The sequence below is a fragment of the Proteus mirabilis HI4320 genome (assembly GCF_000069965.1).
In the GTDB taxonomy this organism is placed as follows: Bacteria; Pseudomonadota; Gammaproteobacteria; order Enterobacterales; family Enterobacteriaceae; genus Proteus; species Proteus mirabilis.
The window spans coordinates 692059-749729 of record NC_010554.1; the positions used below are offsets into that span (position 1 = coordinate 692059).

At 39.7% G+C, this 57671-nt stretch carries 52 protein-coding genes, 2 pseudogenes and 1 other annotated feature (2 of these 55 only partly in view); of the genes and pseudogenes, 22 read left to right on the forward strand and 32 right to left on the reverse strand.

What is annotated here, in order from left to right; translation table 11 throughout:
• On the reverse strand, positions 1–411 hold the 5' portion of the coding sequence (gene moeB, locus PMI_RS03135; protein WP_004244501.1) for a molybdopterin-synthase adenylyltransferase MoeB. The gene continues 357 nt to the left of window position 1, outside the view; 411 of the gene's 768 nt are visible here — the first part of the coding sequence; the start codon lies at positions 409–411; the stop codon falls past the left edge of the window.
• 5 nt (positions 412–416) lie between these two features.
• Entirely contained in the window at positions 417–1658 is a 1242-nt protein-coding gene (moeA, locus tag PMI_RS03140; protein WP_012367686.1) for a molybdopterin molybdotransferase MoeA, read from the reverse strand.
• 215 nt (positions 1659–1873) lie between these two features.
• Between moeA and PMI_RS03145 the strand changes: the two genes are divergently transcribed.
• The 3 genes from PMI_RS03145 (at position 1874) to yeiB (ending at position 5012) form a co-directional block, all read left to right on the forward strand.
• Entirely contained in the window at positions 1874–3043 is a 1170-nt protein-coding gene (locus PMI_RS03145) for a YbfB/YjiJ family MFS transporter (protein WP_004244503.1), read from the forward strand.
• A gap of 145 nt (positions 3044–3188) precedes the next feature.
• Positions 3189–3851 (forward strand): GTP cyclohydrolase I FolE, encoded by a 663-nt coding sequence (gene folE, locus PMI_RS03150; protein WP_004244504.1) that lies wholly within the window; start codon positions 3189–3191, stop codon positions 3849–3851.
• A 9-nt stretch (positions 3852–3860) separates the two neighbouring features.
• Positions 3861–5012 (forward strand): DUF418 domain-containing protein YeiB, encoded by a 1152-nt coding sequence (gene yeiB, locus PMI_RS03155; RefSeq protein WP_012367687.1) that lies wholly within the window; start codon positions 3861–3863, stop codon positions 5010–5012.
• On the opposite strand, the gene sanA is transcribed toward yeiB, so the two are convergent.
• The 6 genes from sanA to metG form a co-directional block, all read right to left on the reverse strand.
• Positions 5009–5734: an outer membrane permeability protein SanA gene (sanA, locus tag PMI_RS03160; RefSeq protein WP_004244506.1), complete on the reverse strand. Its 726-nt coding sequence runs from the start codon at positions 5732–5734 to the stop codon at positions 5009–5011. The two genes, yeiB and sanA, sit on opposite strands and share 4 nt — an antisense overlap.
• 134 nt (positions 5735–5868) lie before the next feature.
• Positions 5869–7566, reverse strand: coding sequence for an NAD-dependent malic enzyme (locus PMI_RS03165; protein ID WP_004244507.1), 1698 nt, complete (start codon positions 7564–7566; stop codon positions 5869–5871).
• Positions 7567–7780: 214 nt separating this feature from the next.
• Positions 7781–8665, reverse strand: coding sequence for a cytidine deaminase (gene cdd / locus PMI_RS03170; RefSeq protein WP_004247586.1), 885 nt, complete (start codon positions 8663–8665; stop codon positions 7781–7783).
• A gap of 223 nt (positions 8666–8888) precedes the next feature.
• Positions 8889–9590 carry a CidB/LrgB family autolysis modulator gene (locus PMI_RS03175; protein ID WP_004247587.1) on the reverse strand — a complete coding sequence of 234 codons (702 nt, stop codon included), beginning with the start codon at positions 9588–9590 and terminating at the stop codon, positions 8889–8891.
• A complete protein-coding gene (locus PMI_RS03180; RefSeq protein WP_004247588.1) occupies positions 9584–10051 on the reverse strand; it encodes a CidA/LrgA family protein in 468 nt (155 codons plus the stop codon). Before PMI_RS03180 ends, PMI_RS03175 begins: the two co-directional genes overlap by 7 nt.
• A 135-nt stretch (positions 10052–10186) precedes the next feature.
• Complete coding sequence (gene metG, locus PMI_RS03185; protein ID WP_004252094.1) at positions 10187–12214, reverse strand: methionine--tRNA ligase; 2028 nt, start codon at positions 12212–12214, stop codon at positions 10187–10189.
• A 204-nt stretch (positions 12215–12418) separates the two neighbouring features.
• Here metG and apbC point away from each other — a divergent pair, with 204 nt between their 5' ends.
• From apbC to dcuC, 5 genes are all read left to right on the forward strand, one after another.
• Entirely contained in the window at positions 12419–13531 is a 1113-nt protein-coding gene (gene apbC / locus PMI_RS03190; protein ID WP_004247590.1) for an iron-sulfur cluster carrier protein ApbC, read from the forward strand.
• 212 nt (positions 13532–13743) lie between these two features.
• Positions 13744–14385, forward strand: coding sequence for a uridine kinase (gene udk, locus PMI_RS03195; RefSeq protein WP_004247591.1), 642 nt, complete (start codon positions 13744–13746; stop codon positions 14383–14385).
• Positions 14386–14461: 76 nt separating this feature from the next.
• Positions 14462–15043: a dCTP deaminase gene (gene dcd / locus PMI_RS03200; RefSeq protein WP_004244515.1), complete on the forward strand. Its 582-nt coding sequence runs from the start codon at positions 14462–14464 to the stop codon at positions 15041–15043.
• 44 nt (positions 15044–15087) lie between these two features.
• Positions 15088–17019: an outer membrane assembly protein AsmA gene (gene asmA, locus PMI_RS03205; protein WP_004247592.1), complete on the forward strand. Its 1932-nt coding sequence runs from the start codon at positions 15088–15090 to the stop codon at positions 17017–17019.
• A gap of 428 nt (positions 17020–17447) precedes the next feature.
• Positions 17448–18809 carry an anaerobic C4-dicarboxylate transporter DcuC gene (gene dcuC, locus PMI_RS03210; protein ID WP_004247593.1) on the forward strand — a complete coding sequence of 454 codons (1362 nt, stop codon included), beginning with the start codon at positions 17448–17450 and terminating at the stop codon, positions 18807–18809.
• 160 nt (positions 18810–18969) lie between these two features.
• On the opposite strand, the gene PMI_RS03215 is transcribed toward dcuC, so the two are convergent.
• Complete coding sequence (locus PMI_RS03215) at positions 18970–20550, reverse strand: TerC family protein (RefSeq protein ID WP_004247594.1); 1581 nt, start codon at positions 20548–20550, stop codon at positions 18970–18972.
• Between the two features lie 105 nt (positions 20551–20655).
• Positions 20656–20748 (reverse strand): annotated as a pseudogene (locus PMI_RS19235) (IS200/IS605 family transposase); the annotation flags it as partial.
• Here PMI_RS19235 and PMI_RS03220 point away from each other — a divergent pair.
• A pseudogene (locus PMI_RS03220) lies at positions 20746–21174 on the forward strand (RNA-guided endonuclease InsQ/TnpB family protein); the annotation flags it as partial. The pseudogenes PMI_RS19235 and PMI_RS03220 sit on opposite strands and share 3 nt — an antisense overlap.
• A 173-nt stretch (positions 21175–21347) precedes the next feature.
• Positions 21348–22754, forward strand: a complete 1407-nt coding sequence (gnd, locus tag PMI_RS03225) for an NADP-dependent phosphogluconate dehydrogenase (RefSeq protein ID WP_004244519.1) — start codon at positions 21348–21350, stop codon at positions 22752–22754.
• A 119-nt stretch (positions 22755–22873) separates the two neighbouring features.
• Here gnd and PMI_RS03230 read toward each other — a convergent pair whose 3' ends face one another.
• On the reverse strand, positions 22874–23371 hold the full coding sequence (locus tag PMI_RS03230; RefSeq protein WP_004244520.1) for a YbaK/prolyl-tRNA synthetase associated domain-containing protein: 498 nt from the start codon (positions 23369–23371) through the stop codon (positions 22874–22876).
• Between the two features lie 313 nt (positions 23372–23684).
• Between PMI_RS03230 and yiaY the strand changes: the two genes are divergently transcribed.
• Complete coding sequence (yiaY, locus tag PMI_RS03235; protein WP_004244521.1) at positions 23685–24836, forward strand: L-threonine dehydrogenase; 1152 nt, start codon at positions 23685–23687, stop codon at positions 24834–24836.
• A 142-nt stretch (positions 24837–24978) separates the two neighbouring features.
• Here the strand turns inward: yiaY and hisIE are convergent, their stop codons facing one another.
• From hisIE to hisG, 8 genes are read right to left on the reverse strand one after another with little or no spacing between them, the layout of a single operon-like run.
• Complete coding sequence (gene hisIE, locus PMI_RS03240; protein ID WP_012367689.1) at positions 24979–25596, reverse strand: bifunctional phosphoribosyl-AMP cyclohydrolase/phosphoribosyl-ATP diphosphatase HisIE; 618 nt, start codon at positions 25594–25596, stop codon at positions 24979–24981.
• Positions 25596–26369: an imidazole glycerol phosphate synthase subunit HisF gene (hisF, locus tag PMI_RS03245; protein WP_004244523.1), complete on the reverse strand. Its 774-nt coding sequence runs from the start codon at positions 26367–26369 to the stop codon at positions 25596–25598. The genes hisIE and hisF overlap by 1 nt, the downstream gene beginning before the upstream one ends.
• Positions 26351–27088, reverse strand: a complete 738-nt coding sequence (hisA, locus tag PMI_RS03250) for a 1-(5-phosphoribosyl)-5-[(5-phosphoribosylamino)methylideneamino]imidazole-4-carboxamide isomerase (RefSeq protein ID WP_004244524.1) — start codon at positions 27086–27088, stop codon at positions 26351–26353. Before hisA ends, hisF begins: the two co-directional genes overlap by 19 nt.
• A 6-nt stretch (positions 27089–27094) precedes the next feature.
• On the reverse strand, positions 27095–27685 hold the full coding sequence (hisH, locus tag PMI_RS03255) for an imidazole glycerol phosphate synthase subunit HisH (protein WP_004244525.1): 591 nt from the start codon (positions 27683–27685) through the stop codon (positions 27095–27097).
• Positions 27685–28752, reverse strand: coding sequence for a bifunctional histidinol-phosphatase/imidazoleglycerol-phosphate dehydratase HisB (gene hisB / locus PMI_RS03260; protein WP_012367690.1), 1068 nt, complete (start codon positions 28750–28752; stop codon positions 27685–27687). Before hisB ends, hisH begins: the two co-directional genes overlap by 1 nt.
• Positions 28753–28799: 47 nt before the next feature.
• Complete coding sequence (gene hisC / locus PMI_RS03265; protein ID WP_012367691.1) at positions 28800–29882, reverse strand: histidinol-phosphate transaminase; 1083 nt, start codon at positions 29880–29882, stop codon at positions 28800–28802.
• A gap of 2 nt (positions 29883–29884) precedes the next feature.
• A complete protein-coding gene (hisD, locus tag PMI_RS03270) occupies positions 29885–31201 on the reverse strand; it encodes a histidinol dehydrogenase (protein WP_012367692.1) in 1317 nt (438 codons plus the stop codon).
• A 6-nt stretch (positions 31202–31207) separates the two neighbouring features.
• Positions 31208–32107, reverse strand: coding sequence for an ATP phosphoribosyltransferase (gene hisG / locus PMI_RS03275; protein WP_004244529.1), 900 nt, complete (start codon positions 32105–32107; stop codon positions 31208–31210).
• A 44-nt stretch (positions 32108–32151) separates the two neighbouring features.
• Positions 32152–32283: a sequence feature (His leader region), on the reverse strand.
• 329 nt (positions 32284–32612) lie between these two features.
• Between hisG and PMI_RS03280 the strand changes: the two genes are divergently transcribed.
• Positions 32613–33434: an SDR family oxidoreductase gene (locus PMI_RS03280; protein WP_004244530.1), complete on the forward strand. Its 822-nt coding sequence runs from the start codon at positions 32613–32615 to the stop codon at positions 33432–33434.
• Here PMI_RS03280 and PMI_RS03285 read toward each other — a convergent pair.
• Positions 33431–34051, reverse strand: a complete 621-nt coding sequence (locus PMI_RS03285; RefSeq protein WP_004244532.1) for a glutathione S-transferase family protein — start codon at positions 34049–34051, stop codon at positions 33431–33433. The genes PMI_RS03280 and PMI_RS03285 overlap by 4 nt on opposite strands.
• A gap of 157 nt (positions 34052–34208) precedes the next feature.
• On the opposite strand from PMI_RS03285, the gene PMI_RS03290 reads away from it, so the two are divergent.
• Positions 34209–35411, forward strand: coding sequence for a serine hydrolase (locus tag PMI_RS03290; protein ID WP_004247605.1), 1203 nt, complete (start codon positions 34209–34211; stop codon positions 35409–35411).
• Between the two features lie 89 nt (positions 35412–35500).
• Here the strand turns inward: PMI_RS03290 and PMI_RS03295 are convergent, their stop codons facing one another.
• From PMI_RS03295 to ybjG, 4 genes are all read right to left on the reverse strand, one after another.
• Positions 35501–37171 (reverse strand): formate--tetrahydrofolate ligase, encoded by a 1671-nt coding sequence (locus tag PMI_RS03295; RefSeq protein ID WP_012367694.1) that lies wholly within the window; start codon positions 37169–37171, stop codon positions 35501–35503.
• Positions 37172–37518: 347 nt separating this feature from the next.
• Positions 37519–38883, reverse strand: coding sequence for an L-serine ammonia-lyase (locus tag PMI_RS03300; protein WP_004244536.1), 1365 nt, complete (start codon positions 38881–38883; stop codon positions 37519–37521).
• A gap of 114 nt (positions 38884–38997) precedes the next feature.
• Positions 38998–40326, reverse strand: a complete 1329-nt coding sequence (locus tag PMI_RS03305; RefSeq protein ID WP_004244537.1) for an HAAAP family serine/threonine permease — start codon at positions 40324–40326, stop codon at positions 38998–39000.
• Positions 40327–41244: 918 nt separating this feature from the next.
• Positions 41245–41856: an undecaprenyl-diphosphate phosphatase gene (ybjG, locus tag PMI_RS03310; RefSeq protein ID WP_004247606.1), complete on the reverse strand. Its 612-nt coding sequence runs from the start codon at positions 41854–41856 to the stop codon at positions 41245–41247.
• A gap of 237 nt (positions 41857–42093) precedes the next feature.
• On the opposite strand from ybjG, the gene PMI_RS03315 reads away from it, so the two are divergent.
• Complete coding sequence (locus PMI_RS03315) at positions 42094–42519, forward strand: secondary thiamine-phosphate synthase enzyme YjbQ (protein ID WP_004252055.1); 426 nt, start codon at positions 42094–42096, stop codon at positions 42517–42519.
• 266 nt (positions 42520–42785) lie between these two features.
• On the opposite strand, the gene PMI_RS03320 is transcribed toward PMI_RS03315, so the two are convergent.
• Positions 42786–43049 (reverse strand): GrxA family glutaredoxin, encoded by a 264-nt coding sequence (locus PMI_RS03320; RefSeq protein WP_004244541.1) that lies wholly within the window; start codon positions 43047–43049, stop codon positions 42786–42788.
• 170 nt (positions 43050–43219) lie between these two features.
• Here PMI_RS03320 and PMI_RS03325 point away from each other — a divergent pair, with 170 nt between their 5' ends.
• The 3 genes from PMI_RS03325 to rlmC all read left to right on the forward strand — a co-directional run bounded on the left by PMI_RS03325 (position 43220) and on the right by rlmC (position 45358).
• Positions 43220–43522 (forward strand): YbjC family protein, encoded by a 303-nt coding sequence (locus tag PMI_RS03325; RefSeq protein ID WP_004247610.1) that lies wholly within the window; start codon positions 43220–43222, stop codon positions 43520–43522.
• Between the two features lie 170 nt (positions 43523–43692).
• Positions 43693–44196, forward strand: coding sequence for a type III secretion system chaperone family protein (locus tag PMI_RS03330; protein ID WP_012367695.1), 504 nt, complete (start codon positions 43693–43695; stop codon positions 44194–44196).
• Positions 44197–44224: 28 nt separating this feature from the next.
• Positions 44225–45358: a 23S rRNA (uracil(747)-C(5))-methyltransferase RlmC gene (rlmC, locus tag PMI_RS03335; protein ID WP_012367696.1), complete on the forward strand. Its 1134-nt coding sequence runs from the start codon at positions 44225–44227 to the stop codon at positions 45356–45358.
• A gap of 142 nt (positions 45359–45500) precedes the next feature.
• Here the strand turns inward: rlmC and artM are convergent, their stop codons facing one another.
• The 6 genes from artM to PMI_RS03365 form a co-directional block, all read right to left on the reverse strand.
• Positions 45501–46169 (reverse strand): arginine ABC transporter permease ArtM, encoded by a 669-nt coding sequence (gene artM / locus PMI_RS03340; protein ID WP_012367697.1) that lies wholly within the window; start codon positions 46167–46169, stop codon positions 45501–45503.
• Positions 46169–46873 carry an arginine ABC transporter permease ArtQ gene (artQ, locus tag PMI_RS03345; RefSeq protein WP_004244549.1) on the reverse strand — a complete coding sequence of 235 codons (705 nt, stop codon included), beginning with the start codon at positions 46871–46873 and terminating at the stop codon, positions 46169–46171. The genes artM and artQ overlap by 1 nt, the downstream gene beginning before the upstream one ends.
• A 30-nt stretch (positions 46874–46903) precedes the next feature.
• Complete coding sequence (gene artJ, locus PMI_RS03350; RefSeq protein ID WP_004244550.1) at positions 46904–47638, reverse strand: arginine ABC transporter substrate-binding protein; 735 nt, start codon at positions 47636–47638, stop codon at positions 46904–46906.
• A gap of 14 nt (positions 47639–47652) precedes the next feature.
• On the reverse strand, positions 47653–48381 hold the full coding sequence (artP, locus tag PMI_RS03355) for an arginine ABC transporter ATP-binding protein ArtP (protein WP_012367698.1): 729 nt from the start codon (positions 48379–48381) through the stop codon (positions 47653–47655).
• Positions 48382–48487: 106 nt separating this feature from the next.
• Entirely contained in the window at positions 48488–49951 is a 1464-nt protein-coding gene (locus PMI_RS03360) for a DUF2867 domain-containing protein (protein ID WP_012367699.1), read from the reverse strand.
• A gap of 51 nt (positions 49952–50002) precedes the next feature.
• Complete coding sequence (locus tag PMI_RS03365; RefSeq protein WP_004244553.1) at positions 50003–50905, reverse strand: LysO family transporter; 903 nt, start codon at positions 50903–50905, stop codon at positions 50003–50005.
• 345 nt (positions 50906–51250) lie between these two features.
• On the opposite strand from PMI_RS03365, the gene PMI_RS03370 reads away from it, so the two are divergent.
• From PMI_RS03370 to macB, 3 genes are all read left to right on the forward strand, one after another.
• Positions 51251–52924, forward strand: a complete 1674-nt coding sequence (locus PMI_RS03370; RefSeq protein WP_004244554.1) for an ATP-dependent nuclease — start codon at positions 51251–51253, stop codon at positions 52922–52924.
• A gap of 141 nt (positions 52925–53065) precedes the next feature.
• Complete coding sequence (gene macA / locus PMI_RS03375; protein ID WP_012367700.1) at positions 53066–54175, forward strand: macrolide transporter subunit MacA; 1110 nt, start codon at positions 53066–53068, stop codon at positions 54173–54175.
• A complete protein-coding gene (gene macB, locus PMI_RS03380; RefSeq protein ID WP_012367701.1) occupies positions 54175–56118 on the forward strand; it encodes a macrolide ABC transporter ATP-binding protein/permease MacB in 1944 nt (647 codons plus the stop codon). The genes macA and macB overlap by 1 nt, the downstream gene beginning before the upstream one ends.
• Positions 56119–56280: 162 nt before the next feature.
• Here macB and cspD read toward each other — a convergent pair whose 3' ends face one another.
• Positions 56281–56490, reverse strand: coding sequence for a cold shock domain-containing protein CspD (gene cspD, locus PMI_RS03385; protein ID WP_004244557.1), 210 nt, complete (start codon positions 56488–56490; stop codon positions 56281–56283).
• Positions 56491–56779: 289 nt separating this feature from the next.
• On the opposite strand from cspD, the gene clpS reads away from it, so the two are divergent.
• Together clpS and clpA are read left to right on the forward strand one after the other, a co-directional pair.
• Complete coding sequence (gene clpS / locus PMI_RS03390) at positions 56780–57094, forward strand: ATP-dependent Clp protease adapter ClpS (RefSeq protein ID WP_004244558.1); 315 nt, start codon at positions 56780–56782, stop codon at positions 57092–57094.
• A 30-nt stretch (positions 57095–57124) separates the two neighbouring features.
• On the forward strand, positions 57125–57671 hold the beginning of the coding sequence (gene clpA / locus PMI_RS03395) for an ATP-dependent Clp protease ATP-binding subunit ClpA (RefSeq protein ID WP_004244559.1). It continues 1748 nt past the right edge of the window; the window shows 547 of its 2295 coding nt (coding positions 1–547); it begins with the start codon at positions 57125–57127; its stop codon lies off the right edge, out of view.

Sequence of the window (57671 nt, forward strand, 5' to 3'; positions counted from 1 at the left end):
TTCGCGGATAGTGACATTATCTGTGCAATCCATTACCAGATGATGTTGGCTGATTAATTCAGCCAGTGCTTTATCTTCAAGTAGTGCATCAACCGTATCTATCTGTACATGGGGATTAATCGCGTTTAATGTTGTTTTAGCTGATAAAACTTTCGGCTGACCAATGGTGCTATCGCGATGCAGGATCTGGCGTTGAAGATTGGACAGTGAAACGGTATCAAAATCTAATAGTGTCAGTTTGCCAACACCTGCGGCAGTGAGATATTGCGATACACTACAGCCTAATCCCCCAACACCGACAATCAATACAGAAGCACTTTTCAGTGCTTCTTGACCGTCAAAATCAAAGCCTCTTAACACAATTTGGCGATTATAACGCAGCGTTTCTTCATCGGTTAATTCTATACTCATAAACACTATTCGCTTTTTAGCAGAGGATTAAATAGCTCAATAGTGACGGTTTCACCCGCTACAACTTTACCACGCTCTCGCTCTAAGACGATAAAACAGTTTGCAACACTAAAGGAGCTATATACGTGAGAGCCTTGATGTCCCGACGTTGTTACTTGCCATTCACCATTTTCATTAATACTGGCGATACCGCGTTGGAAATCCAGACGACCGGCAGATTTTTTTAATGGTGAACAGGTTTTAGCATGGAAACGCTGTGGTGCTCGCCACTGACTAAAACCAGATAAACGGGCAATTAAAGGCTGTACTAATTGGTAGAATGTCACTGTTGCTGAGACAGGATTACCCGGTAATCCGCAGAACCAAGCATTATGTAAGCGACCAAAAGCAAAAGGTTTACCTGGCTTAATGGCTAATTTCCAAAAACCAATTTCGCCTATTTCATCTAAAATTTGTTTAGTATAGTCCGCTTCACCCACAGAAACTCCGCCACTGCTAATCACTAAATCCGCTTGTGCATCAGCGGTTTTAAAAGTTTCTCGCAGTTTTTCTGGCGAATCTGGAATAACGCCTAAATCAAGCACATCACAATCTAATTTTTCCAACATTAAGCGTACGGCAAAGCGGTTAGTATCATAGATTTGCCCCGCTTTTAATGGTTGGCCAATAGTTTGCAACTCATCACCCGTTGAAAATACGGCCACTTTTAATTTGCGGTAAACATTAATATTGGCAATACCGAGTGAAGCAATAAGAGGTAACTGTGCTGTAGAAAGTTTTGTTCCTGCGGCTAAGACGATATCGTTTTGTTTTATATCCTCACCAATACGACGAATATTTTGTCCAAGCTTGGCCGGATGTGGAAAAAGAATACCGTTGTCAGTCACTTGTGTTTCTTCTTGCATAATAACGGTATCGACACCTGCGGGTATCATGGCTCCGGTCATGATACGAACACATTGTCCTTGTGGTAATTCACCTTCAAAAGGGACTCCAGCAAACGCTTTGCCTGCAATAGGTAAAGGAGATTGAGTGTTTAGATCCGTATAACGTACACCGTAACCATCCATGGCAGAATTATCGAAAGGAGGTACATTGAGTGGTGAAGTGATGTGCTCACTTAAGATATAACCTGCTGCCTTATGCAAAGGGATACTAAGGGTATCTGTGATTGCCACCGGTTTTTCAAGTAATTTTTCTAGCGCCTCATCAAGGGATAACAAACCGCTAACCTGACATTGACTCATTGTATACTCCAAAATCTATCGAAATGTGCTGTTTTATTTCATGATACTAATCTATCACGATGAAGCACATCATGTTAGCGATCATCTCATCAGCAAAAAAAGAAAATATTACTCAACACAAAATGTTAACTATTTAAAACAAAACTGTTAGTTAATGTGTTAATAATATTGTTGTATTTTAAATGTAATAAATAACATCAATACAATGGAGCCTTATGAATACCTCAACCCACCCAAGCCATTCAGCACAAGCCTTTCATATCGCTTTTAGTGGTTTCCTTGCTTTAGTTGTTGCTATGGGGATAGGGCGTTTTACTTTTACGCCTCAAGTACCGCTAATGATTGCGGACACACAACTGACATTAACCAGTGCCAGTATTGTTGCTGCATTTAATTATCTAGGATATTTAGCTGGTTCATATGATGCGATGAAAGCAACTAAAGGTGTGGGCTATCGGCTTTGGGGGGGATTATGGGGAGCGGTGATCATTACACTGCTTAGTGCGGTACTTAATGATGCTTTAACTCATAGTATTGCCCGTTTTTTTATTGGTTGGGCAAGCGGTTGGACATTAGTGCTTGTTGCTTCGTGGGCAAATGAAGTATTAGCCCGTTTAAATCGCCCGGCATTAAGTGTGGCAGTCTATGCAGGAACAGGGGCGGGGATCTTTATTAGTGGCCTTCTTGCGGTATTCATTCTCAAGTGGCAGATGAGTGCGACAACAGGTTGGTTGATTTACGGTGTGTTGGCATTTATTTGTGCAATTTATGTGAGCTATCATTTACCCAAGCCTTGGTCAATTAATCGTGAGCAAGTCAAAGTAGAGCCACTTATCTTAACGCCGGCGATGAAAAAATTGATTTGGGGTTATACCTTTGCGGGCTTTGGTTATATTTTACCTGCGACCTTTTTATCTCAAATGGCGACAGAACGTTTTCCCGGTAGCTTAGTAGCTCAATTTGTCTGGCCTATTTTTGGTGCTTCCGCAGCTTTATGTATTGGGATCGCGATACTGACACGTAATGTCCTTAATACACAATTACGATTGGCGATAACACTATGGTTGCAAGCACTGGGGATCATCATTGCCGAATGGCTACCCACAATTACAGGTCTTGCTATTGGCGCATTTTTAGTGGGGGGAGGGTTAATGTGTGCGGTGCAATTGGCATTTTTACGTGGTAAAGAGTTGGCACCTGATCATGCTCGTTATATGGCAGGATTATTAACAACATTTTATGCTATTGGACAGCTAGTTGGGCCTCTGGTTTCCTTCCTTTCAACGGCGTTAACGGGAAGACTAGAGCCGGCATTATATGTCGCCTTTGTGATATTGATCATCGGCGGTATTTTGGTTTGTATGAAAGAAAACAATAAAGGGTAAAACAATAAAAAATGACAAAAAAGCAATAATTTCATAACCAAAAATGCAGTATTGCTGGATAATGTGATTCAGCTCATCTAAAGTGTAACGGTTATCGTTGAATTAGGTAACAGAGACTTAATTAATGTGTTTATCGGAGAGTCCAATGTCATCAACATTAAGTAAAGAGGCGCAATGGGTACATGCCGCGTTAGTGGAGCGTGGTTTGGAAACGCCTCTTCGTGAGCCAAAACTTTCACCCAGTGAGAGTAAACAACAAATTAAACATCACATGACGGAAGTGATGAAATTGTTAAACCTAGATTTGAGTGATGACAGTTTAGCGGAAACGCCACATCGCATTGCGAAAATGTATGTTGATGAAATTTTTTCAGGCTTGGATTATCACAACTTTCCTAAAATCACCCTGATTGAAAATAAAATGCAGGTTGATGAAATGGTCACTGTTCGTGACATCACATTAACCAGTACTTGTGAGCACCATTTTGTCACTATTGATGGTAAAGCAACGGTTGCTTATATTCCTAAAGATAAAGTGATTGGTTTATCAAAAATTAACCGTATTGTGCAGTTCTTCGCACAACGCCCTCAAGTGCAAGAGCGTTTAACGCAACAAATATTGATTGCCTTACAAACGCTATTGGGGACGAAAAACGTTGCTGTCTCTATTGATGCCGTTCACTATTGTGTAAAAGCAAGAGGCATTCGTGATGCAACCAGTGCAACCACCACAACTTCATTAGGTGGACTATTTAAATCTAGCCAAAATACTCGCCAAGAGTTTTTGCGTGCTGTACGCCATCTTTGAGATGAATAAATGGAACAAAGTTCACGTCAACGCATCGACGCTTTAGATGCGTTGAGAGGAATAGCGATCCTTGGCATCTTATTACTCAATATCTCAGGTTTTGCCTTATTAAGAGTTGCCTCATTTAATCCTATGCATTCAGGAGAGGCGACTTTTGTGGACAAACTTACTTGGATGGGGCTAAATTTATTTACCCAAGGAAAGTTTCTGTTTATTTTTGCGCTGTTATTTGGCGGAACACTTTATTTATTATCACAGCGCTCTGTTGCTTGGAACGTCTCTCGCCTAATTATTCTGGCATTAATCGGTATTATTCATACCCTATTACTATGGGAAGGGGATATCTTATTTCCTTATAGTATTTGCGGATTATTTGTTCTCTTTTTTATTAAAGCATTACCTATTAAGCGGCAATTTATCCTTGGGCTGCTGCTCTATTTATTTGGCGCGATTATTTTAGCTTTTTTATTTTATTACTATCGTGATTTTGTTGAAATAGTTTGGTATAGCTCTGACTATTCCGCCATGATAGAGACTAATTGGAAAACCGGAAACTATATAAATAGTATCTACTGGCGATTAGATGAACTGAGTGATTTTATTTTTAATTTAGTTCGTCAATATAGTTGGTTTTTAATTGGCGCCATGTTAATGGGGGCGGCGTTAATGGCATCCGGTTGGTTACAACGACGCTATTCACAGTCTCATTATGGTTTGATAGCGGTTTGTTTTTTAGTCATAAGTTTACTTTTCCAAGGGACGCTTGTAATTACCGATTATTATTTAGATTGGCATTATATGTGGTCTGCGGTAGTGGCTCAGCCTATCACCATGGTGATCCAAATTATTCAAAGCTTAGGTTATATTGCTTTACTCTATTGGGCATGGCCTTATATTCAACACAGTTTTATCGCCTATGCTTTACGTTGTGTGGGAAAAATGGCGCTTACCACCTATTTACTACAGAGTATTATTGGCACGACGCTTTTCCAGCGGATGGGGTTATTTAACCAATTTACCTTATTGCAGCTTATGCTATTTGTGATGGCTATTTGGGTGATAAATATTATCTTTGCCGTAACGTGGTTACGCTATTTTTCTCAAGGGCCAATCGAGTGGCTGTGGCGCCACTCGTCAACAGGGTTATCAAAACGCTTTTAACTGTTTTTGCCATTGTTTAATGGCAAAGCTTCTACCTCTTGTGGTGAAACCGCCGGATAGCCCTTAATATCATCAGGAATATTTTGTACAGCAGGTATGGCTTCTGGTGGACCTAGAAAACGCGGTTCACGTTTTAATATATAGAGATCGACAACCGCACCTGCTCTGGCTAAAACTTCACGTACACGCACCTTAAACATACTCTTCGGCGAAGCAACAGCAAAACACTGAGCATCAATGCCTTTTTCAAGGGCAATAAATACGGCTCGTTCGCAATGGAAACGCTGAGTGATAATAGTAAAGCCATCTGTCCCAAACACTTCTTTTGTGCGTACTACCGAATCTAAAGTTCTAAATCCAGCAAAATCCATAACGATACGCGATGCCGGTATGCCTGCTTTAATTAAATCTTTACGCATCGTATTGGGTTCATTATAGCTATGCTGTGCATTATCTCCACTGAGTAACAGATATTGCACTTTGCCGCTGTTATAGGCGTTAACAGCACCTTGAATACGATATTGATAAAATTGGTTAAGATAGCCTGTGGTGTAATATTTAGCAGTACCTAATACCATGCCTACTTTTTTGGCGGGTAGTTTATCTATATCTTCAAATATATAGGGGCTAGTTTTTACACCTATCCAGCGATCACAAGCAATTAATGCCACCGCAACTAAGATAAAAAGGGTCAAAAAGAGATAAATGAGGCGCTTTAGCATATCCTTGCCTTAATGACTCAGGGTTTTCTAATAGGTTAAAGGCTACTTGAGCACTAATTGGGAAGCAAGAAAAAAGCGCGCTATTAGTGATAATAGTGCGCTTTTCAGAATGAAACCTAATGATTTTAACTCAATTAGAATGACGTTCTCTTGTAAATACGGTATTCAGGCTCCCAATAGTTACGTTCAATCGCTTCTTCTAAAGCAGAATCAGACGTGACCGTTGCAACACCTTGCACCTGTGCTTCTTTGGCAACTTGTTTAGCAATATAACGTGAAACTTGTTGAATATCGGCTAATAAAGGTAATAGTGGGCCATCGCCTTCTTTTGCCATAGGCGAGCAATCGGCTAACGCACGGCTTGCAACCATTAACATGGCATCAGTAACACGCTTTGCACCACTTGCAATAACGCCAAGGCCAATACCTGGGAAGATGTATGAGTTATTGCATTGTGCAATAGGATACACTTTTTCTTTATAGGTGACTGGGGCAAATGGACTTCCTGTAGCAACAAGAGCTTGTCCATCAGTCCAATTAATAATATCTTCAGGACGCGCTTCAACACGAGACGTTGGGTTCGAAAGAGGCATCACGGTAGGACGTTCACAATGCTTATGCATTTCACGAATAATCTCTTCAGTGAAAAGTCCTGCTTGACCAGAAACGCCAATCAGAATGGTTGGCTTAGCATTTTTAACCACTTCTAACAGTGAAATTGCATCCGTTTCTGTTTGCCAATCGGCCAGCGTTTCGCTTTTTTGAATAAGCTTGCTTTGGAAATCGAGTAAGTTTGGCAGTTTATCCGTTAACAAACCAAAACGGTCAACCATAAAGATACGTGCACGAGCTTGTTCGTCGCTTAGTCCTTCAGACTTCATTTGTGCAATAATTTGCTCTGCAATACCACAACCGGCTGAGCCTGCACCTAAGAAAGCGACAGTTTGATCTTTTAATTGACGCCCCGCAGCACGACTTGCCGCAATTAGACTACCTAATGTCACAGCGGCAGTACCTTGAATATCATCATTAAAGCAACATAATTCATCACGATAACGATTTAATAACGGCATGGCATTTTTTTGTGCAAAATCTTCAAATTGCAGCAGTACATTTGGCCAACGACGTTTAACGGCTTGAATAAATTCATCGACAAATTCGTTATATTCATCTCCGGTAATACGTGGGTGGCGCCAGCCCATATAAAGTGGGTCATTTAAACGTTGTGGATTATTGGTGCCAACATCCAGTACAACGGGTAAGGTATAAGCGGGGCTTATTCCACCACAAGCGGTATATAAAGAGAGTTTACCAATAGGAATACCCATACCACCGATACCTTGGTCACCTAAACCAAGGATACGCTCACCATCTGTGACCACAATCACTTTTACGTTTTGTTTGGTGGCGTTTTGTAGCATATCATCAATATTGGCGCGGTTAGGGTAAGAGATAAAAAGTCCACGCGCACGGCGGTAAATATCAGAGAAGTGCTCACAAGCTTCACCTACTGTGGGGGTATAAATGATGGGCATCATTTCAGTAAGGTGAGATTCCAACAGACGATAAAATAGCGTTTCATTGGTATCTTGGATATTTCTTAAATAGATGTGTTTATCGTTATCATTTTTAAAATCAAGATATTGACGGTAAGCGCGTTCCACCTGCTCTTCAATGGTTTCTACTGCCTCAGGCAGTAAACCATGAAGGTTAAAGGTGCTGCGCTCTTCTTCGCTAAAAGCACTACCTTTATTTAACAGGGGAAATTCAAGCAGGATTGGGCCTGCATACGGGATATAGAGAGGACGTTTACTTTCGTGTTCCAGTTCCATGAAAAATACTCTTGTAAGGCAGTTAGTCACATGACAAGTGTAGATCCTACAAAATAATAAAAATATGTACAGCTTATGTTATTTTTTTATGATTTTTCTGCTTAGAAATGAGAGATAGATACAATTGTTATGACTTTTTCTGATAAGCATCAGCAAAAATTTACATGCTGATGCTTTTTTATGAGGACAATTTAACGGTATAAGTTAAAAAATGTTACAAAGTGACACGCTGTATTTGGCGGCAACCTAAAGCTGTTAATGTTGCTTGTGTGGCATCCCACTGAGTTAATAGGCTGTCTGCTTTTTCAATTAATATTGCAGACTCAATATCCATAACATTTTCACCCGCCATATTTAATGCAATAAGTGCCGCTTGTAATGGTGGCATACTAGGATTGAATGCGGCATTTTCAGCATAACTGCCTTGAAAGATCTTACCGCTTTTCATCTGTACAGCAATACCACTGTGAGAATGGCTGTAAGGGGCATGACTACGATTTATTGCTTGTAGTGCCTGTTGTGCCAGTTGGCTAGTGTTATCTATTTGATAACCGTGATTAACTTTATCCATCAGTAGGGTAGTGATATTGAGATCTTTAGGGCCAAAGCTATCAGGTAAGTAGTCACCTAAGGTTGCCACTTTTCGGCCTGGGAGATGGATTGCAATATGAGTGCCGCTATTTAGTTCGTTCATAAACTGACGACAATGACCACAAGGGGTATAGTTAACTGTGATGGCAACTAAACGAGACTCACCGCGTAACCAAGCATGTGTAACCGCACTTTGCTCTGCGTGTACCGTTTGTTGTAATGGGGCGCCAGCAAACTCCATATTTGCCCCAAAATAGAAGTGACCGCTTTCACCACGAGCAATGGCACCCACATTAAAATGAGAGATAGGTGTCACAGCACAAGCGGCTGCAACAGGCAGTAATGCGAGGGCTAACTCATCATCATTACATTGTAACTGTGTTTTTAACGCATTAACTTGTTCTGCAGTGAACATTGCCGGAAATTCATCCTGCTCAAGATAAGGCGTAAGTGCTTGTTGTAATTGAGGGGATAAATCTGACCAAATTGCCTGAAAACGAGTATGCATATAGGTGTCTCCCATTAATCTTCTGCTATTGTAAGATTTTAGGCATCTTTACCTATTCTTATATGTGATTAAAATCATATTTTCAATGAAACTATTGCAACTGAATGATTAATTGGGAGATACATCTCAAATTTATAGTAAATTGATTTTAGCATTAGCATAAAAAACCTTCGCTCTGAACGAAGGTTTTTTATGTGTTCTATTGATTTAGCTAATTAGCTAATTAGCTAAAAAGGTGCAAAATAAAAGGAAAAATAAAAGGTGCGGTAAGTGAAGTAATAATACCGCAAGTCATTAATGCTAATGAACTATATGCCCCTTCAATATAATCGATTTCAGCCGCTCTTGCGGTACCCACTGCGTGAGAGACGGTTCCCATCGCTAAACCACGAGAAGCGTGAGTTGGAATACGTAATATTTTAAATAGCGTATGACCAAAAATGGCACCTAAAATACCTACTGCAATAACACATGCAGCACTGATTGCAGGAATACCACCTATGGAATCCGCAACAGCCATTGCGATAGGGGTTGTTACCGATTTAGGCAAAATGGAGGCGGCAATTTCAGGAGTAGCGCCAGCCCATAATGCAATCGCTGTACCACTAGCCATGGCGGCGATACTACCAATAAAGCAGATACTAATTAACGATTTCCATTGTGCGCGTATTTGGTGTAATTGTTGATATAAAGGAATAGCTAAAGCAACAACAGCTGGTTGCAACAAGTCGTTAAGGATACGACTTCCGGCAAAATAATCCTCATAAGCGGTGTGTGTCACTAATAAAATAGGAATAATAACAACAATAGCAATCAATAACGGATTTAAAATAGGCCATTTAAATCGAGCCGCCAGTTTACGTGCTAAGTAGAAAATAATAAGTGTTAGCGGTAATGACCACCAAATATTCATTAATATTAACATTTTTTCTTCTCACTTAACGCTCTGTCGTCGTCTTGTTGTTCTGCTAATTCTACATCCTCTACTTTATCGGGTTTAGCACCGATAATAGGACGTTCACGATGCACGTAATGTGAGCAGTAAGCAACTAGCGCCATCACCGCAAAGGTACTGACAACACAGGCCAGAACAATAGGAAAGAGTTGTTGGCTTAATAAATTATAATAGTTCATTACACCCACCCCGATAGGAATAAAGAGCAATGACATATTTTTCAGTAAAATATTACCACCGGGTTTTACCCAACGTAATGGAATAAGCTGGAAGGCAAGTAAACCAAATAGAATAAGTAGTCCAACAATACTGCCTGGCACCGCGAAAGGTAATAAGGCTGAAATAAGATTACCGGCAAAAAGACAAAGATAAAGTATAAAAAATGATCGTATATAGTGCCAGATTGTGATCTGCACCCGCTTAGATTTCATAGATATGTGTCCTAAATCAACTGACGTATTTATCATACACCAATTTTCAAAGTGTGCTATGGATCACAATAAAAAAAGAGCGGGGCTCTTTATAGAACCCCGCTTTGTATTTGCATTTTGAATAAAGGTCAGTTTTTATTTCACTTGGTGACCCGGTTTAGCCCCACTATCTGGGCTAAGTAAGAAAATATCTTCACCACCAGGGCCTGCGGCCATCACCATACCTTCTGAAATTCCAAAACGCATTTTGCGAGGTGCTAGGTTTGCAACCATAACAGTTAAGCGACCTTCTAATACTTTCGGATCAGGGTATGCAGAACGAATGCCGGAGAATACTTGGCGTGTTTCTCCCCCTAAGTCCAGTATTAATTTTAGCAACTTATCTGAGCCGTCAACGAAATCAGCCTGTTTAATTTCAGCAATGCGCATATCAATTTTGGCAAAATCATCAAATTTAATAGTTTCTTGAATAGGCGCGTCTGCTAATGGACCCGTGATTTCTTTGACTGGCGCAATGGTACTTTTTGAAGCTTCTACCATTGCATTGGCTTTATCCATTTCAATACGATTAAACAATGCTTTAAATTTAGTAATTTCATGGTTTAACAGCGGTTGCGACAGAGCATTCCAAGTTAATTCAGTTTGTAAGAAGGCTTCTGAACGTTCTGTTAAAGAAGGTAGAATTGGTTTTAAATAAGTCATCAGTACACGGAATAAGTTAATTCCCATAGTACAAATAGCTTGCAACTCAGCCTCTTTACCTTCTTGTTTAGCAACCACCCAAGGCGCTTTTTCATCAATATAGCGGTTAGCTTCGTCTGCTAATGCCATAATTTCACGAATGGCTTTACCAAATTCACGGTTTTCAAAACATTGTGCGATGCTTTCTTGCATATCGACGAAATGTTGATATAACTTCGCATCATCAAGGTTTGCCGCTAATTTGCCATCAAAGCGTTTACTGATAAAACCCGCAGTACGGGACGCGAGGTTAACCACCTTGTTGACGATATCGCTGTTTACACGCTGTACAAAGTCTTCTAAGTTTAGGTCAATATCATCAATACGTGATGAAAGTTTTGCTGCATAGTAATAGCGTAGGCAATCAGCATCAAAGTGATCAAGATAGGCTCGTGCCGTAATAAAGGTGCCGCGAGATTTTGACATCTTCGCACCATTGACGGTGACATAGCCATGCACAAATAGGTTGGTTGGTTTACGGTATTCACTACCTTCTAACACTGCCGGCCAGAATAAGCTGTGGAAATAAACGATATCTTTACCGATAAAATGGTATAAGTCAGTTTTGCTCTCTTTGTTCCAGAACTCATCAAAGCTTAAATCACCACGCTTTTCACATAGGTTTAAGAATGAGCCCATATAACCAATAGGGGCGTCTAACCAAACATAGAAATATTTACCCGGCGCATCAGGGATTTCAAAACCGAAATAAGGGGCGTCACGGGTGATATCCCACTGTTGCAGACCGCTGTCAAACCACTCTTGCATCTTATTGGCTACTTGCTCTTGCAATGCACCGGAGCGGATCCACTCTTGCAACATATTGCTAAAGGCTGGGAGATCAAAGAAATAGTGTTCGGTTTCACGCATTACCGGCGTTGAACCCGATACCACAGAGCGAGGATTAATTAATTCTGTCGGGCTATAAGTTGACCCACATACTTCACAGTTATCACCATATTGATCGGGCGCTTTACACTTAGGGCAAGTCCCTTTAACAAAACGATCAGGCAAGAACATGCCTTTTTCTTCATCATAAAGTTGAGAAATCGTTTTACTTTTAATATGACCATTTTTTTTCAGGGCTAGATAAATTTTCGTCGATAATTGACGATTTTCTTCACTGTGTGTGGAGTGATAATTATCGTAGCTGATATTAAAACCGGCAAAATCCTGTTGATGCTCTTTGCTCATCTCTTCAATCATGGCTTCTGGGGTAATACCCAATTGTTGAGCTTTCAGCATAATAGGCGTGCCGTGAGCATCATCAGCGCAGATGAAATGAACTTCTTTGCCGCGCATTCGTTGGTAACGGACCCAGATATCAGCCTGAATGTGTTCAAGGATATGACCGAGATGAATTGAACCGTTAGCATAAGGTAACGCGCAGGTTACCAATAATTTATTCGCGACGTGAGACATAGTAAGGATCTTACTTCCATTAAATTAAAAAAAGGGTCTTTGATGTTAACCTATCCGTCATGATGTCGCTAGGGCAATCATAGAGTTTTTGCAAGAGAAATTTCGCTTGGCAAATTGAGGTAAGGCATTATCGTAGTCATTGACTATCTGATATGATAGGTGCACTCAGATATTTAATGAATAACGAAAATGAGAGGAGCCGGGATGAGTGATAAATCCCCCGAGCAGACTACCCCTGAGATTCTGAAAGAAAAAGTTTCAGGTGTCTTGTCTACTTTTGAACACCCGACATTGAAACGTAATCTGCTTTCCCTAAAAGCATTACATCAGTGTGCGATGATTGATGATGTCCTTCATATCGAATTAGTGATGCCGTTTGTGTGGAAAAAACCTTTCCAACAACTGATTGAAGAAAAAACGGCAGAGCTGCGTAATATGACGGGAGCCAAAGCTGTTGAGTGGAAGCTAAAACACAATATTGCCACACTACGTCGTGCAAACGATCTACCAGGTATTAATGGCGTACGTAATATTCTGGCGGTGAGTTCAGGTAAAGGCGGGGTGGGTAAATCCAGTACCGCGGTAAACCTTGCTTTAGCGCTAGCACAAGAAGGGGCTAAAGTTGGTATTCTGGATGCGGATATTTATGGTCCATCCATTCCTAATATGTTAGGTACAACCATGGAACGCCCAACTTCACCAGATGGGCAACATATGGCACCTATTATGGCGTATGGTCTAGCATCTAACTCTATCGGTTATTTAGTCACAGACGATAATGCCATGGTATGGCGTGGTCCAATGGCAAGCAAAGCGTTGATGCAAATGCTGCAAGATACGTTATGGCCTGATTTAGACTACCTTGTGATCGATATGCCACCAGGAACGGGTGATATTCAATTGACCTTATCACAAAATATTCCGGTGACTGGCGCCGTTGTTGTTACAACACCACAAGATATTGCGCTGGTGGATGCGATGAAAGGCATTGTCATGTTCAAAAAAGTCAATGTACCCGTATTAGGTATTATTGAGAATATGAGTGCGCATATTTGTAGCAATTGTGGTCATCTTGAGCCTATTTTTGGTACTGGTGGTGCTGAGAAATTAGCCGAAAAATATCATTGCCAATTATTGGGTCAAATTCCACTGCATATCTCTTTACGTGAAGATTTAGATCGCGGACAACCGACGGTGATGCGTGATCCTGAAGGTGAATTCGCTGATATCTATCGTGAAATTGCTTCAACAGTTTCTGCGCAAATGTATTGGGATGGGGATGCTATTCCAACGGAAATTTCTTTCCGCGCGGTATAAGCGGTGAAACAATAATCTATTGATTATTATGGGAAGTCTTTTAGGCTTCCTTTTTTTTATCCGCTGAAATCTGACTATTTTTGATAAAAAACAAAGAGATTTTTGGTTTTACGCTGGAACCAGAAGGATTTCAAAACTATAATCTGCGCGAGCGTAATATTTACATATTATTACGTTATTCCTCTTTTTTATTTCAAACCAGGTTTTTTATTATGGCTGACACAGCACATCAGTGCACAATTGTAGGTATCGCTGGAGCCTCTGCTTCAGGTAAAAGTCTTATTGCCAGTACACTTTACCGTGAATTAAGAGCGCAAGTAGGTGATCATAATATCGGTGTGATACCAGAAGATTGCTATTATCGTGACCAAAGTGATTTAACAATGGAAGAGCGATATAAAGTTAACTACGACCACCCCAATTCGATGGATCACGCACTTTTATACCAACACTTGTGTGAACTAAAAGCCGGAAACGCCATCGAACTCCCTCAATATGATTATGTCGCTCACACCCGTAAATCAGAAACCATTCATTTTAAACCAAAAAAAGTTATTATTATTGAAGGTATTCTGTTATTAACAGATAAACGCTTACGTGAAGAGATGGATTTTTCTATCTTTGTCGATACGCCATTAGATATCTGTCTAATGCGTAGAATTAAACGTGATGTGAATGAACGTGGGCGTAGTCTAGATTCTGTTATTGAACAATATAATAAAACTGTTCGTCCGATGTTCTTCCAGTTTATTGAGCCTTCTAAACAATATGCCGATATTATTGTGCCTAGAGGGGGAAAAAACCGTGTTGCGATCGATATTTTGAAAGCAAAAATCGGACAGTTTTGTGAATAATTGAGTTCATTTGTAGGCAGCTTTCATGCATGATTAACCATGAAACTGCCTGTTTAACTTGAAGAAGGGAAATAAAATGCGATTATGCGACCGTGATATTATTCAGTGGCTTGATGAAGGTAAATTAGTCATTGAACCCCGCCCGCCTGTCGAGCGAATTAACGGCGCAACAGCGGATGTTCGCTTGGGTAACCAGTTTCGTGTTTTCCAAGGACATACTGCGGCTTACATTGACCTCAGTGGCCCCAAAAATGAAGTTAATGAGGCCCTTGAGCGGGTGATGAGTGATGAAATTGTATTACCAGAAGGCGAAGCGTTTTATCTTCATCCCGGAGAGCTTGCCTTGGCGGTTACATTAGAGTCTGTCACATTACCGGATAATGTAGTAGGGTGGTTAGATGGACGCTCATCTTTAGCGCGATTAGGATTAATGGTACACGTCACGGCTCACCGAATTGATCCGGGTTGGCATGGACACATCGTATTAGAATTTTTTAATTCAGGTAAACTGCCATTAGCATTAAGACCGGGTATGGTGATTGGCGCATTAAGTTTTGAACCTATGTCAGGCTCTGCGGATAGGCCTTACAATCGTCGCCAAGATGCGAAATATAAAAATCAACAAGGTGCGGTAGGAAGTCGGATTAGCGAAGATTAATTTTCATTAACGACTATTATCAACTTTATTAAGCGGGTAACAATATGAAAAGGTTTTTGACAACACTCGCCATTTTGCTTGTAGTGATTTTGGCAGGCTTAACGACATTAGTTTTGCTCATTAACCCTAATGATTTTCGTGGTTATCTTGTTGAACGCGTTGAAAAACAAAGTGGCTATAAATTAACCTTACAAGATGATATGCGTTGGCATGTCTGGCCAAAACTCAGCATTATTAGTGGTAAAATGTCATTAACAGCCCCCGGTGCTGAGCAACCATTGATCACTGCTGATAATATGCGTCTTGATGTGGAATTATGGCCATTACTTTCCCACCAGTTGGAAGTAAAAGAAGTGATGCTAAAAGGCGCAGTGGTTAGACAAACGCCTGAGAGTAAAGCAATACCTAAAATAACCCCGCCTTCTGTTGCCAATGAAGACAGTACTCGTCCGATCATTGAGCCAAAAACAAATCGTTGGCAATTAAATATTGCTAAGGTGAGGATCTCCGATAGTTTGATTATTTGGCAAACCAAAGGGGGAGAGCAACTTAATTTACGCGATATCAATTTATTATTAAAAACGGACGACAAAAAACAAATTAACCTTGAGATGAGCACCAAAATTAATCGTGATCGTCGCGAGTTAATGTTAAATGTTGTTGCTAATGCTGATATGAGTGGCTACCCATATCAAATCAGTGGCAATATCGCTCAATTAGATTATGCATTATCGGGAATAGGGCTTCCGGCTCAAGGGATCTCCGGAAATTTAACCTCAGATTTCAATATTAAAAATGATAGTGTAAATGTTATTGCCTTAAATAATTTAAATATGACGGCAAATGAGAGTCAGTTACAAGGTAGCATCACGGCTGAATTGGCTAAAAAGAACCGCTATCAAGTGGAATTAACTGGGGACACTTTAAATTTAAATACCCTATTACCTGAGTTAGCACAGCCTAATTCATCTGAAACGGCATCGTTAACCTTGGCAAATACCCCGTCGAGATCATTCTCATTCTTTAGCCATGCTCAGGCTGCACCATCACCCAATGCAACTATTATGGCTCGTCCGGTTATTACCTCCGCGACAATTGAAAACAAAGCGTATGATTTAACCCACTGGGGTGATATTGAATTTAGCTTAAACTTAGCGCTCAATAAGTTATTGTATAAAGAATTAGAAATAAACAATGTTAAATTAACCGCATTAAATAACCCCAAATCATTAAATATTGATAGGTTAGAAGGGCAGATCCTAAACGGAAATTTCTCACTGCCTACGGTGATTTCTACTAGCATTGTGCCAGCGCATATTAGTATGAATGTCACAATGAATAATATCCCTTTGCAACCTTTATTACGCGTCTTTGATCAGCCAGAAAATTTCAGCGGTTTAATTTCTGCTAAAGGGCATCTAGAAGGTGCCGGATATAATCGCAACGCGTTTCTTAATAGTTGGCAGGGTACACTGGATACGTCATTAAGCGAATTTAAAATGCTAGGATTAAATATTCCACAAGTGATCCAGCAATCTATTGCACAAACAACCGATCAAGTGGTTTATCCTGAAGATATTGAGAACTATACCAAAGCCGATAGTGTGATTGCCCAGTTTAAACTAGCGCCTAAAGGCCGAGTGACGTTAAATCAGTTAGATGCTCAAGCAAGTGCTTATCAGATCAGCGGGCAAGGTCAATTAGATCTACAACGTCATAATCTAGATGTGATGCTGATGGTTAATATCAAAAAAGGTTGGGGTAAAGAGAATGAATTTATTCGCCAACTAGCCAAAATAGATATTCCATTAAGATTGTATGGTAATTGGAATGCTATCCAATATGAGTTTAACGTTGAAAAATTACTACGTGATCAATTACAGCAAAAAGCAAAACAGGCCATAGATAATTGGTTAAATAAGCAAGATGATAGCCCCGAAGTTAAAGCGCTTAATCAATTATTGAAAAAAATATAATTTTTAAAGTTGTTAACAAGGTGGAATAACTTTTTATTCCACCTTGTTTTGTTTTTGGCTAATAAATTGATTTTATTAATTTATGATTAATAATCTCTTCTCTTATATTAAACAATATCTGTGGAACACAGATGCTGCATTACGTTTCTTATCCCCGTTCCCGGTTCCCTACCACCGTTAACAGAAAATGGATAAAATGATTAAATTATGCTCATAGTGCATTATGTTTATCATTTAATTCAGTTTTTGCCTAAAAAATACTCATTCGTACTGTTTACATGTAAAAAAATAGTCGTTTTTTTTGATATATGTCATACACTGCAACGTTGCCTTTGGGCAGAGTGTGTCCATTGCACTAAATGCAAAAAAATGATGATAAAAACAAAAAGCTTCATTTTATAAATAACTATCGTAGACAGGAACTATACATGATTGAAATTCTTATCGGCGCCCTCGTCGCTGTGGGTGTTGGGCGTTACATTGTTAAGGGATATTCGCCAACAGGTGTGCTACTTACTGGTGGGCTATTATTGCTTATCATCAGTGTGATTATGGGCAAATCAGTATTACCAGCCAGTGTCACAAGTACCGGTTATCGCTTAATCGATATTGTTGAGTATGTAAAAAATCTACTTATGAGCCGTGGTGGTGATCTGGGGATGATGATCATGGTGCTATGTGGGTTTGCTTCTTATATGACTCATATTGGTGCCAATGACGTGGTCGTGAAACTTGCCTCACGCCCATTAAAAATGATCAACTCACCTTATCTTTTAATGGTAGCGGCTTATATTGTTGCATGTTTAATGTCATTAGCTGTTTCATCCGCAACAGGTCTTGGTGTGTTATTGATGGCGACCTTATTCCCAGTGATGGTCAATATGGGAATTAGTCGTGGTGCGGCGGCAGCTATCTGTGCTTCACCTGCATCAATTATTTTAGCGCCAACCTCTGGTGACGTGATTTTAGCGGCACAAGCTTCTGAAATGCCACTTATTGATTTTGCGTTTAAAACAACACTGCCTATCTCTATTGCCGCAATTCTTGGGATGTGTATTGCTCACTTTTTCTGGCAACGTTATCTTGATCGTAAAGAGCATATCGAAACAGAGATGTTAGATGTGAACGAAATCAAAACTCACGCCCCTAATTTCTATGCGATTTTACCTTTCACACCTATTATTGGTGTATTAGTTTTTGATGGTAAATGGTTACCAGAGCTTCATATTGTTGCCATTATTATTCTTTGCATGATGTTATCTGCGGTTATTGAATTTATCCGTAGCTTTAGTGCTAAAGAGGTTTTTGCCGGTTTAGAAGTTGCTTACCGTGGTATGGCTGATGCATTTGCCCAAGTGGTAATGTTATTAGTTGCCGCAGGGGTTTTTGCGCAAGGTTTAACAACGGTTGGCTTTATTCACGCGTTAATTGATGGTGCACAATCATTAGGCTCAGGGGCGATTGTTATGATGATTGCATTAGTCTTAATTACCATGCTCGCGGCAATGACAACAGGCTCAGGGAATGCGCCTTTCTATGCTTTCGTTGAATTAATTCCGCGCTTAGCAAGTAATATGGGTGTGAATCCTGCTTACTTAACTATTCCGATGTTACAAGCATCAAACTTAGGACGGACTTTATCACCTGTATCGGGTGTGGTAGTTGCTGTATCAGGAATGGCAAAAATTTCACCTTTTGAAGTGATGAAACGCGTTTCTGTACCAGTATTGGTCGGGCTTGTGATTGTGATTGTTGCAACGGAAATACTGGTACCCAGCACATTAGGTTGATCATCAATAAATTATTGAAATAAAGTTAGCTTTATCTACTTTATTTTTCATTCTATTGACGGGCTTTGTTATGTATAGACAAAGCCCGTTTTTTATTAAGCACCATTTTCAGATAAAAAATATCCGCCTTAGAGACGGATATTTGGTTATTTAATAGAAATTAAGCTTCGTCGACGTTTTCTTCGTCTTCAGGTGTTGGTTCAACAATACGTACTTTATTAATACGGTGATTGTGTACATCTAATGGTTCAAATTCAATACCATCAATAACCACTTTTTCACCGACGGCAGGAACGCGTTGTAAGTGTTCCATCAATAAGCCAGCCAAGGTTTCATACTCACGTTTTTCATCCAACTTAATAGGAATATAAAGCACTAAGTCTTCCAGCGGTGTAAAACCATTGACAGTCCATGAGCCATCTTCATTCTGTACTAAGTCGTGACGAGAGTCATTTTCCTCTGTACTTACTGGTAAATTACCGGCGATGGTTTCCATTACATCGGTTAAGGTAACAATGCCTTCGACAGAGCCAAACTCATCAACCACAAAGGCAAAGTGAGTATGAGCATTACGGAATTGTTCTAATGCCTGTAATAGTGATAACCCCTCAGGGAAGATTAAGGGTTGTGTAATTAATAAACGCAAATCTAATGGTTCATTACGTAACTGTTGATTTAATAATTGAATAACATTTACCACGCCGATAGGTTCGTCGCTATTTTCTTCGTCGGTAATAACGAGACGAGAATGGGGATCTTCTTCTAGTAATTGGCGAATATCATCTTGGGTGGCTTTTAGATCAACATATTCAACATCATGGCGTGAAGTCATAATACTATTGACGTTTCGCTGGCTTAAACCCAGAACGCGCACAATCATTTGGCGCTCTTGAGGATCAAACACCTCTTCTGTATTAGCAACTAAATCAGAAGTGTGAGGGTCAAGTTCAGAGGCTTCTGGTTTACCATTAATAATGCGCAATACCGCTTCCGCTGTACGTTCACGCAAAGAGCGAGAAGCTGATAAGAAGCGTCGACGGTTAAACTGTGCGAGTTGGTTAAATATCTCTATCATAATAGAGAAACCAATGGCAGCGTATAAATAGCCTTTAGGTATTGGATAGCCAAACCCTTCTGCAACTAAGGCAAAACCAATCATCAATAAGAAGCTTAAACATAAAATAACAATAGTTGGGTGATTATTGACAAATGTGGTTAATGGCTTACTTGCGAGGATCATCAAGAACATCGCAATAGTTACAGCAGCAATCATAACGCCGAGATGGTCAACCATCCCTACCGCAGTGATAACAGAGTCTAGAGAGAATACAGCATCTAGTACAATAATTTGCGCAACAACAGACCAAAAACTCGTGGTTTTACGTTGTTTTCCCTCGTTATGATCTTTACCTTCTAGCCGTTCATTAAGCTCCATTGTGGCTTTGAAAAGTAAGAATATCCCTCCGAGGAGCATGATTAAGTCTCTGGCACTGAAAGGATGATCAAACAGTGTGATAAGAGGTTTGGTTAGGGTGATAAGCCAAGAGAGACTAAATAGCAGTACAATCCGCATAATAAGAGCACACAATAATCCTGTGATACGTGCTTTATCTCTTAATTTTGCTGGGAGTTTATCTGCTAGAATAGCAATAAAAACAAGGTTATCAATACCAAGTACGATTTCGAGAACAATAAGGGTGGAAAGACCTACCCATATCGTCGGATCTACGATCCATTCCATACAGTTTGTTTTACCTTCTATAAAGACGGCATATGCCGACTTGGGAATAATGAGCAATTTAGCGGAATTTTTCAATAAATTATTATTGATAGTGGCAGAATAATTTCATTTTATCCAAAGCACCGTAAAACCCCGTCCTTCAGGTCGAGGATATAAGGCGCGGTTTTTTAACTAACTAGGTGTTTCCTGTTGCTCAATGCAATGATTGTCATTGAGGACTTAAAGGTCAGTAACATGTCTAAATCGGCAAAAGGTACGACAGAACGGCATGGACGGAACGTAAAAGCTAAATCTGGTTTAAACCGCTCAATACTGGAGCAGGGCTGGTATGATATGCGCCGTCAGCTTGAGTACAAGCAGCTCTGGCGAGGTGGTCAGGTAGTGGCAATACCACCAGCCTACACCAGTCAGAAGTGCGCTTGCTGTGGTCATACAGCAAAGGAAAACCGCCAGTCACAAAGTCAATTCGAGTGCCTTGAATGTGGATATACAGCGAATGCTGATATCAACGGGGCACGTAACATTTTAGCGGCAGGACATGCCGTGCTTGCCTGTGGAGGGAGGGGGCAGTCAGACCGCCCGTCGAAGCAGGAACCCGCCGAGGTGATTCAGACATCAGTCTGAACGCAGTAGGGATCCACGTCCTTTAGGGCGTGGAGGATGTCAACCATAAGGAATGCGATATCGATTGCATCAATAACTACCACCAAATGAGAGAGTGAGTTACTATGTGATCAGGTTAACAAATTGTCAGTACATTGAGACTGGCAGGTTTATATTCAGACGGGAGTTATTTCATGTCAAAACAGCAAATCGGCGTGGTTGGTATGGCAGTGATGGGACGTAACCTTGCGCTAAACATTGAAAGCCGTGGTTACACTGTATCTATCTACAACCGCTCGAGCGATAAAACCAATGAAGTGATCGCTGAAAATCCAGGTAAAAAACTGGTTCCGAATTACTCTATTGAGGAATTTGTTGATTCATTAGAAAAACCGCGTCGTATTTTGTTAATGGTTAAAGCGGGTGAAGCAACAGATAAAACCATCGCAGCCCTGACACCACATTTAGATAAGGGCGATATCCTTATTGATGGCGGAAATACTTTCTTTAAAGATACTATTCGTCGTAATCGTGAGCTATCGGCTCAAGGTTTTAACTTTATTGGTACGGGTGTTTCTGGTGGTGAAGAAGGGGCATTAAAAGGACCTTCTATTATGCCTGGTGGTCAAAAAGAAGCCTATGAGTTAGTTGCTCCTATTCTTGAGAAAATTGCCGCGGTGGCAGATGGCGAGCCTTGTGTCACTTATATTGGTGCAGATGGTGCAGGTCACTATGTGAAAATGGTACACAATGGTATTGAATATGGTGATATGCAACTGATAGCAGAAGCTTATTCAGTATTAAAACACTCACTAGGTTTAACTAACGAAGAGTTAGCTGACACTTTTACCGAGTGGAATAAAGGCGAATTAAGTAGCTACCTTATTGAAATTACTGCTGATATTTTCCGTAAGAAAGATGAAGAAGGTAACTACCTTGTTGATGTTATTCTTGATGAAGCGGCAAATAAAGGCACCGGTAAATGGACTAGCCAAAGCTCTTTAGACTTAGGTGTTCCTGTTACGTTGATTACAGAATCTGTTTTTGCACGTTATATTTCTTCACTGAAAGATCAACGTGTGGCGGCATCTAAAGTATTATCAGGCCCAGCACCAAAAGCATTTACTGGTGATAAAAAAGCCTTTATCGAGAATGTTCGTCGTGCACTATATTTAGGTAAAATTGTCTCTTATGCGCAAGGCTTCCAACAATTGAAAGCTGCATCAGATGAATATAACTGGGATCTAAATTACGGTGAAATTGCGAAAATTTTCCGTGCAGGTTGTATCATTCGTGCTCAATTCTTACAAAAAATCACTGATGCCTATAATGACGATGCGAATATCGCTAATTTATTATTAGCACCTTACTTTAAAAATATCGCTGATGAGTATCAACAAGCATTGCGTGATGTTGTTTGTTATGGTGTTCAAGCAGGTATTCCTACGCCAACATTCTCCGCGGCTATCTCTTATTATGATAGCTACCGTGCGCAAGTGTTACCAGCAAACTTAATTCAAGCACAACGTGACTATTTTGGTGCGCATACTTATAAACGTACTGATAAAGAAGGCGTATTCCATACTGAGTGGATGGAGTAAGTTTTAAAAACAGTGAGTTATAAGTGTTAGGGGTGCTGAATTTCAGCACCTTTTTACTATTTGTAATTAAAAAGTTATAGTTAAAAAATACTTTTTAACTGCATTTTATAGTACTTTTATTAATCATTATCATCTTGGCGAATAAAATGAATTAACTCGGGCTGAGCAATCCGCTGATAATCTTGTGTATTTAAAATAATCGAGCGTTCTAATGTTCCAGCATTAAAGGCTAATTCATCAAAACGTTCAAATAATAGCGGATCAGCAACCAGTTTTAGTGCTGGATGAAAACTAAAAGGTGGGATCGCGCCAAATACACATTGCGTTAGTTCATCAACTTCTTTCGGGCTTGCAAGAGAGGCTCTTGTCCCACCAATAGCGATAGCGAGTTTTGATAGATCAGCTTGTTTATCAGCAGGTAAAATGGCCAGTACGTGTTGTTTAATACCATTACCTTTTACATGACAAACTAGACCTTTTGCCCCTTGCCCTAATTGTGTACCTCTTATTTTAGCAACTTCCTCAGAACGACCCGCGGTCGGGTGTTCCATGACGCGATAACGGGCGTGGTGGTTATTGAGTAATGTGGTTAATTGCTCGAAAATAGTCAAAGACATCAATGACTCCTAAGATTAAGCATGTATTCTTATTCGGTCATTATACGACTTTAAAAAAATTTTTCTGCGGTGATATGTTTCTTTGGTATTTATTATTTTGATAAGCCTATCAAATTATTTTGTTACAAATGATAATATGTTAATAGTATTATCCTATTGAATTAATAGGATAATTAGATTATCTATATTATTTTAGAGCTCTAATATTATAAAAAAATTAATATTTATTCATTATATTGATAATGATCAATTTAAGAATAAAAAGAATAGAACATATTAAAACGTAGATTAAATTACTAAAAGGAAGTCAATAATGGCCAGTTCAACATTTTATATCCCTTCAGTAAACAAATTAGGCGCAGGTTGTCTTGCAGACGCGATAAACTCAATGAAAGACTTTGGCTTTCATAAAGCACTGATTGTTACTGATAGTGTTTTAAATCAATTAGGTGTTGTAAATAAAGTGAGTGAATTACTGGCGAAATCAGGTATTGCTAGCGTTACTTATGATGGTACAGCGCCAAACCCTACCGTTGAAAATGTTGAAGCGGGGTTAGCCTTATTAAAAGAGCATCAATGTGACTGTGTTATCTCTTTAGGTGGTGGCTCTCCTCATGACTGTGCTAAAGGTATCGCACTAGTCGCTGCCAATGGTGGTAAGATTGCCGATTATGAAGGGGTTGATCGCTCTGAGCATCCGCAATTACCACTGATTGCAATTAATACAACCGCTGGTACTGCTTCTGAAATGACACGTTTTTGTATCATCACGGATACTGCGCGTCATATTAAAATGGCTATTGTTGATAAAAATGTAACACCAATCTTATCTGTAAATGATTCAGAGTTAATGATTGGTATGCCAAAAGGTTTAACCGCAGCTACGGGTATGGATGCGTTAACCCATGCTGTTGAAGCTTATGTCTCTACTGCCGCTAATCCTATTACTGATGCATGTGCGTTAAAAGCAGTGACGATGATCAGTGAGTCTTTACGTAAAGTCGTTGAAAACGGTGGTGATACAGCAGCACGTGAAAATATGGCTTATGCACAATTTTTAGCGGGTATGGCATTTAATAATGCTTCTTTAGGTTATGTGCATGCTATGGCTCACCAATTAGGTGGTTTTTATAACTTACCTCATGGTGTATGTAATGCAGTATTACTGCCTCATGTTCAAGCTTATAACATCCAAGCAGCAGCAGGTCGTTTAAAAGATATAGCGCAAGCTATGGGTGTTGATGTTTCGGCAATGAATGATGAGCAGGGTGCGCAAGCTTGTATTGAAGAGATCCGCAAAATCGCCAAAGATGTCGGTATTCCAGCAGGCCTGAAAGAATTAGGCGTGAAAGAAGAAGATTTCAAAACATTAGCTGAAAATGCATTAAAAGATGCATGTGCCATCACTAACCCTGTTCAAGGTAGTGAAAGTGATGTTATCGAGATATTCCGCCAAGCAATGTAATCGCTAAAAATAAGAGGGTTAATATAAATTAACATCTTGTTTAAGCAAAGAATTAACACCTCAAATATCAATGTCGTATTTGAGGTGTTTTTTATATTATCAAGTATAAAGTGGTCATGTAGTTTAATGACTGATACTTATTTTATTGCGCTTTTTTATGACGCTTTTGTAAGCAATCAATCACATCAGATAGAGATAGCGATTGGTCTTGTAATAGCACCATTAAATGATAGAGCAAATCAGAAGCTTCATTTTTTAACTCTTCACGATCATTAACAGTTGCAGCTAAAGCAGTCTCAACACCTTCCTCTCCGACTTTTTGTGCGATACGTTTGGTTCCGCTGGCATAAAGTTGTGCCGTATAAGAGCTATCTGGCGAGGCGCTTTTACGCTCGCGCAGTAAGTTCTCAAGCTCATAAAGAAATCCCCATTGGCTTTGAGCCGGAGCAAAACAACTTTCAGTCCCATTATGACAAGTAGGCCCGATTGGGTGAGCTAAAATAAGTAAAGTATCGTTATCACAATCAGGATAAATATCCACTAATTTAAGGAAATTGCCTGATGTTTCACCTTTTGTCCATAAACGTTGTTTAGTTCGTGAATAGAAAGTGACCTTGCCACTGTTTAGCGTCATTTCTAATGCGGCTTTATCCATATAACCAAGCATTAAGACATCACCAGAAATAGCATTTTGGATAATGACAGGCATTAGGTTATCGACTTTTTGCCAATCTAATTGGGCGAGTTTTGTATTATTCATTATATTCTTACCTTAACGCCATTTTCTGCGAGATACTGTTTCAATTCGTTGATATTAATGATCTGCTTATGGAATACGGAAGCGGCAAGGGCACCGTCAACATTGGCTAATTTAAATGCATCCAGAAAGTGTGACATTTCACCTGCACCGCCAGAAGCTATCATGGGAACCTGAGTGACTTGGCGTACCAGTGCGAGTTGTTTTAAATCATAACCTTGTCTTACACCATCTTGGTTCATCATGTTTAACACTATTTCCCCCGCACCTCGTTGCTGTACTTCTTGTACCCAATCGAGCGTTTTCCATGGCGTTTGTTGTGTGCGTTTTTCATCACCCGTAAATTGATAAACGAGATATTCCCCAGTTTTTTCATCAAACCATGTATCAATTCCCACAACTACACACTGCACACCGTAGCGATCGGCAAGGCGAGAAATCAGTGTTGGATCAGAAAGTGCAGGGGAATTAATTGAGATTTTATCTGCCCCAAAAGAGAGAATTTTCCCGGCATCTTCTACTGAGCGAATGCCACCCGCAACACAAAATGGAATATCAATCACTTCGGCTACCCGCGATACCCAACTTTTATCGACTACTCGGCCATCAGAAGAGGCGGTTATATCATAAAAGACCAGCTCGTCGGCACCTTCTTTCGCGTAGCGTTCTGCTAAGGGAACAATATCACCAATAATTTCATGGTTACGAAATTGCACACCTTTAACAACCTGTCCATCACGAACATCAAGACAAGGAATTATGCGTTTTGCCAACATGATATCGCCTCTTGTAATGTGAATTTACCTTCTAATAGTGCTCTGCCAACAATAATGCCCGCAACACCCGATCCAGGAAGTGCTGCAATATCCTGTAAATCACCAATACCGCCTGAAGCTTGGAATAAAATATCAGGGAAACGCTGGCTAATTTCTTTATACAGTTCGACGTTAGAACCGGCTAAGGTGCCATCACGAGAAATATCGGTGCACAATACATGCTTTAATCCTACAGGTTGATAAAGTGCGATGATCTCTTCTAGTGTATAGGGGGAGTTTTCTTGCCAGCCACTTACCGCCACCCATTTTTTACCTTGTTCGTCGATACGAACATCAAGGGCGAGTACAATCGCATCAGCACCATAACGCTCAAACCATGTTTTGACTAATTCGGGCTGGCTCACCGCTGTAGAGCCAATCACAACCCGACTTGCTCCTGCGGCTAATAGTGACTTCACATCTTCTTCGCTACGAATACCACCACCAACTTGCACAGGAACGTTAACACAGGCAACTAGCTGTTTTAATAGTGGGATCTGCCGTGCAAGTGGATCTTTCGCGCCAGTTAAGTCGACGAGATGCAATAATTTTGCTCCGTCTTGTTGATATTGTTGGTAGCGGCGGATCGGATCATCATCATAATCACGTTGTTTATTATAATCACCTTGATGAAGACGAACGACTTTGCCATCAATTAAATCTAATGCCGGAATAATCATAACGCGTTACATCTCCAAAAAATTCTTAATCAGTTGAGCACCCGCTTTTCCTGAGCGTTCAGGGTGAAATTGCACCCCATAGAAATTATCTTTCTGAATGGCACTGCTAAAGCGTGAACCATATTCTGTTTCGGCTATGGTTGAGTCATTGAGCCCTAAACCATAGCTGTGAACAAAATAGAACCAAGCGTCGCTGTCAATATTGCGAAATAGAGGGTGAGCGGGTTTTGCTAATACCTGATCCCAACCCATATGCGGTAAGGGTAATCCTTTGGTATCAAGTTTATTGATATTACCGTCAACTAATCCTAATAGAGGGATATTGTGACCTTCTTCACTCAGAGAGGCCAAAATTTGCATCCCTAAGCAAATGCCTAATACGGGCTGGGTTAACGCTTTAATTAAAGGGATAAGTTCACGGGCTTTTAGTTGTTCCATAGCGGCACTGGCTGTTCCCACCCCGGGGAGAAACAGTTTATCAGCAGATAACACGATATTTTTTTCATAAGAAATAATTGGATCGTAACCTAGCCTTTGTACGGCGTACGCAACCGAGGCTAAATTAGCACAACCTGTATCAAGAATGACGACTTTCATCACAGCACACCTTTTGAACTGGGTAAGGTATTTCCTTCAACACGAATAGCTTGGCGTAAGGTACGACCAAATACTTTAAACAGACTTTCTGCTTTGTGGTGATCGTTTTTGCCTTTTGATTTTAAGTGTAGAGTGCAGCCCATAGTGTAAGAGAGAGAGCGGAAAAAGTGCTCAATCATCTCTGTGCTTAAATCACCAACGCGCTGATATTTAAATTCTGCTTTATATTCAAGGTGAGGGCGTCCAGAAATATCTAGCGCACAACTTGCTAGGCACTCATCCATAGGCAAAGTAAAACCAAAACGTGCAATGCCGCGTTTATTACCTAATGCTTCTCGCAGTGCTTCGCCGAGTGCAAGGCCTGTATCTTCAACGGTGTGGTGATCGTCAATGACTAAATCCCCTTGTACATTGATATTCATACGAAAGCCACCGTGGGTGGCAATTTGATCTAGCATATGATCAAAAAAACCAACTCCAGTGCTAATTTGGCTCTCGCCTTCACGATCAAGCCAGATATCAATGGCAATTTGTGTCTCTTTGGTTTTACGTTCAACGTGGGAGTAGCGATCTTTTTTCGTCAGCAATTCACTGATAGCTGACCAGCTTAATTCATTGGCGTTATAACGTAATCCGTTGATCCCCATATTTTCAGCTAATTGTAGATCGGTTTGTCTATCACCAATCACATAGCTATTGGTTTTATCAAGAGCACTTTCAACCAGATATTGGGTGACTAACCCTGTTTCAGGTTTACGACAAGGACAGTTGTCTTCAGGTTTATGAGGGCAGATTAATACTTCATTAAAAACAATACCTTGTGAAGAAAAAACCTGCATCATGAGATTATGAGGGGGTTCAAAGTCCGCTTGTGGAAAACTGTCTGTACCAAGCCCATCTTGATTGGTGATCATAATAAGCTTATAGCCCGCCTGTTGTAAGTTGAGTAATGCGGGAATAACGCCATTTTCAAAGGCAAGCTTATTGAGACTATCAACTTGGTGATCGGTTGGTGGCTCTGTGATCAAAGTACCATCACGATCGATAAAAAGAATTTTCTGGCTCATGGTTGAGATCCCTCAGTGGTGATTTTTATTGTTATCATTGGTGATGTTTATACGTTTGCCGTTTGCCTATTTTTTATAGCGGTTATCACGCTATCACACTCTTGACGCGTACCGATAGAGATGCGTAAACAACCTGCCAGCCCATATTGACGCTGTTGATCGCGTAAAATAATCCCTTGCTCCCATAAACTGCGGAAAACACAATCAGCATCAGTGAATTTCACTAAAATATAGTTGGTTTCACTACAATAAACCTGTTCAACATTGGGTAAATTTTTTAGTGCATCCGCTAAATATGTTCTATTGCGTACAATTTCCGTTACCCGTTGTTTCATCGCTTCTATACCTTGGTCAGTTAATGCTTGTGCCGCAATATCAGCAACCGGGGTAGAAAGTGGGTAAGGGGCGATCACCTTAAGTAATAATTCAATAACAGGTGAATTGGCAAGTGCAAAGCCACAACGCAGTCCCGCTAATGCAAAAGCTTTAGAGAGAGTTCGCAAAATGACTAAATTCGGATACTCTTTTAACCAAGTGACTAGTGATGCTTGAGGACAAAACTCAATATAAGCTTCGTCAATAGCCACAATGGCTTTATCTTTTGCTAATGCTAATACTTCGCGGATCAGTGAAGGATCAACGATATTGCCTGTTGGGTTATTGGGACTACATAGGTAGATAAGTTTTACATTATCAAGTTGTGATGCAATGGCTTTGACATCAGGCTCCCAATCAGCAAGAGCAGGGACAACACGCTGTTCTACACCAAAGGTTTCCGCACTGACGCTGTACATACCATAAGTGGGTGGACAATAGAGAACAGCATCTTTACCAGGCTCACAAAAAGCACGGATCAGTAGTTCTATCGCTTCATCGGCACCTCGGCTAACTAACACTTGCTCAGGTTGGACGCCTGCATATGCTGCATAGCGATTAATTACGTTAACCGGCTGACACTCAGGGTAGCGGTTTAAATTTTTTTCATTAAACGTAAAGTCAGGAGCGGTAGGGTATTCATTGGCATTTAACCAAACCGAGCCATTTCCACCTAAACGTCTCGCTGATTGATAAGGGGTTAACTGGCGAACATTTTTTCTGGCTAATAGGGTAATATCAAAGGGCGTGTTCATAGCTAGTTATCTCCTTGAGCCAAGGCGTTAACGCGAAGTGTGACGGCATTTTTATGTGCAGTTAATTGCTCTGCTTGCGCTAATATTTCAATGGTATTGGCTAAATCAGCCAAACCTTGAGCAGTCAGTTTTTGTATGGTCATACGCTTCATAAAATCGGCTAAGCCTAAACTCGAATAGGTGGCGGTATAACCGTATGTAGGTAGTACGTGATTGGTGCCAGAAGCGTAATCTCCCGCCGATTCAGGAGACCAAGCCCCTAAGAACACTGAGCCGGCGCTAGTAATGCTATCAACAAGTGAGTCTGCATCATTAGTCTGAATAATTAAGTGTTCAGGCCCATAGCGATTACTGATTTCAATACATTGGTTGAGATCACGGGTGATAATGACACGACTTTCGGCTAAGGCTTGTTGTGCTATTTCTGCGCGAGTTAATTGTGTTAATTGGGCTTGCGTCTCGCTAATGACCGCTTTGGCAAGGGCTTCATCTGGGGTTAATAGCACCACTTGTGAGTCAGGACCGTGCTCTGCTTGTGATAGTAAATCAGCGGCAATAAAGGCAGGATGAGCATCGGCATCAGCAATCACTAATACTTCCGAAGGGCCGGCTGGCATATCAATAGCCGCACCTTGTAGCGATTGGCTGACTTGGCGTTTTGCTTCTGTCACATAGGCATTTCCCGGGCCGAAAATTTTATCTACCTTTGGGATAGACTCTGTACCAAAAGCCATCGCAGCAATGGCTTGAGCACCACCGACTTGGAATATTTCATCAATACCAATTTGTTGCGCAATATACAAAATTTCATCAGCAATCGGTGGCGGAGAGCATAAAATTATTTTGCGACAACCGGCAATACGGGCCGGTAGCCCCAACATCATCACAGTTGAGAGTAAAGGCGCTGATCCTCCGGGAATATAAAGTCCTACTGCATCAATAGGGCGACTGACTTGTTGGCAAAATACACCAGGTTGCGTTTCTACCTCAATGGTTTTAGGAATTTGCGCTTCATGAAAACGGCGTATATTGCTCATGGCTTGCGCTATTGCTTGTTTGATTTCGTTATTGAGCCTTGCACAAGCCACGTCAATCTGTGTTTTTGTCACCAATACGCTATCGGGAGCCGCTTTATCATATTTTTGACTCAGTGCCTTAAGGGCTTTATCCCCATCGTTGCGTACCTGAGAAATAATCGTAGCAACTTGCTCTGTAATAGACGCTGATGCGGATATCGCTGGGCGAGTGAGTAGCTGTTGTTGTTGCTGTTGGGTGCATTTATCCCAGAAGTTTAATGTATTAAACGCCGTTTTCATCATCTCACCTTATTCCATCATTTTTTCAATTGGTAAAACAAGAATTGAACTTGCCCCTAATGCTTTTAGTTTTTCCATCGTTTCCCAAAAGAGGGTTTCACTGCTGACCATGTGCATTGCTACTCGATTTTGATCACCCGCTAAAGGAAGGATGGTCGGGCGCTCAGCACCCGGTAATAGGGCGATAACATCTTCAAGGCAATCACTTGGCGCGTGTAACATAATGTATTTTGATTCGCGCGCTTGAATAACTCCTTGAATACGCGTCATTAAGCGATCGATAAGGGCTTGTTTTGTTGCGTCCATTTCACCGTCACGTTGAATTAAACAAGCTTTAGAACGATAAATAACTTCTACTTCTTTTAATCCATTGGCTTCTAATGTGGCGCCAGTAGAAACTAAATCACAAATAGAATCAGCCAGACCGGCTCGAGGTGCGACTTCAACGGAGCCATTTAATAAGCAAGATTTAAAGGTGATCCCTTTTTGGTCTAAATAACGTTTTAATAGATTAGGGTAAGAGGTGGCAATACGGGTATTATTGAGGCATTCAACCCCTTGATAATCAAAATCAACCGGTGCAGCAAGAGATAAACGGCAAGCACCAAAGTCAAGACGACGCAGTGTGATATAACTTGGATTTTCTCCTTGTGCTCGGCGTTTTAGTAATTCTTCTTCTAATACGTTTTCACCAATAATGCCTAAATCAACCACTCCGTCCATCACTAAACCGGGGATATCATCATCTCTGACACGTAAAATATCGATAGGCATATTTTCCGCATAAGCGATAAGGCGTTGTTGGTTTAAGTTTATTTTAATGCCACAACGCGCTAAAAGTGCTCGTGAATCATCACTTAAACGACCTGATTTTTGCATGGCAATTCGTAATCTTGCTTTATCTAACATAATGTTACCCTATCTTTGTCCGTATTCTTGTTATGAAATTTAGCTATAAAAAAACCCCGGAAGTTGCCTTCCGGGGTTTTTATTTTATTGTCTGCACTCAGACCACCGGAAGCGTTACCTAAACGTCTTCCAGCACTCATCGCCTGAAAGACTAGTCAGGATGATGGTGATGATGGTGGTTTAATTGAATGCTATACATAATGTTTTCCTAGCGAATAAAAATACCCGTTATAAATAATTAACCAGTATTTAGAATTTGTCTGCCTTTCAACCTACCTGATTTATAAAGTAAAAAGCAACCTATTTTTTAATAATAATTTAAATAAATTGTAACCTTATGTTTTTTAGAGAATTTTAATATTTCTTTTCTTTACTTAACCGAGTAAGTGCGCCAGTATATTAAAGCAGGCTAAATATATATAACGCTTAAGCAGTTTTTATCAGTAATGGATAAAATTAAGTTTTGTTACATAATTTAAATAAGCCATGAAAGTAGGGGTAGAAAATGAAACGGATCACGATAGTCGGATTAGGTTGGTTAGGATTACCACTTGCCAATGCCTTGCGTGAAGCGGGGTATCAAGTAAAAGGAACAAAAACCACAGAAGATGGTGTAGAAGCAGCACGAATGAGTGGTGTTGATTGTTGTCTAATGAATTTAACACCGGCTATTGAGTGTGATAGAGATGATTTTGATTACTTAATGGAAACTGACGTACTGATTATTACATTACCTCCCAGTGCGGCGGGGGGAGGATATGATTATGTTGAAGGGATACAAACATTAGTGGATAGCGCCATGTCTCGGCATGTGACAAGAGTGATTTATATTAGCTCTACTTCAGTATATGGCAATCAAAGTGGTGTTATTACAGAAGAAGTTGATATTAGGCCGGAAACGCAATCCGCTAAGATGATAGCGGAAGTTGAAAATTGGTTACATCGCTTACCACTTACGACCGTCGATATTTTACGTTTGGCGGGGTTAGTTGGGCCTGGTCGTCATGCAGGACGCTTTTTATCCGGTAAAAAACAGGTCAAAGGTGCACATCAGAGTGTCAATTTAGTGCATTTAGACGATGTTATTTTTGCGATAGAGCAACTGCTTGCTCAAAATGAAGGAGGCCGTTTATATAATTTATGTGCCCCTATTCATCCTAAAAAGAAAGATTTTTACAGCCGTGTTGCTGCACAGTTAGATCTTACTCCCCCTGAATTTGCTCTAGAAGATAAACCGCCAGCACGAGAGATCGACGGTCAGGAGATTTGCCGAGATCTCGGATTCCATTATCACTATCCTGATCCCGACAAAATGCCAATGAGTTAATTTACCGGCAGTAAAACGACATCACGGAAGATCTGATTTTCACTTAATTGTGCAAACCAGCGTTGTAGATGTGGATAATTTGCACCTTCTTGGCAAACCTCTAGCCATGGGTATACCAAAGGAGCAATAGCGATATCAGCTAATGAAAAATAGTCACCGGCAAAATAAGCTGTTTTAGCCAGTTGATCATCGGCAATTTTGATCAGTTGGTTTAATTTCGCTTTTAGGCTCTGTACAAGCTGTGGATCTTGCTGCTCTTTTGGTGTGCGAACAAGATTTATCATCATTTGTTGGATTGGAGAAAAAAGGCTACCATTCGACCAATCCATCCATTTTTCAACGTTTGCGCGTTGCTTTACATCGGTTGGGTAGAGATGATAATTTTCATATTTGGTACATAAATAACGAATTATGGTATTTGACTCCCATAAGGCAAAATCATCATCTTGTAAGGTAGGAATAGATGCATTGGGATTGAGTGCTAAATAGTTGGCCTCATGAAGTCCACCAAAAGGGCCTCCGACATCAATTTGTTCGTAAGGAGCTTGAAGCTCTTTTAAACACCACAGGACTTTTTTAACGTTCGATGAGTTTTTTCTACCCCAGACTTTTAACATAAAGGTCTCCTAAACCACGATAAGTAACAAAAATTCCCTCTGTAGGGCGTTAAATATGAATATAAGATAAATCTTTATCTATCAATGTTGGCGTCTTATTCCATAAAGCCCTATAGTAGGAAAGCTTTAACAAATTGATATAAAAGGGTGATCGGTAATGAAAACAAATCTTCCATCCGTATTGGCTAAGGTTACCGCGGGAATGGGTTTACTGCTAATTATTTCTAGTCCTACTTTTGCGGTGAATAATCCTGTGCCGCCTCAAATTGAGGCTAAATCTTACGTATTAATGGATTATAACAGTGGAAAAATACTTGCTTCAGAGAAGCCTGAAGAGCGCCTAGATCCTGCCAGTCTAACCAAAATAATGAGTAGTTATGTGGTAGGACAAGCGATAAAAGAGGGACGTATGTCGCCCGATGATATTGTTATTGTTGGGCGCAATGCTTGGGCGACGGGTAATCCTGTTTTAAAGGGCTCATCCTTGATGTTTTTAAAACCAGGCGATCGAGTTAAAGTGATCGACTTAAATCGAGGTATGGTGATCCAATCTGGTAATGATGCCAGTATTGCGTTGGCAGAACATGTTGCCGGTAGCCAAGAAACCTTTGTTGATCTTATGAATACCTATGCCGCGAATTTAGGTTTAAAAAACACTCACTTTAAAACAGTACACGGTCTAGATTCTGAAGGGCAGTACACCACAGCACAAGATATGGCGTTATTAACAGCTGCCATGATCCGCGATGTACCTTCAGAATATGATATTCATAAAGAAAAAGAATTTACCTTCAACAATATTCGCCAGCCAAATCGTAACCGTCTATTGTGGAATAAAAATATGAATGTCGACGGTGTAAAAACCGGGCATACCAATGGGGCTGGCTATAACCTTGTCTCTTCGGCAACCGAAGGAAATATGCGTCTGATTGCAGTGGTTTTAGGGGCGCCATCAGATAAAGTGCGTTTTGCTGAAAGTGAAAGATTACTCGGCTGGGGTTTCCGCTTTTTTGAAACCGTGACACCTGTAAAAGAGAACGTGCCCCTGACTACGCAAAAAGTATGGTATGGCGATAAAGGTGAAGTGGCTTTAGGTGTTGCTAAAGATGCATCAATCACCATTCCTAAAGGAGAGCTAAAGAACTTAAAAGCCTCTTTTACATTGACTAACCCCGAATTAGAAGCACCATTAACACAAAATCAAGTAGTAGGAACAGTGAATTTCTTACTAAACGATGAAGTGATTGAGCAGCGCCCATTAGTGGTAAAAGAAGCGGTTGAAGAAGGTGGTTTCTTTAGTCGTATCTGGGACTTTGTGGTTAAAACAGTCTCTGGTTGGTTTAATGCGCTTTTTGGTTAATTAAGTTCATAATTACTGAAAAACTCACCCATTTAAAATAAGAATGCCAGTATTAACTGGCATTCTTTATTGAGTAGGTTTTAAGTGCCTTAGAACAGTCCTTTTATTGCCCCATGATCATCAACGTCCATCGCCATTGCTGCCGGTTTTTTAGGTAATCCTGGCATCGTATTTATTGTGCCCGTTAATGAAACAACAAAGCCTGCACCAGCACTGACATACACTTCCCGGATATTAATGGTAAAATCAGTCGGGCGACCAAGTAATGCGGGATCATCTGATAGAGAATATTGCGTTTTTGCCATACAAATAGGGAAATGGCCAAAGCCCATATCCTCGATTTTTGTTAGCATCTCTTGGGCGTTAGCATTGTAAGTCACCCCTTTTGCACCATAAATTTCTTGAGCAATGGTCTCTATCTTTTGCTTTAAAGGCATATTATCAGGGTAGAGTAATTGAAACTGTGGTGCATCATTTTCTAGTGTATCAATAACCTGATTGGCTAATTCAATACCACCCGCGCCACCTTTTTCCCATACTTGACTAATGGCAAAACGACATCCTCTTTGCTGGCAATATTGGGCGATAAATTCATGCTCTTTAGCAGAGTCTGTCACATAAGCATTTACTGTAACAATAACCGGAACACCATATTTTTTCAGATTTTCAATATGCTTACCTAGATTTTCGATCCCCGTTGCTAAAGCGGTGAGATTTTCGTGATCCCACTGTGTTTTGCCTAAGCCACCATTATATTTTAATGCCTTAGTGGTAACGACTAAAACTGCACAGTCTGGTTGTAAGTCGCCTATGCGACATTTGATATCAAAGAATTTTTCCGCACCTAGATCAGCACCAAATCCCGCTTCTGTTACAGTGATATCAGCCAGTTGAAGAGCAAGTTTAGTCGCTCTTAGGCTATTACAGCCATGGGCAATGTTGGCAAAAGGGCCACCATGAATAATCGCGGGGGTATTTTCTAACGTTTGTACTAAATTAGGATTAAGGGCATCTTTAAGTAAAGTTGCCATAGCGCCGACAGCGTTGAGATCTTCAGCACTAACAGGCTCGCCTTCATAGTTATATGCAACGATGATACGTGCTAAGCGCTGTTTTAAATCATTAATATCTTTTGCTAAACAAAGGATAGACATAATTTCGCTAGCAACGGTGATAACAAAGCTATCTTCTCTAACCACCCCATCTTTGTCGCCACCTAATCCAATCACTAAATGACGTAGTGCGCGATCATTCATATCCATACAGCGCTTAAAAATAATCTTTTTAGGATTAATGTTAAGGGGATTACCTTGATAAAGCGAGTTATCTAACATCGCTGCTAATAAATTATTTGCAGAGGTGATAGCATGAAAATCACCGGTAAAATGAAGATTGAGATCTTCCATCGGTACAACTTGTGAATATCCACCGCCAGCCGCTCCTCCTTTTAGACCAAAACAAGGGCCTAAGGAGGGTTCGCGTAATGCAATAATGGCACTTTTGCCTAATTGATTAAGGGCTTGTCCTAATCCTACCGTAACGGTGGTTTTACCTTCACCTGCTGGTGTGGGATTAATGGAAGTGACAAGCACCAATTTACCCTGTTTTTTTGAGGTGATTTTTGACCAAATACTCTGGCTAAACTTGGCTTTGTATTTGCCATAAAATTCAATATCGTCTTGGTCTACATTTATTTTTTTAGCAATATCTTGGATGGGTAAAAGCGGTGCTTGATGGGAAATTTCAATATCTGATTTCATTTTGGTTCTCTTTTTATCCCGTGTAGAGCTACATGAGTGATAATGCATCAATGCTATCGATTCAACAGATCAAGAAAAAATGTGTCGCTCTGTTGCTACTTATTGAGCGAATAACCCTCTAATTAATCAACTTTAGCTAATAATATAAATATGACCAATAGATTTATAGGTTTATAGATATTGGACTTTAGAAGATATGCTCGGTGTCACATGATACTGCCATTGTGATAAAAAATATAAAATTATTATGATGTGATTGAAGAGATATAGGACGGGGGAGCAAAAATAAATAATGCCAGCAAAAGCTGGCATTGGTTTATGGGTAACAATCATGTCAAAGTGTTAAATTAATCGCAAGAGACTTTAATGGCTAAGCCACCTTGTGATGTTTCACGATATTTAGAATTAATATCTTTACCTGTTTCATACATAGTCTCGATGACTTTATCTAAACAGATACGTGGATCACTGACACGACGAAGCGCCATCCGTGCTGAGTTTACCGCTTGTACGGCGGCAATAGCATTACGCTCGATACAAGGCACCTGTACTTGTCCTGCAACCGGATCACAAGTAAGACCTAAGTTATGCTCCATTGCGATTTCAGCCGCAATACAGACTTGCTCAGGACTACCCCCTAGCAGTTCAGTTAAAGCCCCTGCAGCCATTGAGCAGGCTACACCGACTTCACCTTGACAACCCACTTCAGCACCGGAAATAGAGGCATTCATTTTGTACAGCGACCCAATAACACCGGCTACTAAGAAAAAGCGTGTATAAGAGTTTTCGTTGACTGGGCGAATAAATTTATCGTAATAGGAGAGTACGGCAGGAATAATACCGCATGCGCCATTAGTGGGTGCTGTTACAACACGTCCACCGGCGGCATTTTCTTCGTTTACGGCTAATGCAAACATATTGATCCAATCAACCACTGTCATAGGATCGGTGGTGGTTTTATCTTCAGTCACTAACATACGACGTAATGCAGACGCGCGACGAGGAACACGTAATGGTCCCGGTAATAAGCCTTCGGTATTAACACCGCGCTCGATACCTGATTTCATTACCTCCCAAACGGCAGCAAAATGGGCTGAGATCTCTTCTTTACTGCGTAATGCAAGCTCATTTTGCATCACCAGTGCAGAAAGAGAGAGACCGGTTTCCTTACAGTGACGTCGTAAATCAGCAGCATATTGATAAGGATAAGGTACTTCAACTTTATTCTCTTCGGGCTGACCAAAATGCTCTTCATCAACAATAAAGCCGCCACCAATGGAGTAATAGGTTTTTTTCAACAGAAGTTGTTCGCCATTATAGGCGCTGATAGTCATACCATTTTCATGAAGAGGTAAATTACTTTTATGAAAATTCATGCCTCCAACCGCGGGGAAATCAACCTCTTGAGCACCATTAGCTAACATCAAACGTCCGGTATTTTCGACTTGTTTAATAAAAGGTGCGATAGCGTCAATATCAACCGTATCAGGTAAATTACCGGCTAATCCCATAATAATCGCGATGTCTGTTGCGTGACCTTTACCTGTTAGAGATAAAGAGCCATACACATCAACGACTACGCGGGAAACAGAGGAGAGAAGGTTTTTCTCAGCAAGTAAATCGACAAATTCTTTACCTGCTTTCATTGGGCCTACCGTGTGTGAGCTTGAAGGTCCAATACCGATTTTAAAAATATCAAAAACGCTAACCATAATATTCGCCTCCCTAATTTAAAGGCGCACTGTGTGTTATTAGAATGAAAACTGTTTTGTAGACTGTAGCGATATGGCTACTTTCATTTTAGAAAGTAGCCATCGATAAACTTATTAGTTAAAGAAATAATTAATGAAAGTGTTACCTAAGGTGTAGAAAACCGCTGAGATTGCAATCAGACCCATGATAACAACAAATACGTTGCTAATATGGCCTTGATATTTTTTCATCGCTGGTACTTTACGGATAGCATACATAGGCATTAAGAACAGTAACATTGCGATGATTGGGCCACCCAGTGTTTCAATCATACCAAGGATACTTGGGTTTAATGTTGCAACGATCCACGTTGTAACCAACATAAACAGAGCTGTGATTTTGTTTAAACGATCTTTTTCGACATTCTTACCAATTCCGCGCATCCCTTTGATAATTAAGCCATTGAAACCTTCACGAGCCCCTAAATAGTGACCTAAGAAAGATTTAGTAATCGCAACAAAGGCAATGAAAGGTGCAATGTAAGCGATAACGGGTGCTTCAAAGTGGTTAGCAAGATAAGACAGAATACTGATGTTTTGCTCTTTTGCTTCTGCTAAATTTTCTGGTGTTAAGCTAAATACGCAGCTAAACACGAAGAACATAACAGTGATCACCATCATGATATGAGCATAAGCTAAGATGCGTGAACATTTTTTCTCTGCATTGTCACCGTACTCTTCGCGTTTTGCCACAGCAAAAGCAGAGATGATTGGTGAGTGGTTAAAAGAGAACACCATCACAGGGATAGCTAACCATAAGGTTACTAACAAGCCTTGGCTCATACCAGAAGTTGAGGCGTGATCAAAAGAGAGCGTATCAAGAATGGCACCATTCCATTCAGGAATGAGGTATAAAGCAAGTACCATCAAGATGGCAACGAATGGGAATACTAAGACACTCATTGCTTTAACAATAGCTTGTTCACCAAAGCGAATGATACACATAATACCGACAATCAGTACCAGTGATAAAATCGCACGAGGTGGTGCTGTCATATGCATTTGGTGAACAATAAAGCTTTCTACCGTATTAGTGATAGCGACACTGTAAACCAACAAGATAGGATAAATAGCAAAGAAATAGAGCAGAGTGATTAATACACCTGCTGTTTTACCAAAGTGTTCTTCAACCACTTCAGTAATATCTTCACCTGGATTTTTACCTGATAGCACAAAGCGACACATACCACGGTGTGCAAAAAAGGTCATAGGAAAAGCAAGTACTAACATAATCAACAGAGGAATTAAGCCACCAATCCCGGCATTGATAGGTAAAAACAGAACGCCAGCACCGATAGCTGTACCATACAAACCGAGCATCCATACTGTGTCTGACTTACGCCATGTTTTGTAATCACTTTGGGTATTACCCTGTGCGATAGAACCAGCTTTGGTTGTATCCATAATACTCTCCGAAATAACGCGGTAAAAAAATAATGAAAAATAAAGTGAGTCATTGCCTTTTTACAAAGCAATCACTGCATAAATTTTATTATGAATAAATGAGCGCATTGAGTGCCTGGTGTTATCTCAATATCTTCAATTACCACATACTAAAAAAGCTAGATTTTAAAAGAATAAAAATCTTCTAAAATTTGAAAAAATATTCAATAAGTTTATATCTAGACTTTAGATGGGCAGAATATAGTGTTTTTCAGGATAAACTACCGTGATCACCATCTCAAATGCTAAATATAACTAAAAAATCGCTAAATGTAACATTTTTTATACTTTGTGCTTTTTATAAACATTTTGAAATGGTTTTCCAAAATTGTTTATTTTTTAGAATAAAATTAAATATAGAAATATTCATATGTTAATGATTATTTTTCCTGCTTTCTATTTTTTATAAAATAGATGATTTAAATCAATGAGGTTATTTTTATTTACATTTAAAACATTATTTTAACTTTATAATATGTTGATTTATATATAAAAAATAAATTTTGTGACTTGGCTAAAAAATCACTTAAAAGCCTATAGAAATAAAAAAATATGATTATTTATTAATGGTCTTCTACTGTTTGATAAAATAGTTATCTCATTATTTTATCAATAACAGAAATATTGTTTATATTTGGTACAATATTCCTGTTAATAAAATCATAAAATATTTTATTTCTAGTGAATATAAAAACTTCATTTTGATTAAAATAACAACGAAATTATTTTTTGGACAAAAAATATAATAATAGAGAATATTTTTATTCATATATTAATATATAAAATCTTTATTTATTTATATTAAATAGCAGAAAAAGACAATAAAAAAGACCACATTAATACTGTGGCCTTTTGCGGTTGTTTCTTATCCTAATAGGATTAAGCTTTTGTCCAACCTTTGCGAATAGGATATGCAAAGCAGAGTTGATAAAGCTGGTGGATCGCTTTTTGTAACTTTTTCCCGCCTTGTGACCAAAGTATTTGGCTTAATGCACAAGAGAGGAGAGCAACAATAAATGCACCAACCATATCTATTGGCCAATGGACGCCAAGATAGATACGAGCCCAAGCAATCGCAAGACCTAAAATAAGCATCAGCATGCCAATGCGTTTACTGTTATGCCAAAAAAGATAAGCCAGTGCGATAGTAAACACGAAAGTACCATGATTACTAGGGAAGGAAGGCGTTGCCTCATGATCAAGGAAGTTATAACCGATATTGGCTGCAAAAGGGCGATCATGGGGAGCTATCATACCGATAAACCAAGAGATAGAGAGGGCAATAATCAGAGCGACCCCAGCCTTACAAGCTAAAGTCCTTTGCTGATCAATATGCTTTTCATTTCCCCATAGCCAATAGAAAGCTAAAGACAGAGGGAACAAGTAAACCAAGTATTTAGCAATAAAGATCGCGACATTAATCTCTAAAGGGGAGGCCGAAGGGGTTGCATTCATCAATGAAAATACGGCTAAATTGAGTTGTTCCAGCAAAGTAAGCTCCATATATATCGTGCTGATAGGCAATGTTTATGGTACATAATCAGTCAATCCCACAAGGTTAAATGAGGCTGTGCGCAGGGTAAAGAGTAATTTTCTTATTTAATTGTGCTTTTTTTCAAGAATTGTCAGTTTTTTTTCGCTGACTGACTGAATTGACTAAAAAAACACTTTACCCTTGAGTAATTGCACTTTTTTATCTATCACCCATATGTTTAAAGGTATTAATCAATGTGGTTTCAAAAAGAGATTTTACTTCAAGCAAAACCGAGAGGATTTCATTTAATCACACAGGCACTGTTGCAAGAATTACCCGAACTCAGACAATACAAAATAGGTATTGCTCATTTTTTTATTCAACATACTTCTGCGTCATTAACCATTAATGAAAACGCCGATCCGACTGTACGTAGTGATTTTGAAAGTTTCTTTAATCGCTGTGTGAAAGAGCATGAAGCTTATTACCTTCACACTTATGAAGGCAGTGATGATATGCCTGCCCATCTTAAAAGTAGTTTACTTGGTCAGAGTGTGTCGGTGCCTATTTGCCAAGGGGAATTAAATTTAGGTACATGGCAGGGGATTTATTTAGGTGAACATAGAAATCACGGTGGGCGTCGACGTATTGTGGTGACATTACAAGGAGAGTGTTACTGAATTTTAGGCAATAAAAAACCCGACAGTTATTTCACCAAAAGGGGTTGAAACTATCGGGCTCCTCAATATTTGGGGACATCAAAGAAAAGCAGTGGCACTAATTCAGACTACGAGTTAAAAAGAAAGTTCGCCAATTAATGAAAAAAATTAGAAATATTTTTAGTAAGTGGTCTGAAAAGGGAAAAAACAACGGAGAAAGTAGTAGGTAAAAAAGAATGAAAACGCTAAAACACATTGATAAATAAAGTATTTTAGCGTTTTAAAAATTAGTTATAGATGCCTAAATGCTCTTTCGCATAAGCTTCAAAATCTGTGCAGCCACCAATGTGTTTTTCATCAATAAAAATTTGTGGCACAGTTTCAACTGGTTTACCGACAGTTTTTGATAAGTCTGCTTTGGTAATACCTTCAGCTTGAATATCCACATAGCGGAAATCAAAGTCATCACGTTTTTCAGACAAGGTTTCAGCAAGTTGTTTAGCTCGGACACAATATGGGCAACCAGGACGACCAAAAATTACAACAAACATACGACACTCCTTATTGAGGAAATAAATTCAGGCATAATAGTCTTTATTTGTGAATACTATGCCTTTTTATTCGAATAAACAAAAACAGTTATTGCCTTTTAGTGTAATAAATTATATCAATTTGCTGAATGATGATATAGGACTAGTGCAAGGTGATGAACGGAGACAACATGGAAAAGCCCTCTAAACGGGATATGAAAACACTATCAGATATGCCAAAGCCAATTATTATTATTGAACTAATTGGTATTGTGCTATTGGTTATCGCTTACTTATATATTAATCAATATATGACTTCACCGGAATGGTTAACAACCTATACAGGGCAATTGACCTTGGTTGTTTTAGGGGTGCTTTGTATGATCCCACCTGCAATACATATCGTTTGGCGAGCGATCTATCGTTTAACCTTCTTAGGTATTGATACTAAGGCAACTGAAAATAAAAAGAAAAAGCCACATAACGAAAAATAAATACAGTTTTATATCATGATGAGTGAAAGAGGCTAGGTGACTTAGCCTCTTTGTCACTTGACTTTATTTGTGGCGTTTTTCTATTTATTACTGCCTTCTGGTGAAAAAAAGTGGCAAAATAACGTCAATGCAGAAAAGCACTCTTATTTTTAGCGCGTAAAGGTTATTTAATGGACGCTGTTGTTACTATCGATCTGGATCAGCTGAAATCTTGGCTGGATGAATTACAGATTGCTTTCTATGAATGTGACTCTTGTCAGGCGTTACATTTACCTCATCTTCAATATATCAATGGTATTTTTGATGCTAAAATTGATGTGCTTGATGATGTGCTTGTTTTTACCGCTATTGCTGAATTAAAACCATCAGCGATAGTGCCTGTTATGGCAAATCTTAGTCAAATTAATGCAAGTTCCCTATTTATTAAGACGTTCCTAGAAATTAGCGATGAAAACTTACCGAAATTAGTTTTGAGCCAATCTTTACCTATTGCTGTGGGACTATCATTTAATCAGTTCGAGCTGTTTTTACATAAGGCTGAAGAGCAGTCAGCAGAAGTGATCAGTGAGATCTTTAATAATGATTTTCTGTATGGCGAAAGACAAGAAAATGAAGAAGATGAAGATCTAGACATAACATCATCATCAACAGACTCTTCATATACTGTACATTAATTACTATCTATAACGGTCACAAAATCTTATGCAATGCGCACGCTCCAGTGCGGGTGATTGCCACTCTTGTGGGTGGCTTTCTCTTGCTTATTCCGAACAAATTAATCAAAAACAACATAATCTATTAGACTTATTGCCCAAAAACTACGCGTTTACTCAATTAGCGCCGGTAGAAAGCCAACAAGTTAAATTTCGTAATAAAGCGAAAATGGTAGTAAGTGGTAGTGTCGAAAAACCGATTTTAGGGTTACGTAAACCAGAGGGGGAAGGTGTTGATTTATGCCAATGCCCACTCTATCCCGCTTCTTTTGAACCGGTTTTTCCAATATTAAAAACCTTTATTGCCAAAGCAGGATTAGTGCCTTATAACGTGGAACGTCGTCGAGGCGAGCTAAAGTTTATTTTATTAACAGAAAGTCGCCACAATCACAGCATGATGCTACGTTTTGTGCTGCGCTCAGAAAAAAAACTGGCGCAACTTCGCCAAGCATTACCATGGTTACAGGCTCAATTACCCCAATTAGCCGTTATTTCGGTGAATATCCAACCTGTCCATATGGCGATATTGGAAGGTGAGCAAGAAATTGTATTAACAGAGAAAACCTTTTTAGATGAATATTTTAATGAGATTCCGTTACATATTCGCCCGAAAGGTTTTTTTCAAACCAATCCCGATGTTGCCGCGTCACTGTATGCAACGGCAGGGCATTGGGTCAAAGAGTTGCAGATAAACCGGTTATGGGATCTCTTTTGTGGCTCAGGGGGGTTTGGCTTACATTGCGCACAAAAAAACACGGAATTAACAGGCATTGAGATTAGTCCAGAAGCGATTGAATGTGCACGTTTATCCGCCAATGAATTAGGGTTAGAGCATGTAGAATTTCAAGCGCTGGACTCTACTGGTTTTGCTTTAGCAAAAGAGTCTGTTCCTGAATTAGTACTGGTTAATCCGCCACGACGAGGTATTGGCGAAACGTTATGCGACTATTTAAATAGTATGAAGCCTCGTTTTATCCTCTATTCCAGTTGTAATGCTCAAACGATGGCAAAAGATATACAACAACTTTCTCATTATCGTATCGATAGAGTGCAACTGTTTGATATGTTCCCTCATACTGCTCATTATGAAGTGTTGACGCTCTTGGTTTTACAACAAAGTTAAACGCTAATTTAATCGCAATAACATGTTATTGTCGTTAACGCTTGATAATTTTAACTGCACAACTTAATAACCCCCAAAGCGGTTGTTCAACTTTGGGGGTTAATTTTAAAGCAAAAAACGTGGTGTAATGATTAAAGTTGCACTAATCACGATGTTCAAAAGCTAAGGCTTTCTTCTCAATTAATCTCATTAACAGTGTCAGTATTCCATTGATAGCTAAATAAATAATGCCTGCAGCAACAAATACCATCACATCATAATTTTGCCCAAAGACTTGTCGGCTATAGCCGGTTAGCTCAAGTAAAGTGATAGTGCTAGCAAGAGAAGTACTCTTGAAAATCAGCACCACTTCATTGGAATAAGAAGAAAGGGCGCGTTTGAAAGCATAAGGTAAGATGACATTCGCTGTTTGTAGCGGTGACATACCTAAAGCTTGGCAGGATTGCCATTGTCCAGCAGGTATCGCCCTGACTGCACCGTGGAAAAGGAGTGTTGAATAAGCCGCACTATTTAATGCTAATGTCACCATGGCGCAAAACCAAGGTGTGGATAATAATTCCCACAACAGAGGAAATTCTTTTAATGAGGGGAATTGTCCGGGTCCATAATAGATTAAGAAAAATTGTACTAACAAAGGTGTGCCAGTAAACAATGTAATATAGACTTTTACGATAGGTGAAATAACAGGGACTTTTAATGCCAAAATAAAAGTCATTAATACCGATAACGTAAAGGCGACTAAGAGCGCAACAAAAGTCAGTGATAAACTGGTCGGTAAGCCTGGTAAAATATCAACAATATAATCCCACATTATGAGGCACTCCGTTCAAATCGGGTCGTTCTCATCTCTAACCATTTCAGAATATATTGGCTGACTAATGTAATGGCTAAATAGATAAGTGCCACAATGCTATACCAAGTAAAAGGCTCTTGAGTACGATTGGCAATACTCTGGGTTTGTAGCATTAAATCATTAACGCTAATTAATGAGACTAAAGCGGTATCTTTTAAGAGCACTAACCACTGATTACCGAGTCCGGGTAACGCGTGACGCCACATTTGGGGCATGATAAAGCGGAAAAAAATGGTGATTTTTCCCATACCCAATGCCTGTCCTGCTTCCCACTGTCCGGTTGGCACGGCTTTTAATGCACCACGTAAAGTTTGTGAAGCGTAAGACGCATACAGAAGTGAAAGGGCGATAACACCACAATAGAAAGGTAAAGATTCAGTATCACCAAAGTCAAATTGTAAGGTGAAAGGGCCTAATTCAATACCATCCATGAGCATCATGACACCTTGTAAGGTGCCATAATAGACAAAAAGAACCACCAGCATTTCTGGCAGTCCTCTAATTAGTGTTACCCAGCAAGTTCCTAGAAAAGCAAAGGCTTTCCACTTTGCGGATTCCCACGCAGTAAACAGCATGGCTAGAACTAATCCGATAATAAGAGCAGAAATAGCAAGTGTGACCGTAGTCACGGTCGCACCTGCTAGCGTTGTTATTTCATTCATTTATTAAGCTATTGTTGTTATTAACTATAATTATTCAAACCATTTTTTATAAATGACATCATAGGTGCCATCGGCTTTTACTTCAGATAATGCTTTGTTTAATTTATCTTGTAAATCAGCATTACCTTTTCTTACTGCAATAGCAAGGCCTGTACCAAAATAGTTAGGATCAGTGACCTTATCACCGACAATGCCTAATTCAGGATTCTTTTTCAGCCATTCATTAACCACAGCGGTATCACCAAAGATAGCCTCGATACGACCATTTTTTAGGTCTAACACGGCATTTTGGTAACTGTCATAAGGCACCGTTTTCATCTCTTTATGTTGTTCATTGATGAATTTCTGATGGGTTGTCCCATTTTGGACACCAATTTGCTTGCCTTTTAAGCTTGCAACATCGGAAATTTTACCTGTAACGGTGATAAAGACCGCTGAGTTGTCATAGTAAGAATCAGTAAAATCTACCTGTTTTTGACGCTCAGGCGTAATATCAATCCCCGCCATTAATGCGTCAAAACGACGGAATTTTAAGCTAGGAATTAAGCTATCAAATGATTGATTGGTAAAAGTACATTCAGCATTAATTTTTTCACACATGGCATTTGCTAAATCTACATCAAAACCAACGATTTGATTGTTTGCATCAATCATTTCAAATGGAGGATAAGTTGCCTCAGTAGCAAAACGAATAGTCTCTTTATCAGCCGCTGTTGCAGAAAGTGTAATACTGGTCAGAAGTGCTGCAAATAATATTTTTTTCATTGTCAGATCCCGATTTAGTGTGACAAGTAATTAGCAAAAGCTTCCGTTTGAGGGGCAGTGAAATGATGATTATCACCTTGCTCTATAATACGGCCGTTTTCCATATATACAACTTTGCTTGCGGCTTTGCGCGCAATTTCAACTTCATGGGTCACAATAACTTGTGTGATCCCTGTTTCAGAAAGCTCTTTTATGATATCAACAACTTGAGCCGTAATTTCTGGATCAAGTGCTGCCGTTGGTTCATCAAATAACAGTACCTGAGGCTCCATCATTAATGCTCTTGCAATGGCAACACGTTGCTGTTGTCCACCGGATAAATGCAGTGGAAAACGTTGTGCATAATCACTTAAACGTAAACGCTCAAGTAATTTCATCGCTTTTTCTTTAGCTTGCGGTTTTGCCAAACCTAATACACGACAAGGTGCTTCAATTAAATTATCAAGAACCGTTAAGTGTGGCCATAAATTATATTGCTGAAAAACCATGCCAACATTTTGGCGTAATGTACGAATCGCTTTCGCATTCGGTTGCTGGCCAAAATCAAAATGTAGACCAGCAATGTCTAATTCACCAGAACGAGGCATTTCTAATAAGTTTAGAACCCGCATTAGAGAGCTCTTACCCGCACCACTTGGTCCTAACAGAACCATTGTTTCACCAGCAGAACATTCTAGATTAATATCATAGAGTGCTTGGTGCGAACCGTAGAAACAATTTATATTTTTTAATTGAATACTCATGCGTTTTTTTTGAATAGTCATTAACTGTTTCAAATGATAAAACGATGAGAATAATTATGCAACTAATAGTGCATAAAAAATTGCTTTTTTTACTTAAAAATGGATATTAGGACGATTGCTCGGGCTTTTTAGGTGAATTTTTATCCAATCTATAGGCGCAAGTTGAGACGGTTTGAGCCATACCTTTAAAAATAAATAAATGGGCTGGCATCATGGCAAACCAATAGAGTAAACCACTAAAACCAGCAGGATGCCACCAAGCACGGACATCTAATGAGCGTAGGTTACCACTATCGTGAATAGTAAAAGAGAGGCGCCCTAAACCGGGGGCTTTCATACCGAAGAGTAAAGTCAGTTGTTTTTCAGGCTCTAACTTTATTACCCGCCAACCATCAATCATATCACCTAGCGCTAGCGTTTCACGCTGAGGGCGCCCATAAGTGACTTTGTTGCCAACAAGATCATCTAATAAAGCACGTGTTTTCCATAATGCATTACCATAAAAATAACCTTGTTCACCACCAATTTGCTGAACGACATGCCAAAGTGCCGCCGCACTCGCTGGTGTTGACACTGTACATCCGGCATTTTTGGGATAATAGCCATAGCCGGGTTTCCAACGGTTACGTACTTCAGGAGAGTAACCCCAATCTTGATCATCTAAAGCCGCTTCTTCATCTGCGAGTGTTTCTCTGACTGCGTCATCAAAAGAAATTAACTTTTGTGGGATCAGCTTGCGTAAAGAGGCATCTTTAGCGGGAAGATCGTATTTAAGCCCTTGGATAAGCTCCTTGGCGATTGAAGTGGGAACTGAAGTTATTAGACTAATAAACCCAGCAGAAATAATACTGGCGGGGATAGGTAAAGGGATCAGTAATCGTTTTTTGCCGGAGATGTTAATAAAGCGCTCAAAAAGTGTTTGATAGCTAATATATTCAGGGCCACCGGCATCAAAAATGCGGTGTTGATGGGTTGGGTGATGAATAATTTCTGTTAAATAGTAAATTAAATTTTTTAACGCAATAGGGGATGATTTTGAACGCACCCAACGTGGCGGGGTTAATATCGGTAAGTTATATACCATATCTCGCATGATCTCAAAAGCGGCCGAGCCGGGGCCGACAATCATAGAGGTGCGGATTTCCGTCACAGGAATAGAGCTGGTTCTAAGCACTTCTCCCGTGAGCTTGCGGGCAACAAGATGGGGAGAGTAGGGTTGATCTTTATGTTGGAGCGCACTTAAAAAAATAATTTGTTTAACGTCACTCTCTTCTAAAGCATCGACGACGTTCAATGCCGCTTGGCGCTCTTGTTCGATAAGGTTATGGGCATCTCCCATACTGTGCACAAGGTAATACACAATATCCGTATTACGGATGACATCTCGTAATGTTTTGGGATCGTGTAAATCAACAAATACACAGCGTGTATTTTGCCACCCTTGCGACATCATCCAATCGACTCTACGAGCACCGGCGGTGACTTGATGGCCTTGTGCTATTAAGGCAGGAATAAGATTTTGTCCAATATGTCCACTGGCACCTAATACCAATACACGCTGTTGATTCATCGTTAACCCACTGTAAGAAAAGACGTAATAATACTATTGTTACAAAATTTTCTATGAAGTAAAGAACGCCATTAAGATTGGTGTGACCAAACTTAATACGAAACCATGCACAATTGCAGCAGGAACTATGGCAACCCCTCCACTGCGTTGTAATACAGGTAGCGTAAAGTCCATAGAAGTTGAACCACAAATACCTAATGCCGTATTTCTATAACGATTAACAATAATGGGGATTAGCATGATGGCGGCTAATTCACGCATTAAGTCATTAAAGAAAGCGGTACTACCAATTACCGGGCCAAACGCATCGGTTAATACGATCCCCGATAAAGAATACCAACCATAACCAGAGGCTATCGCTAATCCCATTTTTGTGGGTAATCCGAGTAAATAAGCCGCTAATGCACCACCTGCAAGGGCACTTATTGCCATCACTATTGCAATGGTAGTACCGCGACGATTAATTAAGATCTGCTTTGGACTCATGCCACTATTACGTAATTGTAGACCAACAAGCCATAATAAAAAGATAAGTGCGCCTTGGCTGGCTTGAGATGCATAACCAAAAATTGACCATCCGGTTAAACCGACAAAAAAACCTACTACCACTACACCACAAAGTTGTAGTGATTCGAGTACCATTTTGATACGTGAAGGGGGCTTAGCTTGTTTATGTGCAGGGACATGCCAGGGATCTTTTTTATCCAGCAACCATAAAAACAGCAGATTGGCACCAAAAGTACAGATAAAGAAGACACTGGCATAGGCAAGGATAGAAAATAAATTTTCACCAATATTATCTAACATGGCTAAGCTAACCCCCATTAAAAAGAGGATCACATAGACCATTGCACTAAGTAAACGGTTAGCCAATTGAAGCAAAGGGCGATTGTTTAACTTAATCAAATACCCTATAAACAGGGGCAATAGGATAATCAATAACCCTGATAGCATTTCTATTCCTTACTGAGTGTTGTCAAAATTATAAAATAAACTAATAACGCGAATTGCATTATAACATTTGCTAATAGTTATGTGGATATAGAAACCGCGATAAGTTGAAAATTTTTATTACAGAAGAAGAGCCTAGCACGATCTGATTAATATAGCCTTAATTGTTTGAAAAATGAGCTAATTAGTTATGTGTCGAATAGTTGAGTAAATTTTATTACGCTCATGAGGAACTGTGTTTTAATAAAAATAAGTCATTAAGTAAAATTATTATCAGAAAGCGTATAAAGTTGATAGAGATGCAATAGATGAACCATAACAACTGAGTTGCGACCTGAGAGGGAATTTATGTATTTAGAAAGAGTGGAAATAGCAGGATTTCGGGGGCTTAATCGCCTTTCTCTCCCCCTTGATATGAATACGGTTTTGGTTGGCGAAAATGCATGGGGTAAAACTTCATTACTTGATGCGTTAACCTTGAGTTTGGGGATCGAAACTTATCAATATGCTTTTACAGCAGAAGATTTTCATCGTTTACCTAATGAGCCAGAAAACAGTAAAAAAAACCTACAAATTATTCTGACTTTTACCGAATCACGTCCTGGTCGTCATCGCTCGTATCGTTTTCGTAAATTAGCACCCGTATGGATAGCTAATGGGGACGCTCGTAAGCATATTTATTACCGTATTAGTGCAGAATTAGATGAGCAGCAAAATGTCAAAACCTTTCGTTATTTTCTGGATAAAGAAGGTAAACAGATCCGTTTAGCGAATGGACAGACCAAAGCGATTATTGCTGAAATTGTGCGCCTTTATCCAGTATTGCGCTTACAGGATGCGCGTTTTATACCTAATTTAACAACAGAAGTTATTGACTCTCATAATGAGCCTCATCGTGAAGCATTTAATAATAAGATGAGTGAATTAACGAAAGCATTAATTAATAACCCAGACAATTTATCAGATGAAGATTTACGTGAAGGGTTAGATGCAATGCAACAGTTATTAGGACACTATTTTGCTGATCACGGTGCGCTACTGTTTAAATCTCATTTGAAACATCGCAAAGTCAGTGAGCCACATATTCGAGGATGGCATGCACTAGAAAATATTAATAAGATTTTAGCGAAACCTAATCAGCGCAATATTCGTTTAATTATTTTAGGTATGTTCTCTTCTATTTTACAGTCACGAGGCAGTGTCGAACTTGATCCTTACGCAAGACCGATAGTGATTGTAGAAAACCCTGAAACTCGCTTACACCCTATTATGCTTTCTGTGGCATGGGGATTATTAAATCTCTTTTCTTTGCAACGCATTACGACAACCAATTCAGGGGAGTTACTCTCCTTAGCACCACTACAAAGTGTTTGTCGATTAGTACGTGATACAGATAAAGTTGCCGCTTATCGACTTGGCGACAAACAACTTCATGCAGAAGAAGAGCGTCGTATCTCTTTTCATATTCGTTATAACCGACCTTCTGCACTCTTTGCTCGTTGTTGGTTATTGGTCGAAGGGGAAACGGAAATCTGGCTAATGAACGAATTAGCCAGACAATGTAACTACTTCTTTGAATCTGAAGGGATCAAAGTCATTGAGTTTGCGCAGTGCGGACTTAAGCCACTGTTAAAGTATGCTACCTATATGGGTATAGAATGGCATACGTTGGTTGATGGCGATGAGGCGGGTAAAAAATACGCCGCCACCGTTAAAGAATTTGCCGCAAAAAGAAATGATGCGGAGCGTGACCGATTAACACGGTTGCCAGCATTAGATATGGAACACTATTTATATAAAGAAGGTTTTCGCAATGTCTATCATGAGGTTGCTGGTGTTCCTGATAATGAAAAATGGCCAGTAAGACGTGTGATCATAAAAGCGATACAACGTTCATCAAAGCCTGATCTTGCCTTAACGGTTGCTAATAATGCTGCACAACGAGGTATTGATGCTATTCCTACTTTATTAAAGGTGATGTTTTCTCGGGTAGCATGGCTTGCGAGAGGAAAAGCCAATTAAGTCATTTTTCTATGCTTCTATTTATAGGGGCATAGATATCTCATTGTGTTTTTATTATCGAAAAAGTTAAGGGTGATTTTAGGTTATTACCAACAGGACTTTATTTTTTATTTCACTCTTATTGTATAAGAAGGATATTTCATGGCTTTTTTCCTAACTAAAAAGCAAGGGAAGATTATAGCTGCTATTTTGATTTTTATTGCCATAGGCTTATTTTTTTTCTGGCCGAAAGAGCATTTACCTAGTTATCAAACACAAAAAATTACTCGTGGGGAGCTTTCCAAAGAAGTCACAGCAACGGGCAAATTAGATGCGGTACGTAAAGTCGATGTTGGTGCGCAGGTGAGTGGTCAGCTACAAACTTTATATGTAAAAGAAGGGGATGTAGTAAAAAAAGGCGATCTGCTGGCGATTATTGATCCGAAAAAAGCACAAAATGAGGTCGCGGAATCTCAAGAAACTAATAATGAACTGATGGCTAATTTACAGCAAGCTAAAGCCGAATTACGTTTGGCGCAATTGACTTATCAACGTCAATTAAAGCTGATTGGCACACATGTTATAGCCCAAGAAGAGCTTGATCGCACTAAAACAGACGTTGAAGTCAAAAAAGCCCGAGTGGCGACTTATGAAGCACAAATTAGAAAAAATCAGGCAACACTGGATACCGCAAGAACTAATTTGCAATATACCCGTATTACTGCGCCGATGGATGGTGTGGTCACTTTTATCAAAACCCTTGAAGGGCAGACAGTCATTGCAGCTCAAGAAGCACCAACCATATTAACATTAGCTGATTTAGATACCATGTTAGTAAAAGCCGAAGTTTCTGAGGCAGATGTTATCTATTTAAAACCTGATCTCAAAGCCTCTTTTACTGTATTAGGAGCACCAGATAAAGCCTTCAATGGTAAGTTAAAAGATATTTTACCCACACCTGAAAAAATCAATGATGCGATTTTTTACTATGCACGTTTTGAAGTCCCCAATGAACAACATTTGTTGCGTTTACAAATGACAGCACAAGTTAAAATTCTCCTTGAGCATAAAAAAGATATTCTCTTAGTGCCATTGTCAGCATTAGGGGAAAATGTAGGCATAAATGAATATCAAGTAGAGGTTCTCGTCAATGGGCAGCCTGAAAAACGCGTAGTTAAAATCGGTATTCGTACAGATGTTTATGCAGAAGTCATTAGTGGATTAAATGAAAATGATGACGTGATCCTCGGTGAGATTGCAGGAGAGTCATAATGTCTGCATTACTAGAGCTCAACAACGTAAGCCGTTTATATACCAATGGTGAAGAAGACACGGTGGTACTAGATCAGATTTCACTGACGATTAATGCTGGTGAAATGGTCGCGATTATTGGTGCATCAGGCTCTGGGAAATCAACGCTAATGAACATATTAGGTTGCCTAGATAAGCCAAGCAGCGGTGAATATAAAGTGGCTGGGCAATGTGTGGCAGATATGGAAAGTGACCAACTGGCTGCGCTACGTCGTGAACATTTTGGCTTTATTTTTCAACGCTACCATTTGATGGCGCATTTAACTGCTGAGCAAAATGTGGAGATCCCCGCCATATATGCAGGTAAAAGTACAGAGCAAAGAAAAGAGCGCGCCCGTGCGCTATTAACTCGCCTTGGTTTAGCAGAGCGTATTCACTATCGGCCAAGTCAGCTTTCCGGAGGTCAACAGCAAAGAGTCAGTATTGCCCGCGCATTAATGAATGGCGGAGAAGTGATCCTCGCCGATGAGCCAACGGGGGCATTAGATAGCCAATCGGGTAAAGAGGTAATGGCTATCTTAAAGCAATTAAATCAACAAGGGCATACGGTGATTATTGTCACTCACGATCCATTAATTGCCCAACAAGCCGATCGTATTATTGAAATTAAAGATGGTCAAATTATTAGCGATAATAATAATCACCATTCTGCACCAGTGAAAAAGGCACCACCTGCGATCCAAACCGCCTCTTATTTTCATCAAGTCATTGGACGTTTTACGCAGGCATTAAACATGGCTTGGCGAGCAATGGTGGTGAATAAAATTCGTACCTTGCTGACAATGTTGGGGATCATTATTGGCATTGCCTCTGTTGTCACCATTATTGTTATTGGTGATGCTGCCAAAGATAGGGTCTTAGCAGATATAAAAGCGATTGGCGCCAATACCATTGATATCTATCCGGGTAAGGAGCTTGGTAGTGATTCACCAGAAGATAAACAATCCTTAACCATTCAAGATGTTGATGCGTTAAAACAGCAATCTTATATACAATCAGTGACACCACAGATTTACTTTAGCTCTCGATTACGTCGTGGTAATCAAGATGCGCCGGCAACAGTTTCTGGTGTTAACGAGGATTATTTTTCAGTGTATGCGTTGAAATTTGCACAGGGGAGCACTTTTACGCCTGATATGATCCATCGCCAAGCGCAAGTAGTCGTTATTGATGAAAATACTCGTCATCGTTTTTTCCCGAATAAACAAGCGGTGATTGGCGAGCAAATTATTATTCGTAATATTCCTTCTACTATCATAGGTGTGGTTGCAGAGCAAAAATCCACTTTTGGTGATAATAAGTCATTACGTGTCTGGGTGCCTTACAGTACGCTAAGTAGTCGAATTTATAACCGTAGTTATTTAGATAACATCACGGTAAAAGTAAAAGAGGGCTATGATGCGAGTGTTGCTGAGCAACAAATTCTCCGCTTATTAACGATCCGGCATGGTAAAAAAGATATTTTTACTTATAACATTGATAGCTTTATTAAAGCGGCTGAAAAAACCACGCAAACTATGCAACTGTTTTTAACCTTGGTAGCGGTTATTTCGCTGGTGGTAGGGGGGATTGGCGTGATGAATATCATGTTGGTTTCTGTTACGGAAAGGACTCGGGAAATTGGTATTCGTATGGCGGTAGGCGCACGAGCCAGTGATGTTATGCAACAATTTTTAATTGAGTCAGTACTGGTGTGTTTGGTGGGAGGATTATTAGGTATTAGCCTTTCATTTGCGATTGCTATGTTTGCCAGCATGATGCTACCCAATTGGCATTTTGTGTTCCAGCCCACGGCACTGATAAGTGCTTTTGCTTGCTCTACAGCAATTGGGGTTATTTTTGGTTTTTTACCGGCGAGAAATGCGGCCAAAATGAACCCTATTGATGCCTTAGCGAGAGAGTAAAATAGCGGTAGTCTATAAAAGATCAAAAGCCCTATCTTTCAAAAGATAAGGGCTTTTATTGGTATGATAATGTGAGCGTCATTTTCTGTTTAAAGTGTGAAAATGGACGAAATAAGGGGCGAGAGCGGATAAAATATTATCCACATCATACTTACTTAACCATTATTCGATAATAGGAATGATAAGATCAGCATGATCCCCTTTAGGTCCTTTTATTGTGCTATAATTAACTTTCTGACCCGCTTTCAGTGTGCGGTAGCCTTCCATTCTTATTGATGAATAATGGGCAAAAATATCTTCGCCACCTGCGGCAGGGGTAATGAAACCAAAACCCTTAGCGTTGTTAAACCACTTAACTGTACCTGTCTCCATACTTAGCTTCTCTCATATACTTGTCTTTATTTACTTAACATTACTTTCAGTATATTTACTGAGCTGTTCATAAAACATACTCTAATTAATTGTTTCAATCGTCAAGGGGGAGATGAGCAAGAAAATGTTCCGAGTAGGTGAAACTTTGATGTAGCTAACGCTTTGTTATTTATTTTGGTAGAAAAAGAGTTAATAAAAAACCGTTGATAGGCAGACTTTCCTATGAGATGGTAAACTGAATGTCATAGTGAGTCGTGACGTTTAACAAACCAATGAGTAACACATAACAATGGGTCAGTTTGATTTTTTAACAGAAACCACACTAGGGGAGAAGGTCTCTCAGTTAAATGAGCCACCTGCGATGTATAAGGTGATCTTGAATAATGATGATTACACCCCCATGGATTTTGTTGTAGAAGTATTAACAATGTATTTTTTTCTTAACGAAGAAAAAGCCACACAAATTATGTTGGACGTTCATCATAAAGGGAAGGGAGTGTGTGGTGTCTATAGTGCGGATATCGCTGAAACTAAAGTTGCACAAGTGAATCAATACGCCAGAGAAAATGGCCATCCACTTTTGTGTACACTGGAAAAAGCGTAGTCCGGTGAGTCTTTTAAGGAGGAGGTGCTTATGCTTAATCACGAATTAGAGCTTAGTCTTAACATTGCATTCGCGAAAGCCCGTGATAACAGACACGAATTTATGACTGTAGAGCACCTGTTGCTGGCGCTATTAAGTAACAAATCGGCGCGTGAAGCATTGGAAGCTTGTAAAGTCGATTTAGCAGTCTTACGCGAAGAGCTTGAAATCTTTATTCGTAAAACGACACCTATTTTACCCGAGCATGTCGATAGAGAAACACAGCCAACCTTGAGTTTCCAACGTGTATTACAACGTGCTGTGTTCCATGTGCAATCTTCAGGTAAAAATGAAGTTTCCGGTGCCAATGTGCTAGTGGCGATTTTTAGTGAGCAAGAGTCTCACGCCGCTTATCTACTACGTAAACATGATGTTAGCCGTCTTGATGTGGTTAATTTTATCTCTCATGGCATTTTAAAAGATGATCAACAAAACAGTGATGATCAGTCTGATATGGGCGATATAAATGCACAATCTCAACAAGAGATGCCACAAGGCGATGATCGCATGGATAATTTTACCACTAACTTAAACCAGT

What these genes read in the sequence shown, in the direction of transcription:
- folE (WP_004244504.1), top strand. Translation starts at nt 3,189, where the DNA reads ATGTCATCAACATTAAGTAAAGAGGCGCAATGGGTACATGCCGCGTTA.
- hisF (WP_004244523.1), bottom strand. Translation starts at nt 26,369, where the DNA reads ATGTTGGCAAAACGCATAATTCCTTGTCTTGATGTTCGTGATGGACAG.
- PMI_RS03320 (WP_004244541.1), bottom strand. Translation starts at nt 43,049, where the DNA reads ATGTTTGTTGTAATTTTTGGTCGTCCTGGTTGCCCATATTGTGTCCGA.
- asmA (WP_004247592.1), top strand. Translation starts at nt 15,088, where the DNA reads ATGAAAAGGTTTTTGACAACACTCGCCATTTTGCTTGTAGTGATTTTG.
- artQ (WP_004244549.1), bottom strand. Translation starts at nt 46,873, where the DNA reads ATGAATGAAATAACAACGCTAGCAGGTGCGACCGTGACTACGGTCACA.
- metG (WP_004252094.1), bottom strand. Translation starts at nt 12,214, where the DNA reads ATGTCTCACGTCGCGAATAAATTATTGGTAACCTGCGCGTTACCTTAT.
- artJ (WP_004244550.1), bottom strand. Translation starts at nt 47,638, where the DNA reads ATGAAAAAAATATTATTTGCAGCACTTCTGACCAGTATTACACTTTCT.
- PMI_RS03330 (WP_012367695.1), top strand. Translation starts at nt 43,693, where the DNA reads ATGGACGCTGTTGTTACTATCGATCTGGATCAGCTGAAATCTTGGCTG.
- hisH (WP_004244525.1), bottom strand. Translation starts at nt 27,685, where the DNA reads ATGAAAGTCGTCATTCTTGATACAGGTTGTGCTAATTTAGCCTCGGTT.
- sanA (WP_004244506.1), bottom strand. Translation starts at nt 5,734, where the DNA reads ATGCTAAAGCGCCTCATTTATCTCTTTTTGACCCTTTTTATCTTAGTT.
- PMI_RS03180 (WP_004247588.1), bottom strand. Translation starts at nt 10,051, where the DNA reads ATGAAATCTAAGCGGGTGCAGATCACAATCTGGCACTATATACGATCA.
- udk (WP_004247591.1), top strand. Translation starts at nt 13,744, where the DNA reads ATGGCTGACACAGCACATCAGTGCACAATTGTAGGTATCGCTGGAGCC.
- PMI_RS03305 (WP_004244537.1), bottom strand. Translation starts at nt 40,326, where the DNA reads ATGGATACAACCAAAGCTGGTTCTATCGCACAGGGTAATACCCAAAGT.
- PMI_RS03230 (WP_004244520.1), bottom strand. Translation starts at nt 23,371, where the DNA reads ATGTCTTTGACTATTTTCGAGCAATTAACCACATTACTCAATAACCAC.
- PMI_RS03285 (WP_004244532.1), bottom strand. Translation starts at nt 34,051, where the DNA reads ATGTTAAAAGTCTGGGGTAGAAAAAACTCATCGAACGTTAAAAAAGTC.
- rlmC (WP_012367696.1), top strand. Translation starts at nt 44,225, where the DNA reads ATGCAATGCGCACGCTCCAGTGCGGGTGATTGCCACTCTTGTGGGTGG.
- yiaY (WP_004244521.1), top strand. Translation starts at nt 23,685, where the DNA reads ATGGCCAGTTCAACATTTTATATCCCTTCAGTAAACAAATTAGGCGCA.
- PMI_RS03295 (WP_012367694.1), bottom strand. Translation starts at nt 37,171, where the DNA reads ATGAAATCAGATATTGAAATTTCCCATCAAGCACCGCTTTTACCCATC.
- PMI_RS03215 (WP_004247594.1), bottom strand. Translation starts at nt 20,550, where the DNA reads ATGGAATGGATCGTAGATCCGACGATATGGGTAGGTCTTTCCACCCTT.
- hisD (WP_012367692.1), bottom strand. Translation starts at nt 31,201, where the DNA reads ATGATGAAAACGGCGTTTAATACATTAAACTTCTGGGATAAATGCACC.
- PMI_RS03365 (WP_004244553.1), bottom strand. Translation starts at nt 50,905, where the DNA reads ATGCTATCAGGGTTATTGATTATCCTATTGCCCCTGTTTATAGGGTAT.
- hisG (WP_004244529.1), bottom strand. Translation starts at nt 32,107, where the DNA reads ATGTTAGATAAAGCAAGATTACGAATTGCCATGCAAAAATCAGGTCGT.
- PMI_RS03300 (WP_004244536.1), bottom strand. Translation starts at nt 38,883, where the DNA reads ATGGTTAGCGTTTTTGATATTTTTAAAATCGGTATTGGACCTTCAAGC.
- hisA (WP_004244524.1), bottom strand. Translation starts at nt 27,088, where the DNA reads ATGATTATTCCGGCATTAGATTTAATTGATGGCAAAGTCGTTCGTCTT.
- PMI_RS03315 (WP_004252055.1), top strand. Translation starts at nt 42,094, where the DNA reads ATGTGGTTTCAAAAAGAGATTTTACTTCAAGCAAAACCGAGAGGATTT.
- dcd (WP_004244515.1), top strand. Translation starts at nt 14,462, where the DNA reads ATGCGATTATGCGACCGTGATATTATTCAGTGGCTTGATGAAGGTAAA.
- yeiB (WP_012367687.1), top strand. Translation starts at nt 3,861, where the DNA reads ATGGAACAAAGTTCACGTCAACGCATCGACGCTTTAGATGCGTTGAGA.
- PMI_RS03175 (WP_004247587.1), bottom strand. Translation starts at nt 9,590, where the DNA reads ATGTTAATATTAATGAATATTTGGTGGTCATTACCGCTAACACTTATT.
- macB (WP_012367701.1), top strand. Translation starts at nt 54,175, where the DNA reads ATGTCTGCATTACTAGAGCTCAACAACGTAAGCCGTTTATATACCAAT.
- cdd (WP_004247586.1), bottom strand. Translation starts at nt 8,665, where the DNA reads ATGCATACTCGTTTTCAGGCAATTTGGTCAGATTTATCCCCTCAATTA.
- apbC (WP_004247590.1), top strand. Translation starts at nt 12,419, where the DNA reads ATGAGTGATAAATCCCCCGAGCAGACTACCCCTGAGATTCTGAAAGAA.
- macA (WP_012367700.1), top strand. Translation starts at nt 53,066, where the DNA reads ATGGCTTTTTTCCTAACTAAAAAGCAAGGGAAGATTATAGCTGCTATT.
- PMI_RS03290 (WP_004247605.1), top strand. Translation starts at nt 34,209, where the DNA reads ATGAAAACAAATCTTCCATCCGTATTGGCTAAGGTTACCGCGGGAATG.
- dcuC (WP_004247593.1), top strand. Translation starts at nt 17,448, where the DNA reads ATGATTGAAATTCTTATCGGCGCCCTCGTCGCTGTGGGTGTTGGGCGT.
- clpS (WP_004244558.1), top strand. Translation starts at nt 56,780, where the DNA reads ATGGGTCAGTTTGATTTTTTAACAGAAACCACACTAGGGGAGAAGGTC.
- artP (WP_012367698.1), bottom strand. Translation starts at nt 48,381, where the DNA reads ATGAGTATTCAATTAAAAAATATAAATTGTTTCTACGGTTCGCACCAA.
- PMI_RS03145 (WP_004244503.1), top strand. Translation starts at nt 1,874, where the DNA reads ATGAATACCTCAACCCACCCAAGCCATTCAGCACAAGCCTTTCATATC.
- PMI_RS03280 (WP_004244530.1), top strand. Translation starts at nt 32,613, where the DNA reads ATGAAACGGATCACGATAGTCGGATTAGGTTGGTTAGGATTACCACTT.
- hisIE (WP_012367689.1), bottom strand. Translation starts at nt 25,596, where the DNA reads ATGAATAATACAAAACTCGCCCAATTAGATTGGCAAAAAGTCGATAAC.
- hisC (WP_012367691.1), bottom strand. Translation starts at nt 29,882, where the DNA reads ATGAACACGCCCTTTGATATTACCCTATTAGCCAGAAAAAATGTTCGC.
- cspD (WP_004244557.1), bottom strand. Translation starts at nt 56,490, where the DNA reads ATGGAGACAGGTACAGTTAAGTGGTTTAACAACGCTAAGGGTTTTGGT.
- PMI_RS03165 (WP_004244507.1), bottom strand. Translation starts at nt 7,566, where the DNA reads ATGGAACTGGAACACGAAAGTAAACGTCCTCTCTATATCCCGTATGCA.
- gnd (WP_004244519.1), top strand. Translation starts at nt 21,348, where the DNA reads ATGTCAAAACAGCAAATCGGCGTGGTTGGTATGGCAGTGATGGGACGT.
- PMI_RS03370 (WP_004244554.1), top strand. Translation starts at nt 51,251, where the DNA reads ATGTATTTAGAAAGAGTGGAAATAGCAGGATTTCGGGGGCTTAATCGC.
- moeA (WP_012367686.1), bottom strand. Translation starts at nt 1,658, where the DNA reads ATGAGTCAATGTCAGGTTAGCGGTTTGTTATCCCTTGATGAGGCGCTA.
- artM (WP_012367697.1), bottom strand. Translation starts at nt 46,169, where the DNA reads ATGTGGGATTATATTGTTGATATTTTACCAGGCTTACCGACCAGTTTA.
- PMI_RS03360 (WP_012367699.1), bottom strand. Translation starts at nt 49,951, where the DNA reads ATGAATCAACAGCGTGTATTGGTATTAGGTGCCAGTGGACATATTGGA.
- hisB (WP_012367690.1), bottom strand. Translation starts at nt 28,752, where the DNA reads ATGAGCCAGAAAATTCTTTTTATCGATCGTGATGGTACTTTGATCACA.
- PMI_RS03325 (WP_004247610.1), top strand. Translation starts at nt 43,220, where the DNA reads ATGGAAAAGCCCTCTAAACGGGATATGAAAACACTATCAGATATGCCA.